37 protein-coding genes (1 of these 37 running past the window's edge) are annotated in these 57,671 nt (G+C 71.0%); 17 read left to right on the top strand and 20 right to left on the bottom strand.

Going from position 1 to position 57,671, the window contains the following annotated elements:
• Positions 1–459 carry the 5' end (the start) of a serine/threonine-protein kinase gene (locus ACFWSK_RS28410; RefSeq protein ID WP_383792018.1) on the bottom strand. It extends 813 nt beyond the left edge of the window, so 459 of the gene's 1,272 nt are visible here — the first part of the coding sequence; the start codon lies at positions 457–459; its stop codon lies beyond the left edge, outside the window.
• A 154-nt stretch (positions 460–613) separates the two neighbouring features.
• On the bottom strand, positions 614–2,305 hold the full coding sequence (locus ACFWSK_RS28405; RefSeq protein WP_383792016.1) for a serine/threonine-protein kinase: 1,692 nt from the start codon (positions 2,303–2,305) through the stop codon (positions 614–616).
• A gap of 474 nt (positions 2,306–2,779) precedes the next feature.
• Between ACFWSK_RS28405 and ACFWSK_RS28400 the strand changes: the two genes are divergently transcribed.
• The 5 genes from ACFWSK_RS28400 (at position 2,780) to ACFWSK_RS28380 (ending at position 12,517) form a co-directional block, all read left to right on the top strand.
• Complete coding sequence (locus ACFWSK_RS28400) at positions 2,780–6,241, top strand: FHA domain-containing protein (protein WP_383792035.1); 3,462 nt, start codon at positions 2,780–2,782, stop codon at positions 6,239–6,241.
• 230 nt (positions 6,242–6,471) lie between these two features.
• Positions 6,472–7,836 carry an ABC transporter substrate-binding protein gene (locus tag ACFWSK_RS28395; protein WP_383792013.1) on the top strand — a complete coding sequence of 455 codons (1,365 nt, stop codon included), beginning with the start codon at positions 6,472–6,474 and terminating at the stop codon, positions 7,834–7,836.
• Between the two features lie 4 nt (positions 7,837–7,840).
• Positions 7,841–9,202 carry a carbohydrate ABC transporter permease gene (locus ACFWSK_RS28390; protein ID WP_383792010.1) on the top strand — a complete coding sequence of 454 codons (1,362 nt, stop codon included), beginning with the start codon at positions 7,841–7,843 and terminating at the stop codon, positions 9,200–9,202.
• 11 nt (positions 9,203–9,213) lie between these two features.
• The gene (locus ACFWSK_RS28385; RefSeq protein ID WP_383792032.1) at positions 9,214–10,077 is read left to right on the top strand and encodes a carbohydrate ABC transporter permease; all 864 of its coding nucleotides are present in this window, start codon (positions 9,214–9,216) and stop codon (positions 10,075–10,077) included.
• A 169-nt stretch (positions 10,078–10,246) separates the two neighbouring features.
• Positions 10,247–12,517 (top strand): CDP-glycerol glycerophosphotransferase family protein, encoded by a 2,271-nt coding sequence (locus ACFWSK_RS28380; protein ID WP_383792007.1) that lies wholly within the window; start codon positions 10,247–10,249, stop codon positions 12,515–12,517.
• Positions 12,518–12,574: 57 nt separating this feature from the next.
• Here ACFWSK_RS28380 and ACFWSK_RS28375 read toward each other — a convergent pair whose 3' ends face one another.
• The 6 genes from ACFWSK_RS28375 to ACFWSK_RS28350 form a co-directional block, all read right to left on the bottom strand.
• The gene (locus ACFWSK_RS28375) at positions 12,575–13,723 is read right to left on the bottom strand and encodes a glycosyltransferase (RefSeq protein WP_383792004.1); all 1,149 of its coding nucleotides are present in this window, start codon (positions 13,721–13,723) and stop codon (positions 12,575–12,577) included.
• A complete protein-coding gene (locus ACFWSK_RS28370) occupies positions 13,720–16,596 on the bottom strand; it encodes a CDP-glycerol glycerophosphotransferase family protein (RefSeq protein WP_383792002.1) in 2,877 nt (958 codons plus the stop codon). Before ACFWSK_RS28370 ends, ACFWSK_RS28375 begins: the two co-directional genes overlap by 4 nt.
• Complete coding sequence (locus ACFWSK_RS28365) at positions 16,593–20,066, bottom strand: CDP-glycerol glycerophosphotransferase family protein (RefSeq protein ID WP_383792000.1); 3,474 nt, start codon at positions 20,064–20,066, stop codon at positions 16,593–16,595. The genes ACFWSK_RS28370 and ACFWSK_RS28365 overlap by 4 nt, the downstream gene beginning before the upstream one ends.
• A 211-nt stretch (positions 20,067–20,277) precedes the next feature.
• Entirely contained in the window at positions 20,278–21,147 is an 870-nt protein-coding gene (locus ACFWSK_RS28360; protein WP_383791997.1) for a TylF/MycF/NovP-related O-methyltransferase, read from the bottom strand.
• Positions 21,148–21,196: 49 nt separating this feature from the next.
• A complete protein-coding gene (locus tag ACFWSK_RS28355) occupies positions 21,197–21,943 on the bottom strand; it encodes a methyltransferase domain-containing protein (protein ID WP_383791994.1) in 747 nt (248 codons plus the stop codon).
• Positions 21,944–22,051: 108 nt separating this feature from the next.
• Positions 22,052–24,058 carry a CDP-glycerol glycerophosphotransferase family protein gene (locus ACFWSK_RS28350; RefSeq protein WP_383791991.1) on the bottom strand — a complete coding sequence of 669 codons (2,007 nt, stop codon included), beginning with the start codon at positions 24,056–24,058 and terminating at the stop codon, positions 22,052–22,054.
• A 102-nt stretch (positions 24,059–24,160) separates the two neighbouring features.
• Between ACFWSK_RS28350 and ACFWSK_RS28345 the strand changes: the two genes are divergently transcribed.
• The gene (locus ACFWSK_RS28345; protein WP_383791988.1) at positions 24,161–27,553 is read left to right on the top strand and encodes a CDP-glycerol glycerophosphotransferase family protein; all 3,393 of its coding nucleotides are present in this window, start codon (positions 24,161–24,163) and stop codon (positions 27,551–27,553) included.
• A gap of 16 nt (positions 27,554–27,569) precedes the next feature.
• Here the strand turns inward: ACFWSK_RS28345 and ACFWSK_RS28340 are convergent, their stop codons facing one another.
• Complete coding sequence (locus ACFWSK_RS28340) at positions 27,570–28,178, bottom strand: TetR/AcrR family transcriptional regulator (RefSeq protein WP_383791985.1); 609 nt, start codon at positions 28,176–28,178, stop codon at positions 27,570–27,572.
• Positions 28,179–28,304: 126 nt separating this feature from the next.
• Here ACFWSK_RS28340 and ACFWSK_RS28335 point away from each other — a divergent pair, with 126 nt between their 5' ends.
• Positions 28,305–29,246 (top strand): ABC transporter permease, encoded by a 942-nt coding sequence (locus ACFWSK_RS28335; RefSeq protein WP_383791982.1) that lies wholly within the window; start codon positions 28,305–28,307, stop codon positions 29,244–29,246.
• A gap of 10 nt (positions 29,247–29,256) precedes the next feature.
• Positions 29,257–30,027 (top strand): ABC transporter ATP-binding protein, encoded by a 771-nt coding sequence (locus ACFWSK_RS28330; protein WP_383792030.1) that lies wholly within the window; start codon positions 29,257–29,259, stop codon positions 30,025–30,027.
• Positions 30,028–30,274: 247 nt separating this feature from the next.
• Here the strand turns inward: ACFWSK_RS28330 and ACFWSK_RS28325 are convergent, their stop codons facing one another.
• A complete protein-coding gene (locus ACFWSK_RS28325) occupies positions 30,275–35,296 on the bottom strand; it encodes an NAD-glutamate dehydrogenase (protein WP_383791979.1) in 5,022 nt (1,673 codons plus the stop codon).
• A 478-nt stretch (positions 35,297–35,774) separates the two neighbouring features.
• On the opposite strand from ACFWSK_RS28325, the gene ACFWSK_RS28320 reads away from it, so the two are divergent.
• Positions 35,775–36,341, top strand: coding sequence for a DJ-1/PfpI family protein (locus ACFWSK_RS28320; RefSeq protein ID WP_383791976.1), 567 nt, complete (start codon positions 35,775–35,777; stop codon positions 36,339–36,341).
• A gap of 87 nt (positions 36,342–36,428) precedes the next feature.
• Here ACFWSK_RS28320 and ACFWSK_RS28315 read toward each other — a convergent pair whose 3' ends face one another.
• A complete protein-coding gene (locus tag ACFWSK_RS28315; protein ID WP_383791973.1) occupies positions 36,429–37,100 on the bottom strand; it encodes an HAD family hydrolase in 672 nt (223 codons plus the stop codon).
• A 30-nt stretch (positions 37,101–37,130) separates the two neighbouring features.
• Complete coding sequence (locus ACFWSK_RS28310) at positions 37,131–37,637, bottom strand: DUF6912 family protein (RefSeq protein ID WP_383791970.1); 507 nt, start codon at positions 37,635–37,637, stop codon at positions 37,131–37,133.
• Positions 37,638–37,913: 276 nt separating this feature from the next.
• Between ACFWSK_RS28310 and ACFWSK_RS28305 the strand changes: the two genes are divergently transcribed.
• Positions 37,914–38,360 (top strand): Rv3235 family protein, encoded by a 447-nt coding sequence (locus ACFWSK_RS28305; protein ID WP_383791967.1) that lies wholly within the window; start codon positions 37,914–37,916, stop codon positions 38,358–38,360.
• 137 nt (positions 38,361–38,497) lie between these two features.
• Here ACFWSK_RS28305 and secA read toward each other — a convergent pair whose 3' ends face one another.
• Positions 38,498–41,326 (bottom strand): preprotein translocase subunit SecA, encoded by a 2,829-nt coding sequence (gene secA / locus ACFWSK_RS28300; RefSeq protein WP_383791964.1) that lies wholly within the window; start codon positions 41,324–41,326, stop codon positions 38,498–38,500.
• A 240-nt stretch (positions 41,327–41,566) separates the two neighbouring features.
• Between secA and ACFWSK_RS28295 the strand changes: the two genes are divergently transcribed.
• Together ACFWSK_RS28295 and ACFWSK_RS28290 are read left to right on the top strand one after the other, a co-directional pair.
• Complete coding sequence (locus tag ACFWSK_RS28295; protein WP_383791960.1) at positions 41,567–42,142, top strand: GNAT family N-acetyltransferase; 576 nt, start codon at positions 41,567–41,569, stop codon at positions 42,140–42,142.
• Between the two features lie 100 nt (positions 42,143–42,242).
• Positions 42,243–43,409: a winged helix-turn-helix domain-containing protein gene (locus tag ACFWSK_RS28290; protein WP_383792027.1), complete on the top strand. Its 1,167-nt coding sequence runs from the start codon at positions 42,243–42,245 to the stop codon at positions 43,407–43,409.
• Between the two features lie 29 nt (positions 43,410–43,438).
• Here the strand turns inward: ACFWSK_RS28290 and ACFWSK_RS28285 are convergent, their stop codons facing one another.
• The 7 genes from ACFWSK_RS28285 to mtnA form a co-directional block, all read right to left on the bottom strand.
• Positions 43,439–44,200 (bottom strand): response regulator, encoded by a 762-nt coding sequence (locus ACFWSK_RS28285; RefSeq protein ID WP_383791957.1) that lies wholly within the window; start codon positions 44,198–44,200, stop codon positions 43,439–43,441.
• 185 nt (positions 44,201–44,385) lie between these two features.
• On the bottom strand, positions 44,386–45,078 hold the full coding sequence (hpf, locus tag ACFWSK_RS28280; RefSeq protein ID WP_383791954.1) for a ribosome hibernation-promoting factor, HPF/YfiA family: 693 nt from the start codon (positions 45,076–45,078) through the stop codon (positions 44,386–44,388).
• Between the two features lie 327 nt (positions 45,079–45,405).
• Positions 45,406–46,146, bottom strand: a complete 741-nt coding sequence (locus ACFWSK_RS28275; protein WP_383791951.1) for a ComF family protein — start codon at positions 46,144–46,146, stop codon at positions 45,406–45,408.
• 60 nt (positions 46,147–46,206) lie between these two features.
• Entirely contained in the window at positions 46,207–48,030 is a 1,824-nt protein-coding gene (locus ACFWSK_RS28270; RefSeq protein WP_383792024.1) for an LpqB family beta-propeller domain-containing protein, read from the bottom strand.
• Positions 48,031–48,064: 34 nt separating this feature from the next.
• Positions 48,065–50,071, bottom strand: a complete 2,007-nt coding sequence (gene mtrB / locus ACFWSK_RS28265) for an MtrAB system histidine kinase MtrB (protein WP_383791948.1) — start codon at positions 50,069–50,071, stop codon at positions 48,065–48,067.
• A gap of 1 nt (position 50,072) precedes the next feature.
• Positions 50,073–50,762, bottom strand: coding sequence for a two-component system response regulator MtrA (gene mtrA, locus ACFWSK_RS28260; protein WP_281385806.1), 690 nt, complete (start codon positions 50,760–50,762; stop codon positions 50,073–50,075).
• A gap of 4 nt (positions 50,763–50,766) precedes the next feature.
• On the bottom strand, positions 50,767–51,912 hold the full coding sequence (mtnA, locus tag ACFWSK_RS28255; RefSeq protein ID WP_383791945.1) for an S-methyl-5-thioribose-1-phosphate isomerase: 1,146 nt from the start codon (positions 51,910–51,912) through the stop codon (positions 50,767–50,769).
• Positions 51,913–52,052: 140 nt separating this feature from the next.
• Between mtnA and ACFWSK_RS28250 the strand changes: the two genes are divergently transcribed.
• The 5 genes from ACFWSK_RS28250 to ACFWSK_RS28230 are packed head-to-tail and all read left to right on the top strand — an operon-like array spanning position 52,053 to position 57,521.
• On the top strand, positions 52,053–53,258 hold the full coding sequence (locus ACFWSK_RS28250) for a glycerophosphoryl diester phosphodiesterase membrane domain-containing protein (RefSeq protein WP_383791942.1): 1,206 nt from the start codon (positions 52,053–52,055) through the stop codon (positions 53,256–53,258).
• Between the two features lie 4 nt (positions 53,259–53,262).
• Complete coding sequence (locus tag ACFWSK_RS28245) at positions 53,263–53,949, top strand: DUF4129 domain-containing protein (RefSeq protein WP_383791939.1); 687 nt, start codon at positions 53,263–53,265, stop codon at positions 53,947–53,949.
• The gene (locus ACFWSK_RS28240) at positions 53,946–55,181 is read left to right on the top strand and encodes a DUF4350 domain-containing protein (protein ID WP_383791937.1); all 1,236 of its coding nucleotides are present in this window, start codon (positions 53,946–53,948) and stop codon (positions 55,179–55,181) included. Before ACFWSK_RS28245 ends, ACFWSK_RS28240 begins: the two co-directional genes overlap by 4 nt.
• Positions 55,178–56,197 (top strand): AAA family ATPase, encoded by a 1,020-nt coding sequence (locus ACFWSK_RS28235; RefSeq protein WP_383791934.1) that lies wholly within the window; start codon positions 55,178–55,180, stop codon positions 56,195–56,197. The genes ACFWSK_RS28240 and ACFWSK_RS28235 overlap by 4 nt, the downstream gene beginning before the upstream one ends.
• Positions 56,198–56,207: 10 nt before the next feature.
• Positions 56,208–57,521 (top strand): DUF58 domain-containing protein, encoded by a 1,314-nt coding sequence (locus ACFWSK_RS28230; protein WP_383791930.1) that lies wholly within the window; start codon positions 56,208–56,210, stop codon positions 57,519–57,521.
• Positions 57,522–57,671 lie beyond the last annotated feature (150 nt).

The following is a 57,671-nucleotide window of genomic DNA, read 5'->3' as shown; positions in this document are numbered from 1 at the left end:
CAGGGCCGGGTGCGAGCCGCCGGGGCCGAGCGGGCCCTCCATGTCGAGCAGGATGTTCTCCGGCTTGACGTCGCGGTGGACCACTCCTGCGGCGTGTGCGGCGGCCAGGCCGTCGGCGACGTCCGCGATGATCGCGGCCGCGGCCTCGGGGGCGAGCCTGCGCTCGCGGTCGAGACGGGTGCGCAGATCGGTCCCGCGTACGAGGTCCATGACGAGCGCCAGGTCGGTGCCGTCCACCACGAGGTCGCGGACGGCGACGACGTGCGGATGGTCGAGCCCGAGCAGGGCGGTGCGCTCCTGGACGAAGCGGCCCACGAGTTCCTGGTCGGACGCGAGGTCCTCACGCAGCAGCTTGATGGCGACGGGGCCTTCCGGCCCCTCGCCGAGCCACACCGTGCCGGCGCTGCCGCGCCCCAGAATCTGGTGGGCGGTGTACCGGCTGCCGATATTCCGTGCCAAGACTGCTCCCTCAGCGGCTGGCGTTGGACCCCCGGTCGACAAAGTTACGCGGCGATCGGGGTGTTGCGTGCCCAGGATGGTGCCAACCTCGACTTCTGCGGGCGAAATCGGCCCGCAGAAGTCGACAAAGCTACAGAATCGCCGTTCTCCGGCGTCAGTTGCCGCCGTTCTCGACGCTGTCGGCGGCGTTGCCCAGCTCCGAGACCCAGTCCGTCACGGTGGTGATCGCGTCGCCGATCGCCTCCCAGTAGCCCTTGCCCTGGGCCACCCAGTCCTGGAGCGGTGTGAGTTCCCAGATCAGCCAGCTCGCGACGACCAGCAGCACCACGGTGAACAGGCAGCCCTTCAGGCAGCCGAGTCCCGGGATCCGCATCGGGTTGGAGCTGCGCTGCCTCGGCTGGCGGGGAGCCGGCGGCTGGGGCGGCGGCTGCTGCGGGGGCGCGTACTGCTGACGCTGCTGCGGCTGTTGCTGCGGCTGCTGGTAGCGCTGGGGCTGCTGCTGCGGCGGGTACTGCTGTCGCTGCGGGGGCTGCTGCCGCTGTTGCCGCTGTTGGCGCTGCTGCGGCTGCTGGGGCGGCGGCTGCTGGCGCTGCGGGCGGCGGCGCAGCGGGTCGTCGTTCGGGTCGAGGTACTGGACCTGCGTCTGCTCGTTGCGGTCACGCGCCGCCTGGAGCTGCGACTGCCAGGGGTGCGGGCCGTCGGGCTCCGGGGGGCCGTCGGGACGGGGCGGTACGGGCGGCATGACGGAGGTCGGATCGGCGCCGCCCGCTCCCTGGCCGTATCCCTGTCCCTGTCCATGGTGCGGGCCGGGGTTCTGGCGCATGACGCTGGTCGCGGCGGCGGGGTCGTACGCGTTCGGGTCGTACGAGCCCGCGTTGCTCGGCAGTACCTGCGTGGCGTCGGCCGCGCCCAAGGTCTCCGGGACCGCTGCGGGCGCCGGGTCGGGGGCGAGCAGGGCGCCCACGCCGTCGGCCGCCGCGATCTGGGCGGAGTTGGCGTGCACGCCGATGCCCGCGGCGACGGTACGCAGCGCGATGGCCAGGTTCTCGGCGCTGGGCCGCTGGTCGGGGTCCTTGCGCAGGCAGCGCTCTATGACCGTCCACAGCGGTGCGGGGACCGTGGTGGGGCGGCGCGGCTCCTCGCTGAGGTGCCGGTGCAGGACCTCGAGCGCGGTGCCGCCGGCGAACGGCGGGCGGCCGGTGACCAGCTCGTACAGCAGGATGCCCGCGCCGTAGATGTCGACGGCGGAGGTCTGCGGGCGGCCCTCGGCGGACTCCGGCGCCACATAGGCGGGCGTCCCGACGAACTCGTGCGTCCGGGTCAGGCCCGGGGAGTCGGCGAGCCGCGCGATGCCGAAGTCCGTCAGCATCGGGTGCATCCGGCCGTCGCGCTCGTCGAGCAGCACGTTGGCCGGCTTGAGGTCGCGGTGTACGACGCCGTCGGCGTGACTGGCGGCCAGCGCGTCCGCGATCTGAGCGGTGAGGAGCGCCGCGGCGACCGGCGTGAGCGGGCCGTTCTCGCGGAGATAGCGGTGCAGGTCCGGGCCGTCGATCAGGTCCATGACGAGGGCGAGGAGATCCCCCTCGACGACCAGGTCCCGGGTGCGCACGATGTTCTCGTGGGTCAGCCGGAGCAGCACGGATCGCTCGCGCAGGAACCGCATCACGACGTCCGCGTCGTTGGCGAGCTCCTCCTTGAGGACCTTGATCGCGACGGTCTCGCCGGGCTGGCCCGCGACGGCCGCCTCGGCACCCGCGGTCTCCCGCTGGCGGGCTCGCCAGACGGTGCCGGTGGCGCCGCGTCCGAGCGGCTCCTCCAGGAGGTACTTGCTGCCTACAGGCCGCACGTCATGCGCTCCCTGCTGATCGTGGTGCTTGCCGTCCGCCGGGCCTGCCCGGATGTTCCGGCCCACTCTAATGCCGCTGAACGGGCTGCCGGCCGGTCGTCGTGCGGTCGTGTTCCTGCCGTGTCCTGTGTGTCCTGGAGTGTGTAGGGGTGAAGACGCGGCCCATGCGCGAATGGTTGTCGAACGGGCGCACGGAACGGCTTCCCGGAGTGCGGCGGGCGCCTCGCGCGGCGCTTCGAGAGCGACCAAGCAGGCACTTTTAGGTCCACAGCCGACCTTTCAAGATCACTTAATGCTGGCCCCCGGGCGTGTTGTCAGTGGCAGGTGACAGGATGCCTCCAGCACGGAACTGTGGGGTCGGGAGCCTCGCGGTACGTGACGACCTGTACCGGACGACGCGTCCGTGCCGGGTGGGGGGAATCACAGGTCATCATCCCCTGCCGGGCGCCCGCGCAGAAGGGACCGCTGACGGCGATGCAGATCCGGCTGACCGTCCTCGCGCCGCGCAGCGGCCAGACCCCGACCCCGGCGCGCGCCTGCGATGTGCTCGTCACCGCGCCCGCGGGCACCGCACTCGCCGCCGTCGCCTCCGGCCTGGCCGCGGCCGTCTCGGGTCCCGACAGCTCCATGGGCGGCGGCGCGGTGGTGCTGTTCGCCGGACGTGAGCGGCTCGACGCGCAGCGCATCGCGCTGGGTGAGCCCCCTCTGGTGGACGGCGCGGTGCTCTCGCTCCAGGTGCCCGGCGAGGACGAGGCGGCGGACGACGCCGTCCCCGCGCAGCTGCATGTGATCGCCGGACCCGACGCGGGCGGGGTGCACCTGCTGCACGGCGGGCAGATCCGGATCGGCCGTTCCGCCGACGCGGACGTCCCGCTCGACGACCCGGACGTGTCCCGGCTGCACTGCGCGGTGACCGTCTCCGAGGACGGCCGGGTCTCGGTGACCGACCTGGGCTCCACCAACGGCACATCCCTGGACGGTACGGACGTCCACGACCGGCCCGTCCGGCTGAACCCCGGCGCACTGCTGCGGCTCGGCGAATCGAGGCTCCGGCTCACCTCGGGCACCCGTACGCCCGTGTTGCCGACCGCCCCGGACGGCGAGGGCCACCTCCGGGTGAACCGGGCGTCCGTCACCCATGCCCCGCATCGGGCGGAGCACGGGGAAGCGGCGTACGACGACGGCCACGGGTACGGGGACGGCTCGGCGCACGGGTGGGACGAGGCCCCTTCCCCGGGCGGCCCGGGTCCGGCCGGACACGACGACCACCCGGGCCACGAGCGGTACGGAACCGCCGGGGCGCACTCCTCCGTCACCCATGGGCACGGCACCCGTCACCTCACCGGCGAGACGCCCCGGCGCGGCGGCATAGGCGCCTGGGCCAGGCGGCTCGCGGGCGGCAGGGCCGAGGCGGCCAACGACACGGCGGGGCAGGCCGACGAGGCACGCCCCATCCCTTCCTCTTCTTCTTCCCCTTCTTCCTCGCTGCCTCCGCGTTCCACCGCCCCGGAGGGCACTTGGCCCGACCCGGCGGCTGTGCTGCTGACCGCTCTCGGGCCCGGCCCGCGCCTGTGGGAGCGCGACACCGCGCATCCCGAGGCGCTGGTCGTGCGGCTGGGGACGACCGACCGGGCCGAGCTGCCTGCCGTTCCGGTGACCGTGGGTTTGCGGGAGGCCGGTTCGCTCGGCCTCGCGGGGCCGAGGTCCCGGCTGGCCGGACTGGCCCGGTCGACGGTGGCGCAGCTCGCCGCGCTGCACTCCCCGTTCGACCTGGAGATCGTGCTGATCAGCACGGACCGCGCGCGCAGCACGGACGAGCGCCGGCGGGAGTGGGCGTGGCTCGGCTGGCTGCCGCACCTGCGGCCGATGCACGGGCAGGACTGCCGGCTGCTCCTCGCCTACGACCGGGAGCAGGCCACGGCCCGTACGGCGGAGCTGGTGCGCCGGCTGGACGAGGGGCAGCTCGGTCCCGGCTGGGCGAGCGTCGACCGGTCCGCGGTCACCGAGGCCGCCCGGCTGCACACGGGGCCGTACACCGTGGTGATCGTCGACGGCGACCCCGGTTCCTCGGCGCTGCGCGAGACCACGGCCCGGCTGGCCGGTGCGGGGGCGGCTGCCGGTATCCATCTGATCTGCCTGGCCGAGACGCCTGCCTCGTCGCCGACGTCGCCGGTCGCGGCGACGTACGACGCCGCGTGCCGGGCCTCGATCGCGTTCCGGGAGTGCGGGGCCGTCGCGATGCTGAGCGGCGACGTGGCGACCGCGCTGCGCGTGCTGCGTACGGCGGGCGGGCAGACGGCAGGTCACGGCACGGTGGCGGCCGTGGACGCGGTGTCGGTGGCCTGGGCCGAGCGGTTCGGACGGGCGCTGGCACCTCTGCGCGAGGAGGGCTCCGTTGCCCTGCCGGGCCGCCCGATGGCCGCGGCGCTTCCGCCGTCCGCCCGGCTGCTGGACGAGCTGGGGCTGGCGAGGGCCACCCCGGCGTCGTTGATGGCGCGCTGGGCCTCCACGGCGGAGGAGCAGCCGGGCGCGACGCGCCCCGCCGCCCCGCCCGGCCCTTCGGCGTCGGAGCTGGACACCCCGGGCTCGGGCCGCACCGTCAGCACGGCCGCCCGGGTCGGCCCGCAGCGCACGTCCCCGGACGGGGACACCTCCGGCTCGGGCCGTACGCCGTACCCGGGCACGGACCGCACCGGCTCGGAACGCACGCCGTATCCACGCACCGACTCCGAGCGAACCCCTTACCCGGGCTCCGAAAGCACCGGCTCGGGCCGTACGCCTTACCCGGGCTCCCGCGACTCGGGCCGCACCCCCCACCCCCGCACCGCCGCGCAGCCGCAGCAGCGCGACGCGGGGGCGGGCGGGGACTCCGGTGGCAGGGGCTCGGGCGGGCCGGGCGTGTACGCCGGGCGGCCCGTGGTCGTGCTCGGGGCCGGACCCCGGGGGGCCCTCAGCGTCGATCTGGCCGACGAAGGGCCGCACCTGCTGATCGAGGGACCCGCGGGCAGCGGGCGCACCGAGCTGCTGCGCGCCGTCGCCGCCTCGCTGGCCGCCGCGGCCCGGCCCGACCGGCTCGGCATCCTGCTCATCGACGGCGCAGGCAGCGAGCGCGGCGAGGGCCTGCGGCCCTGCACGGAGCTCCCGCACGTCTTCACCCACCTGGTGGCCTCCGATCCCGTGCGGATGCGGGAGTTCGCCCAGGCCCTCGGCGGTGAGCTCAAGCGCCGGGCGGAGCTGCTCGGCCCGCTGGACTTCGCCGAGTGGCACGCACGGCACGAGGTGGGGCAGCGGACCGTGGGCCGGCGTCCGCCGAGCGCCGCCGAACAGCGCGGCGACCTGGACTCGTCGGCCGCCGGCACCCTGCGGCTGAGGCCCTCCGCGCGGACCGCGGACCCCGGCCCCTCCCCGCTGCCCCGGCTCGTCGTCCTGGCGGACGACTTCGACGCCCTGGTCGCCCCCGCACTCGGCAGCCCCGGCCGCCCGGCCGCCGGTTCCGTCGTACGCGCCCTGGAGGCCGTCGCCAGGGACGGCGGACGGCTCGGCGTCCACCTGGTCGCCACGTCCGCACGCCCGGACCGCACGGAGGACACCGAGCTGGCCCGAGGGGCCCGGCTGCGGATCATCCTGGACGCACCGGCCGTTCCGCCGTCCCCGGACGAACCCGCGCCGGGCCGGGGACGGTTGGGGCATCCGGACGGTCGGGTCACACCGTTCCAGGGAGGCCGGGTCACCGGCCGCATTCCCCGTACGGCGACGCTGCGCCCCACCGTCGTCCCGCTGGAGTGGGAGCGGATGGGCGATCCGCCCACCCGTCGGCCCGTGCGCGAGCTGGGCAACGGACCGACGGACCTCGCGCTGCTGGCCAGCGCCCTGGAGCGGGCGGCCCGTTCGGTGAACGCGGAAAGACTGCCCCCGCTCCTCCCCTTCCCCTCCTGACTCCATGATCCGAACCGGCCACCCGGTTCACTGAGGCGACGTCACGAGCCGATCACGATCAGCCGGTTGGGCCCGATCACGGTATTGCGGCGCCCGTGCCCCGGGCGTAGGACTGTGGGCACGGACGACGTGTACGCAATGAACGCACGACATGTGCACGGAGCGGCCGGGCAGGCCCAACGGCTTGGCCAACGCTCCGCGCACATGCGCGCAGGAGAGACGGGGCAGGAATGCGCACAACCCTTCGCATGCGTAGGGCCGCACTGGTATGCACCGCGGTCGGGGCACTGGCCCTCACCGGCTGCGGTGGTGACAGCGACGGCAAGGACAAGCCGGGCAAGGGCTCCGCCAAGGAAACCACCAGCCCGTCGAGCGTCGTACTACCGAAACTGGACGGCGAGAAGATCTCGGTCGCCGCGGTCTGGACCGGGCCCGAGCAGGCCAACTTCACCAAGGTGCTCGACGAGTTCGAGAAGCGCACGGGAGCGTCGGTCACCTTCGTCCCGGCGCAGGACCCGATCGTCAACTTCCTCGGTACCAAGGTGGCGGGGGGCCAGCCGCCGGACGTCGCGATGATTCCGCAGGTCGGCGCGATCCAGCAGGCCGTGGAGAAGAAGTGGGCCAAGCCGGTGGGACCCGAGGCGAAGGCCCAGCTGAGCAAGAACTACGCGAAGGTCTGGCAGGACCTCGGAGCGGTGGACGGCACCCAGTACGGGGTGTACTTCAAGGCCGCGAACAAGTCCCTGATCTGGTACAACGCCCAGGCGTTCGAGAACGCGGGCGCGAGTGAGCCGAAGACCTGGAAGGACTTCCTGGCCACGGCCGAGACGATCTCCGCGTCCGGTGTCACCCCGGTCTCGGTCGCCGGCGCGGACGGCTGGACCCTCACCGACTGGTTCGAGAACATCTACCTCTCCCAGGCCGGGCCGGAGAAGTACGACCAGCTGGCGCAGCACGAGATCAAGTGGACGGACCCGTCCGTGAAGGACGCGCTCACCACGCTCGCCGAGCTCTTCGGCAAGACCAGCCTGATCGCGGGCGGCGCGGACGGCGCGCTCCAGACGGAGTTCCCGACGTCCGTCACGCAGACGTTCACCGGCGGCGACCAGCCCAAGGGCGCCATGGTCTTCGAGGGCGACTTCGTCTCCATCAACATCGCGCAGACCAAGGCGAAGATCGGTACGGACGCCAAGGTGTTCCCGTTCCCCGCGGTCGGCGCCGACTCCCCCGTGGTGACGGGCGGCGACGCGGCGGTGGCGCTCAAGGACAGCAAGGGCGCCCAGGCGCTGCTGACCTGGCTCGCCTCCACCGACGCGGCGAAGATCTGGGCCGAGGCGGGCGGGTTCATCTCGCCGAACAAGGGCCTGGACGCCGCCGCGTATCCGAACGACGTACAGCGCAAGATGGCCGAGGCCCTGGTCGCGGCCGGAGACGACGTCCGGTTCGACATGTCCGACCAGGCACCGCAGTCGTTCGGCGGTACCCCGGGGAAGGGCGAGTGGAAGACGCTCCAGGACTTCCTGAAGAACCCGAAGGACATCGCGGGGACTCAAGCCAAGCTGGAGTCCGACGCGGCCAAGGCGTACAAGAGCTGACGGGATGACGACAGCGGCCAAGGGGGGCACCGCCGCGGTGCCCCCCGCCGACCAGAGTCCACGTCGCCGTCCGACCAGGAGCGTGACCGGTACCAGGAAGCTCCTCGCGGCGGTGTTCCTGCTGCCCGCGCTGGTGCTTCTCGGCGCGCTCGTGGTCTATCCCATCGTCTATTCCGTCTACCGGTCCTTCTTCGACCAGGCGGGTACGGGCTTCGCCGGGATCGACAACTACAAGGCCCTGTTCACCGACGCCACCATCCGGACCGCGGTCAAGAACAACGCGGTCTGGGTCGTGTTCGCACCGACGATCTCCACCGCCCTCGGGCTGATCTTCGCGGTCCTGACCGAGCGCATCCGCTGGGGTACGGCGTTCAAGCTGATCGTCTTCATGCCGATGGCGATCTCGATGCTCGCCGCGGGCATCATCTTCCGGCTGGTGTACGACCAGGCCCCGGAGCGCGGGGTCGCCAACGCCGTATGGGTGGGGGTGCACGACACGTTCGCCGAGTCGTCGGGCTACCCCAAGGCGCATCCGCTGCCCGTCCATCCGCTGAAGGCGGGCGGCGGCGGCTCGTTCGTCACGAAGCAGCCGGTGACGGCCGGTGAGCCGGTCCTGATCCCGCTGGTCGGCGTGGCCCCGGCGAAGATGCCGGGCGACGCCGCACCGGCGAAGGCGGCCGGCGGCGGGGACGGGAAGATCACCGGCACAGCCTGGCTGGACTTCACGAAGGGCGGCGGCGGCACACCCAACACCGTCGATCCCAAGGAGCTCGGCCTCAAGGGCCTCAAGGTCGAGGCGGTCAGGGACGGCAAGGTCATCGCGTCGGCGACGGCGGGCGCGGACGGTACGTTCACCCTGCCCGCCTCGGCCGACGGCGCCCAGGTCCGGCTCCCGGCGTCCAACTTCTCGGAGCCGTACAACGGCGTCGACTGGCTCGGGCCGTCCCTGGTGACGCCCGGGATCATCGGCAGCTACGTCTGGATGTGGGCGGGCTTCGCGATGGTGCTGATCGCGGCGGGCCTGGCCGGTCTGCCGCGTGAACTCCTGGAGGCGGCCCGGGTGGACGGTGCCAACGAGTGGCAGGTGTTCCGCCGGATCACGGTGCCGCTGCTGGCACCGGTCCTCGCGGTGGTGCTGGTCACCCTGATGATCAATGTCCTGAAGATCTTCGACCTGGTGTTCATCATCGCGCCGGGGTCCTCGCAGGACGACGCGAACGTACTGGCGCTCCAGCTGTACCGGTCCTCGTTCGGTACGGACGCCGACCTGGGGATCGGCAGCGCCATCGCCGTCCTGCTGCTGCTGCTGGTGATCCCGGTGATGCTGTTCAACATCCGCCGGATACGGAAGGAGGGGCGCCGGTGACCACAGTGCCAATGGTGAAGGCCAAGCAGTCCCTCGGCGCACGGATCGCCGCCCGTGCCGGTGGCGGGGTGATGCGGGTCTTCCTGATCCTGGTGGGCCTGTTCTGGCTGATGCCGACGATCGGGCTGCTGCTCTCCTCGCTGCGGAGCGCCGACGACATCGCGGCGACCGGCTGGTGGAAGATCTTCACCGCTCCCTCCGAGCTCACCTTCGACAACTACCAGCGACTGCTGGACAATTCGGTCATCACCGATTCCCTGTTCAGTACGGTGATGATCACCGTCCCGACCACGTTCCTGGTCGTGGTGATCGGTTCGCTCGCCGGGTACGCCTTCGCCTGGATGGAGTTCCCCGGCCGCGACTGGTGGTTCCTGATCGTCGTCGGGCTGCTGGTCGTGCCCGTACAGGTCGCCCTGATCCCGGTCTCCGAGCTCTTCGGCACCATCGGGATCTTCGAGACGACCTTCGGCGTGATCATGTTCCACACGGCCTTCGGTCTGCCGTTCGCGATCTTCCTGTTGCGGAACTTCTTCGCGGAGATCCCGCGCGAACTGCTGGAGGCAGCACGGCTCGACGGTGCGGGCGAGATCAGGCTCTTCACCCGGGTGGTGATGCCGCTGGGCGGACCCGCGATCGCCTCCCTCGGCATCTTCCAGTTCCTCTGGGTGTGGAACGACATGCTCGTGGCGCTGATCTTCGCCGACTCCGAGTCCCCGCCGATCACCGTGGCGCTCCAGCAGCAGGTGCGCCAGTTCGGCAACAACATCGATGTGCTCGCGCCCGGCGCGTTCGTCTCGATGGTGATTCCGCTGGCCGTGTTCTTCGCGTTCCAGCGGCAGTTCGTGTCCGGTGTGATGGCGGGCGCCGTCAAGTAACCACCCGGCACGGCGCCCTGCGGGGCGCGTCAACACGGAGCGGCCCCGTTACCCATAACCGGGCCGCTCCACCCCGTATGTCCCCCGAATGCCACGTCTGGCGTAACCCTGTCACTCCTTCGGCCGTTTGCGGGCCACCTGCCGCCCGCGACCGACCCATGGATGTGTTGTGCCCCGGTTCAGTGTCATCGTGCCCGCGTACCGGGTCCAGGCGTATCTGCACGAGTGCCTGGACTCGGTGTCGGGCCAGTCCTTCAAGGACTTCGAAATCATCGTGGTCGACGACGGTTCACCGGACGCCTGCGGCGCCATCGCCGACGAGTACGCCGGCCGCGACCACCGGTTCGACGTCGTCCATCTGCCGAAGAACACCGGCCTCGGCCCCGCGCGCAACGCCGGTATCGCCAGGGCGAGCGGGGACTACCTGATCTTCCTCGACGGGGACGACACCCTCCTGCCGGACGCGCTCCAGACCATCGCCGACCGGATCGCGGCGACCGGCGGCCCCGACGTCCTCGTCTACGACTACACCCGGGTGTACTGGAACGGCGAGACCGTCCGCAACCAGCTCGCCCCGCACCTCGCCGAGACCGGTCCCCCCTCCTTCCGGCTCGCCGACCGGCCCGGGCTGCTCAAGGTCCTGATGGTCGTCTGGAACAAGGCGTACCGCCGTGAGTTCGTGGAGGCCGAGGGCTTCACCTTCCCGCCCGGCTACTACGAGGACACGCCCTGGACCTATCCGGTGCTGATGGCCGCCGGATCGATCGCGGTCCTGGACACCGTGTGCGTCGGCTACCGCCAGCGGCGGCGGGGCAACATCCTCTCCACCACCAGCCGCCGCCACTTCGACGTCTTCGACCAGTACGACCGGGTCTTCGCGTTCATCGACGCGCGCCCCGGACTCGCCGTCTGGCGGCCGGCGATGTTCCGGCGGATGCTCGACCACTTCTCGACGCTGTTCACCTCGCACGGCCGGCTCCCGCCGGGCACCCGCGCCGACTTCTTCCGCCGCGCCCGTGCCCACTGCGTCCGCTACCACACGCCCGGCGCCCGTGTCCCGCGCCGCGCGCGGCTGCGCCACGGGCTGTTCCGGCTGGGCGCCCACCGTACGTACCGTCTGCTGTGGGCCGCGCAGCAACTGCGCGGCGTGCTGCGCCTGCGCGCAGCGGCACTGCGCCACGTGGTGCGCGGGGCGCTCCTCCAGCTGCACTACCGCATCCAGCTGCGGCTGCCGGTCCGTCCGCACGACGCGGTGTTCGCCGCCTACTGGAACCGCGGCTACGCCTGCAATCCGGCGGCGATCGAGGCGAAGGCCCGCGAGCTGGTCCCGGGCCTGCGGACCTCCTGGATCTGCCGCCCCGAGCACGCGCACACCGTGCCCCCCGGCACGCGCCGGCTGCACCCGGGGACGTACCGCTACTGGACCGCGCTGGCCCGCTCCAAGTACCTCGTGAACAACGTGAACTTCGACCGGCGGCTGGTGAAGAGACGCGGTCAGGTGCTCGTGCAGACCCACCACGGGACACCGCTGAAGACGATGGGGACGGATCTGGTGGACCGCCCGGCGGCGGCCGGGTCCACGGACTTCGACCAGCTGCTGCGCAACATCGACAAATGGGACTTCTCCCTCTCCGCCAATCTGCACTCCACGCTCGTCTGGGAGCGGACCTACCCGTCCGGCTACACGACGCTGGAGTACGGCTATCCGCGCAACGACGTCTTCCACCGCACCAGCCCGCAGGAGGTGGCGCGGCTGCGCGAGACGCTCGCCATCGCGGAGGACTGCACCGCCATCCTGTACGCGCCGACGCACCGCGACTACCGGCGCTCCCAGCAGCACACCCTGGACCTGGAGCGGCTCGTCCAGGTCCTCGGCCCGCGGTTCGTCGTCCTGACCCGCTCCCACTACCTGTACAGCGCTCCGAAGGCCCCGGCCGGCCGGACCCCGCATCCCCGGATCATCGACGTCAGCGACCATCCGTCGCTCGAGGCTCTCTGCCTCGCCTCGGACGCGCTGATCACCGACTACTCGTCGCTGATGTTCGACTACGCCAACCTGGACCGTCCGCTCGTCATCCACCTGGACGACAGCCAGGCGTACGAGGCGGCCCGGGGGACCTACTTCGATCTGCAGACGTTTCCGCCGGGAGCCGTCGCGCGCAGCCAGGACGAACTGCTCGACATCTTCACCACGGACCACTGGCGGGGCTCCCGGTCCGCGCAGCTGCGGGCGGCGTTCAGGGCCCGCTTCTGTCCGTACGACGACGGGTACGCCGCCGAGCGGGTGGTGCGCCGGGTCTTCCTGGGCGAGACGGCCGGGCTGCCCCTGCCCGTCCCGCTCAAGGAGCGGCGGCCCGTGGGCACGCTGCCCCGGCAGGCGGCGGTGCGGGCGGCGACGAGCCCGCCGAGGGCTGCGGCATCCAGCCCGTCCGGCGACTGAGGCCGGAAGCAGAACATCGGGGCCGGACCGGTGAACGTCTGCGGCCCGGCCCCTTCCTCACCGCTCCAGAAAGGCGAAGAGCTCCTCCCAGCGCCGTACGATCTCCGCTTCGGAGAACCGCCGCACGTTCGTCCGTGCCCGCTCCCCCATCGCGTCCCGCATCCGGGGGTTGCCGGTCAGCCGCAGCAGACGGTCGGCCAGGGCACCGATGTCCCCGGCCGGGGCGAGCAGGCCGTCCTCGCCGTCGCGCACGATCTCCCGCACGCCCGGCGCGCAGTCGAAGGCGGCGCACGGCACCGCGCTCGCCATCGCCTCCATCAGCGCCAGCGGGAAGCCCTCGCCGCGTGAGGACTGGACGAAGACGGAGGCGTCCGCGAGGGCTCCCGGCACGTCGTCGGTCCGCCCCTTCCACTCGACCGAGCCGTCCAGGCCCAGCTCGGTGCACCGGCCCTTCAGTTCCGCCTCGTCCTCACCCGCCCCGTACACGCTGAGCCGCCAGTCCGGCCGCTGCGGGGCCACCAGCGCCCAGGTGTCCAGGAGCATGTCGATGCCCTTCTGGTCGCTGAGCCTGCCGATGCTCGCCACGCTCCTGCCGGTGCGCGGGGAGGGCACCTCGGGCAGGCCGGCCAGGGCGTTGGGCATGAACCCGACGTTGTTCATGCCGTCGCCCGCCCAGATGTCGGCGTCCTCCTCGGTGAGGACGAGCCAGCGGTCCAGGGCGCTGTAGTGGTGCTTGATCCAGCGGTAGCGGTGGCTCGCCCGGGAGTAGTCGTACGACTCGTGGCTCATCCCGATGACCCGGTGGCCGGAGGTGTCGGCCTCGCCGACCCATTCCATGGCCCACACCTGGGTGACGATGACGACCGCCCCGGGGCTCGCCGTCCGGAAGATCCCGGAGAGCCGCTGAACCGCGCGCCGCTTCTCCCCGACCCTGGCGGCCTCGCGGCGGCGGGCCGGGACCCGGAAGCGGTCCCGCAGGTTCTTCGGCGCCCAGGGGGTCGGCGGGTGCGCCGGGTACAGGGCCGTCACGGGGTAACCGGCGTCGTCGGGAAGCGCCATCTTCAGCTCGGACGCGTGGATGCCGACCACCTGCACCCGGTGTCCGCGCTGCTGGAACAGCCGGGCCGTCCGGTGCGTCCAGGCGGTGACTCCGCCGAGTTCGTCCGTGCTGTTGGAGACGATGAACACGTCTCGGCTGCGGCTCATCGGCCGGCCTCCCGGGCGGTACGTGAGAGGTGGCGGGCGAAGACGGTATCGACGACGGTACGGGCCGCGTCGCCCTTGTCGTAGCGGCCGAACTCCTCGGCGAACGCGGCTCGCGCCTCCTGGAACTCGGTGTCGGTGGCCTTCAGCCGGCCCATCACCGCGAACAGTTCGTCCTCCGTCTCCACCACCGGTCCCGGTGCCTTGTCCCGCAGGTCGAAGTAGCTGCCCCGGGTGGCGGCGTACGCGTCGAGATCGGGCGCGAACAGGACGACGGGCCGGTCCAGCAGCGTGTAGTCGAACATGATCGACGAGTAGTCGGTGATCAACACGTCGGCGAGCGTGAGCAGTTCGGTGACGTCGTGGTGCGCCGAGACGTCCAGCACCGTCCCGGGCGGGCACACGGGCAGCCGTGCCGCCTCCAGGTAGTGGGCCCGCACCAGCAGCGTGTACTGGTCGCCGAAGCGCTCCGCGAAGCGCGCCACGTCCAGCGGGAGCCGTCGCCGCTTGCGCTTCCCTGGACCGCCGCGGAACGTCGGCGCGTACAGCACGACCTTCTTGTGGTCGGCGATGCCGAGGGTCTCGGCGAGCGCCGGGCGCGGCAGCCGCCCTTCGGCCTCGTCCCTGGCGCGCGCGGCCGACAGGGCGTCGTTGCGCGGGTAGCCGGTCGCCAGCAGCCGCTCCGGTGGGAGCCGGTAGGCGCGGGCGAGGGTGCGCACATCGTGCTCGGAGCGGACGAGGAAGTGGTCGAAGCGGTGCACGGCCTCCTGGAGGCGGTGGCGCTGCGGGGCGTTCTGCATGCGTACGCGCGTCTCGTCGAAGCCCATGCGCTTGTACGCCGAGCCGTGCCAGGTCTGGAGGTACGTGGTGCCGGGGCGCTTGCGCAGATTCTGCGGGAAGCCCTGGTTGTCGACCCAGTACTCGGCCCTGGCCAGGGCCCACAGATACCGCCACGACCAGCGCCGTACGAGCCGCGCGTCGGCGGGGAAGCCCTTGGGGGAGCTCTCGTACGACCAGACGCAGTGCAGTCGGAGACCCTGTCTGCGCACCTCTTCGTGGATGGCCCGGGGGCTGTCGCCGTAGCACTTGCCCATGTGGCTCTCGAAGACGACGGAGCCCTTGCGTACGGGCAGCCGGCAGAGCCAGGTGTTGTAGACGGGTGCCTTGAAGGCGCGCGAGCGCCATCGGTCGCGCCTCTTGCGCAGGGCCCGCGCCAGGAGTTGGGCCTTGCGGGCGGGACGGAAGTGGGTGGCGTAGTGGACCAGGCGGCGCAGGGCGCGGGCCGGCCGGTTGCGGGGGACGAGCCGCAGCGCCAGGTGGTCCTTGAGCGTGACGTAGGGCTCCCAGGTGTCCCCGGCGAGCCGTCCGAGCCGGGGCCGGGCGGTGAAACGGTCCACCCGGTCGAGCAGGTCGTGGGCGGCGAAGAGGTCGCTGACGGACCGCGTCCCGCCCGCCTCGACGAAAAGGCGGGCGTCCCACAGTGTGTCGCGTGCACCGAGGGGGCGCAGGACGCGGGTGAGGTCGGCGTGGGTGCGCCAGTGGATGCCGGTGGCCTCCCGGCGCAGTTCACCGACCGGGAAGCGGAAGGCGCGGGCGCCGTCCCGCACGCGGAACTCCAGCTCCGCGCTGAGCGGCAGCTCGGGGCCGGGGTCCGCATGGGCGGGCAGGACCAGGTGTCCTTCGAGGAGCAGCCGGCCCTCGTCCTTGGTGCACCTGGTGAGCCGGTTCATCAGGCGCAGCTCACCGAACGCGCGGTACTGGTGGCCGAGTTCGGTCACGTCGACGCCGGCGGGCGCTCCCTGGCCGGTGCCGGTGCCGGCGAGGGGCGTGCGGGCCGCGTCCGTGGTGGGCCAGCGGACCCGTCCGTCGTCGCCCGTGACGAGGGGGGCGGCCACCGCACCCGGCCGGTTCAGCGCGTACGCCGCCGCGAGTACGCCGTCCGCGTCGCCCTGGGCGAGCAGATGGACGGCGACCCGTTCGAGCGGCGGCAGGGTCTCCAGGACCGGCTCCGGGACGCTGTGGGCCAGGCCGTCCGCGGCCGAGGCGGTGATCCGGTCGCGGTCGGCGGCGGGCAGCCGGGGGAACGTCCGGACGAGCGGCACCAGCCGGTCGAGGGCGAAGGCACGTTCCCGCTGCTCGCGCAGTTCGTGGAGCCCTTGCGCGACCAGTGTGTTGCACACGCTCCGGTGGGCCCGGAGCAGTCCGGTGACGTCCTGCCCGCTCTCCACTCGTCCGGTCACGATCAGCCTGCGGACGAGCGCGATCCGGCCGACGGCGGCGGCGGCCAGGGGGCCGAACAGGATCTCGCTGCGGGTGAGGTCCTCCGCGTACCGCAGGCCGTGCCGTTCCAGAGCCTCACGGCTCAGGCAGAAGCCGGTCACCAGGGCGTCCCTGACCGTCAGTTCGGGTGCGTCGCCGAAGCGGCCGAGCGTCCGGGAGCGGGCGAACAGCTGATGCTGCCAGGAGGGTTCCCGTTCCTTCGTGCCCTCCCCGGTGAGCCGGCTCCAGCGGCCGGCCACCAGGTCCGCGCCGGTGCGTCCGGCGGCCTCCCAGAGGTTGCGGCAGGCGTGGAGCTGGAGGCGTTCGCCCTCGCCGAGCACGAGGACGTGCCGGCCGCGGGCGGCGTCGAGCCCGGCGTTGCGCAGGGCCCCGGTGGTGGTCGCCGTCCCGTCCGCGACGAGGAGGCGGACCCGCTCCGGGCGGCCGGCGGCGAGCTTGTCCGCCGCCGCCCGGGTGTCCGCGTCGCAGTCGGCGGCGAGGACGACGAGCGCCTCGGTGGCCCGAAGGCTCTGGCCGGTCACCGAGTCGACGGAGGCCCGCAGTGCCGCGGCCCCTCCCCCGCCGGTGACGACACAGCTGAAGTCCGGTGTGCTCATACCTGCTCCCCCTTGAGCATCAGATCCACGACCCGGACCGCAGCGGTTCCGTCGTCGAGGTCGCAGAACGACTCACGGAACCGGGCATAGGCGTCGCGATGGGTCTCGGTGACGGACGCGAGGTCCCGCAGGGCCTCCACCACGCCCGCCGATGTGGGGATCAGCGGGCCCGGTGCCTGCGAGGCGAAGTCGAAGCAGAAACCGCGCAGGGTGTCGCGGTAGTGCTCCAGGTCGTACGTGTGGAACAGCATCGGGCGGCCGGTCCCGGCGAAGTCGAACATCAGGGAGGAGTAGTCGGTGACCAGGACATCGCTGATCAGGATCAGTTCGGCGACGTCCGGGTAGCGCGACACGTCGCGGACGAACGCGCTCTGCGGGATGCTGCCGCCCACCAGGTAGTGGCGGCGTACGAGCAGGACGCTGTCCTCGCCGAGTTCCTTCTCGGCTTCGGCCAGGTCGAGCTGGAGGTCGAGCCCGTAGCGGCCGCCCTGTCTGGGCCGGTCCTCGCGCCAGGTGGGGGCGTAGAGGATCACGCGCTTGCCCTCGGGGATGCCGAGCCTCTCCCGTACGGCGTCGGCGACCTTCTCCCGGTCGGGGGCGTACAGCAGGTCGTTGCGCGGGTAGCCGCTTTCGACGACCGCACCGGTGTGTCCGAAGGCCCGCCGCATGACCGGGGTGGAGAAGGTGTTCGGTGAGACGAGGACGCTCCACTGGGCGGCCCGCTGCGGCATCGACGCCATGTAGGCGGCGTCCGCGGTCGGGGTGCCGGCCAGATCGCGGCCGATGCGCTTGAGCGGGGTGCCGTGCCAGGTCTGCACGACGAACTGGCCGTCGGCCCGCTCGAACCACTCGGGCAGGTGCGTGTTGGAGACGATCCAGCGGCTGCGGGCCAGTGCCTCGTGCCACTCGGCGCTGTGCAGGGCGACCGTCCGTACCCCGGCCGGGACGCGTACCTGCTCGTCGCGGATCACCCAGAGGTGTTCGAGCGTGCTGTCGCGGCGGGCCAGCTCCTCGTAAATCGCGCGCGGCGAATCGGAGAACTGCCGCCCGTCGAAGCTGCTGTACAGAACGGCCGGATGCAGCTGCCCGCCCCCGCCGCGCAGGGTGGCGTACCGCTCGCGCAGTCGGCGCTGCCCGTACGCGCCCCGCTCCGCTGCGGGCAGTGCGCTGCCCGACTCCAGGACGAGCCGGTCGTGGAAGCGCCGCTCCAGGGTGAAGGGCCGGCCGGCGCCGTGCTCCCGGCGGAGCGGCAGGCCGGCGTGCAGTGGAATCGCGGCCCGCAGCGGGAGGTAGGAGTCCGGGTCGGTTTCTCCGGGTTCGCGTAGGAAGAGGTACCAGCGGCCCTCGGAGAGCGGGAGGGTGCCGCCGAGCCCGTCGACGGCATCCGGGTCCAGCCCGGCCCGGAACCCGCCCGTCGCGCCGCCCGCCACGGTCTGTGCCGCGAAGGCGGTCTCCTCCTGGTGCCCGCTGTGGCGCAGGACGAGCTCGATGCCGCTGTCGTACGGGCCGGACAGGCTGCCTTCGAGTACGAGTTCCCCGGAGTCCGCCCAGGAGAGCCGTTCGACGACGGGCTGCACGCTCCGGTCGGTGAGGACCAGGTCGCCGGAGGGGTTGGCCGCCGCGTAGAGCTCGCGGCCACCGGCGAGCGGGTAGCGCGCGGAGCCGGTCTCCGGCCGGGCGGCCACCGTCAGCCGGCGCTTCCCGCCGACGAGTTGGACGCCCCACACCCCGTCGGACCCGCGGAAGGCGGTGAGCGGCACCTCGGCGACGACCGTGCCGGCCGCCGCGCCGTCCGGCCCGCTGAGTCCCAGGGGGAATTCCCGGGTCTCCTTGGTGCGCCATTCCTGGACGCGCAGGGCCGTCGGCTCGCTTCCGTCGAGGACCCGCGCCTCGATCCGGACGCCTTCCGCGGTCGCGGTGTGCGAGACGAGGACGGCGTCGATCCGGTCGGTGCGCAGCTCCAGCTTGTTGCCCGACAGGACAGGGACGATCCGGGTGCGCTCACCGGCGTACATGACGGCGGGCGCCGCCGGGTTGCCGAGGAGCCGCATCGGACCGCGGCGGGGGCGGCCGCCGCCGAGGACGACGGATTCCAGCTTCCAGGTCGTGCGGCCGCTCTTCCCCGCGCCCTTGGCGGCGAGCCTGCGGGGGTCGACGACGGCCTCGAAGCCGGACCGTTCGTAGCGGTGCAGCGTGCGTCCGGACCGGGCGGCCGCCTCGTCCGTACGGAAGGTGCGCAGGCGCAGCGGGAGGACGCGGCGCCCGGACCGCAGCCAGCCGGTGCCGGCCGAGCGTCCCGGTGCGTTGCGGACGTAGGCGTACCCCTTGAGGCGCAGCAGCCCATCACGCCAGACGGCCTCGGTGAGATGGGCGTGCACGGGGAGGTCGGTGCCGCTCAGGGCGGTGGCGCGGTGCGGCAGCGGTCCTTCGATGACGGGGTACTGCGCGCGGGGGCGGAGCGGGCCGCGGACGTGGAAGGTGTCGCGGTCGGACTTCTCGTACGCGAGGAGGGCGAGGAGTTCGGGCATCCGGCGTTCCCGGATGAGCTGCCACTTGACCCGCAGGTGCAGGGGAAGGGCGTCGACGACGGCCGGGTCGACGGTCGCGGCGAACGCGTTGGCGTGTTCGAGGAACGCCTCGTGGAAGGCGGCGTCGCCGTCCGGGAGCGCGTCGATGAACAGCCAGAGGTCGCCGGAGAGCGCGTGCCCGTCGTAGCGGCGCTTGGCCTCCGTCATGCCCCGCCCGGCGAGGAACGTACTGACGGTGGAGACGGCGGTGACCCGGTCGCGGATGCCCAGGGGCACCGCACGCCGCGTCGTGATCGAGCCGGCGCGGTCCCGCCAGTGGTACACGGGCTCCTCGACGACGTCGACGGACCGTGCCAGGAAGTGGGCGGGCAGTACGACGGCGATGTCCTCGTACAGGACGCCGACGGGGAACGCGAAGGCATGACGGTCCCAGAAGGATCTGCGGAAGACCTTGTTGCAGGCGATGCGGTCGCCGAGGAGCACCCAGTCCCGGGTGACGTGGGTGGCGGACCGCGGCTTCTCCATCGGCTTGCGGAACATCGGCGACTGTTCGAGTACGCCGTTGGCACGGAGGCGGAGCACGTTGCCGGTGACGAAGTCGGAGCCGGAACGGCTCAGTTCGGCGAGCATCCGCTCGTACGCCCCGGGGGGCACGATGTCGTCGCTGTCGACGAACGTCAGGAACTCCCCGTCCCGGTGGGCCTCCCGGACCCCGGCGTTGCGGGCGGCTCCGAGCCCGGCGTTCTCCTGGGTGATCAGCCGGAAGCGCGGGTCCCGCGCGGCGAACTCCCGGGCGACGCGCCCGCTTCCGTCCGTGGAGCCGTCGTCGACCATGACGACTTCGAGGTCGGGCATCGTCTGTCCGGCCAGCGAGTCCAGGCAGGCACCGAGGTACTCCTCGACGTTGTAAAGGGGGACGACGACGGTGAGGCGGGGTGCCATGCGCTGTGCACGATCCTTCCGGACGGACAACCTGGGGGTCTGGGACGGGGCCGGCGCATCGGGGCCGGACGTACCCCGGGGGCTAACAACCCCGGCCGGGCCCCGGTCACCCGACGACAGCCGTTCGGGTGACGCCCGGCGGCCGGGAGTCGATAAAACGACCGAGCCCCGTACCGGTGTGGCACGGGGCTGGCGGGGTTCCCGGCGGAGCTCAGGGCTTGACGGCGATGCGGCCCTCGTCCATGCGCAGCAGCAGCAGCCGCTCGCCGGTCTTCTCCAGGAACTCGTCGACGGCCTGCCGCGAGCCCTGCCAGTAGCCGTAGTCGTCGATCAGCAGCACACCGCCGCTCACCAGGCGCGAGTAGAGGTGTTCCAGCTCGTGCTTGGTGGAGGCGTACCAGTCGGTGTCCAGGCGGAGGATGGAGATCTGCTCCGGGGCGCGGTCCGGGACGGTGTCCTCGACCCTGCCCTGCACGTAGTGGACGCGCTCCTTCGGGTAGGGCACGCTCTCGAATCCGGCCTTCACGTCCTCCAGGGAGGCGACTGCCCAGATCGGCCGGTCCTTGCCCTGCGCGTCGAGCAGTTCCCGCGCCGACCTGCCGTCGCGGCGCAGGTCCTCCTCGGTGGGCGGGGTCATGCCCTCGTACGTGTCGAAGAGGTACAGGTCCCGCTCGGTCTCCCCCAGCGAGAGGAGCGTCTTCGCGCACGCCTGCATGGAGCCGCCGCGCCACACACCGCACTCGACGATGTCGCCGGGGATGTTGTGGCGGGCGATGTGGCGGGTCGCGAGGATGAAGGCGTTGAGCCGCTCCGGCGAGGTCATCGAGTACGGCTTGACCGCCCGGATGATGTCCTTCGCCTCGTCGTCGTAGTCCGCCGGGAACTGCGGACCGGCCTTGGCCTTCGGCTTCGGTGCGGGCGCCGCGGCGGCGGGGGCGGCGGCTGCCGGGGCCGCCGTGGCGGTGCGGGGAGCGGGCACGGACACGCGCCTGAGCTGGTACCCGGTGAGTTGCTGAAGGACGCCGTTGACGGCGTTGCGCCAAGCCATGCCCCGGGACAGTACGCGCGCATTGCGACTCATGTCATCTTTCGTCAACCTGTCATTGATTTGCCCCTGTTGGACCATGGAGTCAGGATCCGGTCTCGGCGGACGCGGGGACCTCGGCCGGGGCGGGTACGCCTGCCGGTGCGGGTACGTCGGCCGGGCGCCCGCACCGCTCGCGGCCGTCCAGCGGGCGCGGCAGCGGGACCGCCTCCACTCCGCCGACCCGGTTGGCCCACCACACGGTCAGCTCCCGCACCGCGAACATTGTCAGCCGGGGATAGCGCTGCGGCCTGCGGAAGACCCCCACGGAGTCGCCCCAGTAGGCGCCCTTGCCGATGCCCCGGTAGTCGTGCCAGATGCCCTTGCGGGGCGGGAAGTCGGTGTACGCCTCGCAGAGTTCCAGCCGTGAGTGGGCGGCCATCGCGCGGAAGCCGTCGGGGTAGTAGCGCCAGCAGTCCTGGGCGTCGTGCGCATGGCCGCGCGAGGGCGCGGTGATGAAGGCGTAGCCACCGGGCTTGAGAACGCGGGCGATCTCCAGCATCGACGCCCAGAAGAACGGGATGTGCTCGAACGCCTGCCCGGAGAGGACGACGTCGGCACTGCGGGACTTGGCCGGGATGCGGTACGGCCGCTTCATCACGGCGTCGACGTTGGGCCCGTCGAGGACGTCGACCCCGAAGTAGTCGATGTCGTGGCCCGCCAGCAGTCCCCTGTGGGTACGGGTCTGCTTGCCGGAGATCCGCGACCCGAGGTCGACGACGCGGTGCCTGCGCGTCCTGGGCAGATACTCCTCGATGCAGAGTTCCATCTGCTCATAGGCGGACTGGTGCATGAGGTTCTCCCAACATTGCCGTGTGCATGAGCTGTTGAGCACAACGACGGCGGGAAGCGGAGGGGTCGCACCGGGCGGGGCCGATCCGCCATTCGAGTGGTGGCGCGCTCACCCCGCTCCGCCGTCGAGGAACAGCCGCCGCACCACACGCTCCGCCGCGCGCCCGTCGTCGTACGGACAGAACCGGTCCCGGAACGCCTTGCGCAGCACCTTCGTCCGCCCGGAGTCCCACGCGCCGCTCCGCAGCACCTCCAGCAACTCGTCCTGGCTGGTCGCGATCGCGCCCGGCGTCTCCCCGGGCCGGCCGGAGAGCAGGTCGAAGTAGGTCCCGCGCGCGGCGCGGTAGGCGTCCCAGTCTGGTGCGTAGCTGATGATCGGACGGTCCAGGCAGGCGTAGTCGAACATCAGCGAGGAGTAGTCCGTGATCAACGCGTCGGCCGCGAGACAGAGTTCCTCGACACAGGGGTGGGCGGTGACGTCGACGACCCGGCCGTGCCGCGCGTCGGGGAGCCCCGCCGTGCGTCCGTAGAAGTAGTGGGCGCGCACCAGCACCACGTGATCGGGGCCCAGTTCACGCGCGAGGAGTTCCGGGTCGAGGCTGGGCAGGAAGCCCTTGCGGTAGTCGCGGTGGGTCGGCGCGTACAGCAGCGCCTTCTGCCCGGGGGCGATCCCGAGTCCGGCGCGGATCGCGGCCGTCTGCTCGGCGGTGGTGGTGAAGAAGACGTCGTTGCGCGGATATCCGAGGTTCAGATGCTCGTACGAGGACGGGTAGACGCGGTCCCAGATCTCGGTGCTGTGGGGGTTGGCGGAGAGGCTGTAGTCCCACTGGTCGGTGTGGGCGGCGATCTTCTCGAAGCTGATCCCGTTGGTGAGGGCGGGGTACGCGCGCTGGTCGAGGCCCATGGTCTTCAGCGGGGTCCCGTGGTGGGTCTGGAGGTAGACCTGACCGGGGCGCTTGGTGAACCCGCCGGGGAAGCTGGAGTTGTTGATCAGGTACGTGGCGGTGGCCATGGTCCGCCAGTAGGCGCGGGAGCCCTCGATCACGTACGGGACACCGGGCGGCATCCGGTCGCGGTGGCGCGAGGAGACGGCCCAGACGCCTCGGACGTGCGGGGCGAGTTCGCGGGCCTTGGCGTGGATGGCCGCCGGATTGCAGGCGATCCCCCGGTTCCAGTACGCCCCGTACACCGCGAGGCAGGGGTCCAGTGGCCGCAGCAGGTCGGCGCGGTACGCGGTGCGCAGGACGCGCGTGCGGAGCGCCTTCCGCCGCCGGAGCAGGGCGGCGGGAAGGCGGGCGCGGGCGGTGCGGGCGGCGGTCCGCGCACGGTGGGCGGCGTAGGGGCCGGGGAGTCCGGCGGCACGGAAGAGAGCGGCGCGGTCGCGGGCGGGGACGGCGTCGGGGGCGCCCTCGGGCTCGTCGAGCAGGGCGCGCAGGTGGGCCGTGCGCGCGACCCTGATCCGTGGGCCGTCGCCGGACTCGGCGAGCAGCTGTCCGTACACGTCGAGGAGCGCGCCGCTCCCCCGCCGTGCCCCCGTACCGAGGAGACGGTGACGGACACAGAGCTGGTCCAGGGCGGCGAGCGTCCCCGCCTCGGCTGCCAGCAGGTGCGCGCGCTGGACCGGGACGACGTCCTCGTACGGGCCGTCGGTGAAGCGCAGCCCGTGGGTGGTCCAGAAGGAGCGCCGGAAGAGCTGGTTGCGTGCGGCGGGGACGGCGTCGGGGGCGCCCGGCAGGACCTCGCCCCAGCGGTCGACGCGTTCGTGGCCCCAGCGCAGCACGTCCGGGCGGTCCTCCGCCAGCAGGGCGGCGACCCGGTCCAGCACACCGGGAAGCAGCAGGTCGTCGCCGTCGAGGAAGAGGAGGTAGTCGCCGCGCGCCTCGTCGGCCCCGGCGTTGCGGGCGCCGCCCACCGTGAGGCGTCCCGCGGGGGCCCGCACCCTCACCCGGGTGTCGCGCTCCAGGTACTCGGCCGCGATGGAGGCGAAGGCGTCCGACGCTCCCGGGTCGATCAGGACCAGTTCCAACTCCCGTACGGGCTGGCCGAGCACGGAGTCGGCGGCGGCGCGCAGATATCCCTGCCCGCGGGGGACGGCCATGACCACACTGAGCAGCATGGCAGCCGAGCGTAATCGGGCCGGTACGCGATCCGGCCCTTCCTTTCACCCGTTCGGGTCAGTGCCGGTGACTCGGGGCGCCCGCCCCGGTTGAGCATGACCATGAAGCCTCTCCTCAGCGTCGTCGTCCCCGTCCACAACGTCGAGGAGTGGCTGGAGGAGTGCCTGCGGTCCCTCGCCGGGCAGACCCTCGAAGCGATCGAGGTGGTGCTCGTCGATGACGGTTCGACCGACGGCAGCCGTCGGATCGCGGAGGAGTTCGCCGCGCGGGACAGCCGTTTCCGGTGTGTCCACCAGCCCAACGCCGGGCTGAGCGCGGCCCGTAACACGGGGGTGCGCCACACCACTCCCGGTGTCCCGTACCTGGCGTTCGCCGACAGCGACGACGTCCTCGTCCTCGACGCGTACGAACGGATGCTGGGGTCCCTGGAGTCCACCGGTTCGGACCTGGTGACCGGCAACGTCTGGCGGCTGACCGAGCGGGGCAGGCAGCAGGCATGGCAGTACCGGTGGCTGACGGCCACCCGCTCGCGGACCCACATCACCCGAGACCCCCGCCTCCTCGCGGACCGGGTCGCCTGGAACAAGGTGTTCCGGCGCTCCTTCTGGGACCGCCATGCCTTCGCCTTCCCCGAGGGAAAGCTCTACGAGGACACCCCGGTGATGATCCCGGCGCACTACCTCGCCGGCTCGGTCGATGTGCTCCACGAGCACGTCTACCACTGGCGGGTGCGGGAGGGCTCGATCACCCGGCGGCGTACGGACGTGACGGGCGTACGGGACAGGATCGCCGCGTGTGAGCAGGTCAGCGCGTTCCTCGCGGGCCGGGACGTGGCGCAGCGGCGGCGCTACGACGTGTCGTGCCTGCGCGACGACTTCCTGTACTTCCTGGAGGGGATGACGCTCGGGAGCGCCGCCTACCGCACGGCGTTCATGGCCGACGCGGGCGCCTTCCTGGACCGTGCGGGCAGTTCGGCCCTCGACGGGCTTCCGGTGGAGCTGCGGGTCAAGTGGCGGCTGGTGCGCGAGCGCAGGCTCGACGATCTGCTGGCCGTGCTCGCCTTCGAACGCGCCAACGGGGCAGGCACGTTCATCGTCGAGGGCCTGCCCGGCCGGCGCCGGGCCGCCCATCCGGGCGTCACCCACGGCGACGCACGGCTCGGCCGGTCCGATCTTCCGGCGGTGGCGCGGCTGTCGGCTTCCGTATGGGGAGCGGACGGACGGCTCGGGCTGCGCGGGTACGCGTACATCCGCAACCTGCCTGCGGACACGGCCCTCCACGCGCTGAAGTGGGGCGTGCTGCGGTCGGCGGAGGGCAGGCAGCTGCGGACGGTGCCCGTGCGGTCCGTCGCGGCGCCGAGCGCGACCGTGAACTCCGGCCAGGAAATGCACAGTTACGACCGGGCGGGCTTCGAGATGGTCATCGACCCGCGCACCCTGCGCCCCGGCCGCTGGCTGGTGGGGATGGTGGTGTCCAGCCATGGCGTGGCGCGGCGTGCCGCCGTACGGGCCTTGGACGCCGCATCCGCCCAGCCCCTCGTCCGCGATCTGGGTGCCGGGCGGCGGGCGGTGCTCGGCTACCGGGACGGCCGGCTCGAACTGGCCGTCTCGCGGCTTCCCGCTCTCGCCCAGGCGCACGACGGCGGAAGCGGAACCCTGCGGCTGACGGGGCAGCTGTACGACGGCGCGCGCCCGGAGGCACTGCTGCTCACCCTGGACGGCACCGAGGAGGAACGGACCTGCGCAGTGGAGTGCGGGGACGACGGGCGTTTCGCCGTACGGATTCCGCTCACGGAACTCGCCGCCGTGCCCCCGCCGCCCCACCGGGCTCCCCGCGAAGTGGAACCGGAGGGCGGTGCCCGGTGGCGCGCCCTGCTGCTGTTCGCCGACGGCAGCCGGGCCCCGCTCGCCGCCGCGCCCGGCCTGCCGCTGCCCGCCACCGCCTGCCCGGCGGGCGAACTGGTGGTGGACGTGAGCGGACAGCCGGTCGCGGACGGGGCATGGTGGACGGCCGACGGCGGACTGCGCATCGAGGGAACGGGCACGGGCGCCGAACTCGTCCTGCGCCACGAGGCCCTGCGCGAGACGGCGACCGTCACGGTGACGCGACAGGACGACCGTTTCACCGCGTCCGTTCCCCCCGGACTCGTCGCCGCCGCACTCCAGGAAGGCTGCTGGGACCTGCGCCTGGGCGGATTCCCCCTACGGGTCACGGCCGCGCTCACCGGCCGCCTTCCGCTCCCCCGCCCGGGCAGCGAGGGCGAGCTGACCCTCGAACGACGTCACGGCGACCGGCTGACCCTGCACGCGGACCCCGCCCTGCCGGTCGCCGAGCGGGGCGCGTACCGCCGGCGCCTGCTGCGCACCGCCCACTACCCGGGGCAGCGCGCCCTCCCGCTGCGCGACACCGTCCTCTACACGGGCGGCGACTCCCCGCGCGCCGTCCACGCCGAACTGGTGCGGCGCGGCACCGATGTCGAGCACCTCTGGGTCACCGCGGGACGCGCGGGGCGGGCGGCGCACGTCCCGGACACGGCGGTAGCCGTAGTCGAGTACAGCGCCGCCTGGTACGAGGCGCTGGCACGGGCCCGCCGCGTCGTGACCGACGACCAGCTGCCCGAGTGGTTCGAGCGCCGCCCCGGCCAGACGGTCGTACAGACCTGGCACGGCACCCCGCTCGGCCGCTTCGGCACGGACCTGGAAGGCAGCCTCTACGCCGACCACCACGTCCTCGCCTCCCTGGCGCGCCGCTCGGCCCAGTGGTCGGTGCTCGTCTCCCCGAGCCGGTTCGCCACCCCGCATCTGCGCCGCTCGCTGGCGTACGAAGGCGAGGTGCTGGAGGCGGGCTCGCCCGCCGCCGACCTGCTGTTCGCGCCCGACCGGGAGAAGACGGCCGAGCGGGTCAGGCGCCGGACGGGCATCCCGGAGGGCCACCGGGTCGTGCTCTACGCACCGACGTACCGCGACCACCTGGCCCACGACCGGACGGCTTCGTCCTGCCACCGTCCGGGCCCGTACCGCTGGGACCCGGCGCTCGACACGGCCGCCCTGGCGCGGTCGCTCGGCGCGGACCACACGGTGCTGGTGCGCAGGCATCCACGGGTGACGGGCAGCGTGCCGGCCGGTCCGGGCGTGCTCGACGTGTCCGGGCACCCGGACACCGCCGAGCTGCTCCTGGTCGCCGATGTGCTGGTCACGGACTACGCGGGCCTGGTGTTCGACTACGCGCACACCGGCCGCCCGATGCTCTTCCACACCTACGACCTGGAGCACTACCGGGACACCGTGCGCGGCTTCTGCCTGGACTTCGAGACCAGGGCGCCGGGCCCGCTGCTCGTCACCACGGACGAGGTGGCGCAGGCGCTGCGCACCACGGGCGTGCTGGCGGCACGGCACGCGGACGCGTACGAGAGCTTCCGCAGGGACTACTGCGACCTGGACGACGGGGCTGCGGCGGGCCGGGTCGCGGACCGGCTGCTGGCGGACGGGGTGTGACGCCTCCGGCCGGGGTTCAGTTCTGCCGGAGCGCGGCGACCGCCGACGCCGCGAGGTCGTCCAGGTAGCCCTTGGGCAGATCCCCGCGGACCACGGCCAGCCGCCAGTACAGCGGACCGACGATCAGGTCCAGGGCCCGGTCCGGGTCGCTGCCCTCGGGCAGCTCGCCCCGGGCCACGGCCTCGCGCACGACGACAGCGGCCACGCCCTGCTGCTGGTCGAGCAGGGCGGCCTTGATCGCGTCGGAGATCTCCGGGTTGCGTGCCGCCTCGACCAGCAGGTCGGGGATGACCTGCGAGGCGACCGGATGGCGCAGGGCGTACGCGGCCAGTTCGAGCACGGCGCGGACGTCCCCGTACAGCGAACCGGTGGCCGGTGCGGGCAGGCCCTGCGAGGCGACCGCCGAGACCAGATCGAGGACGAGCGAGAGCTTGGACTTCCAGCGGCGGTAGACCGCCGTCTTGCCGACGCCCGCGCGCCGGGCGATGCCCTCGATCGACATCCGGGCGAATCCCACCGAGGCCAGTTCCTCGAAGACGGCGGCACGGATCGCGTCGGTCACGTCCTCGCGCAGCACGGCTGCGCCCGCCGGGGTGCGGCGTCGGGTTCCTGGGTCGGTGGCCATGGGCGGAATGATAGTCCGTAACGACGAAACGGTTGCGTTGCGACGTGGAACCGTCCTACCCTCAGCGTTGCGACGATACGGTTCCGTCCCGTCGCCAGCCCGTCACAGCCCCCATCGAAAGCGATCGTGGTGAGCCAGACAGCAGCGCCTCCGGCGCCCGTGGAATCAGCCGCACCCACTCCCCTCCCGGTCCACGCACCGGGCGAGCTGGCCGCGCTCGCGGCCCGGCACGGACTGACCGTCAGCGGGGCCCGGCCCTCGCTGACGTCGTACATCGGGCAGCTGTGGGGGCGCAGGCACTTCATCACGGCGTTCGCCGGCGCCAAGCTCAGTGCGCAGTACAGCCAGGCGAAGCTCGGCCAGATCTGGCAGATCATGACGCCGCTGCTCAACGCGACGGTCTACTACTTCATCTTCGGCGTCCTGATGAACACCAGGAACGGAGTCGCCGACTTCGTGCCGTTCCTGGTCACCGGCGTCTTCATCTGGACCTTCACCAGCAGCACGATCACCGCGGGCACCCGGGCGATCAGCGGCAACACCGGGCTCGTACGGGCCCTGCACTTCCCCAGGGCCTCGCTGCCGATCGCGCTCGCCCTCCAGCAGCTCCAGCAGCTCCTGTACTCGCTGGTGGTCCTCCTTCTCATCCTGCTCGCGTTCGGGCAGCTCCCCCAGCCGTCCTGGCTCCTGGCCATCCCCGCCCTGACCCTCCAGGCCCTGTTCAACACGGGTGTCTCGATGGCCGTGGCGCGGCTCGCCGCCCAGACCCCGGACATCGCCCAGCTCATGCCGTTCGTCCTGCGCACGTGGATGTACGCGTCGGGCGTGATGTGGAGTCTGGACGCGCACCTGTCGGGCGGCCGGGTGCCGCACGCGGTCGTGGTGGCCCTGGACTGCAATCCGGCCGCCGTCTACATCGACCTGATGCGGTTCGCCCTCATCGACAGCTTCACCGGTGAGCAGCTGCCCGACCACGTGTGGGCCATCGCGACGGGCTGGGCGCTCGTCTGCGCGGTCGGCGGCTTCGTGTACTTCTGGAAGGCCGAGGAGCGGTACGGACGTGGCTGAGACCCCTGACATGCGAGTTCCCACCGTCGTCGTGGACGACGTCCACATCACGTACACCGTGCACGGCGCCCGTACCGGCAAGGGCAGCGCCACCTCGGCACTGAGCCGGCTCGTCTCGCGCGGCAAGAGCCCGGGAGCGCGGGAGGTGCACGCCGTGAAGGGCGTCAGCTTCGCCGCGTACAGGGGCGAGGCCATCGGCCTGATCGGCTCCAACGGCTCCGGGAAGTCGACGCTCCTCAAGGCCGTCGCGGGCCTGCTGCCACCTACACGCGGCCGGGTCCACACCCAGGGACAGCCCTCGCTGCTCGGGGTGAACGCCGCGCTGATGAGCGATCTGACCGGCGAGCGCAACGTCGTCCTGGGTGGACTGGCGATGGGCATGACGCGCCGGCAGATCCGCGAGCGCTACCAGGACATCGTCGACTTCTCCGGCATCAACGAGAAGGGCGACTTCATCACGCTGCCGATGCGGACGTACTCCTCCGGCATGGGAGCCAGACTGCGCTTCTCCATCGCCGCGGCGAAGAGCCACGACGTGCTGCTCATCGACGAGGCGCTGTCCACGGGGGACGCCAGATTCCAGCGGCGCAGCAAGGACCGGATCAAGGAGCTGCGCCAGGAGGCGGGCACCGTCTTCCTGGTCAGCCACAGCAACAAGTCGATCACCGAAACCTGTGACCGGGCGCTGTGGCTGGAGTCGGGCACGCTCCGCATGGACGGCCCCGCCAAGGAGGTGGTGGCCGCCTACGAACAGTTCACCAAGCCCCCGAAGAAGCGCTGACCCCAGCCCACCGCTCCCGGCCAACGCCAGCCCGCCCGGCCAACTCCAGCCCGTCCGGCGCTTGAGGACGAGCAGTAACCCACACCCCCAACCGCCGGACGGCAAAACCAGCCCGCCCGGCCAACTCCAGCCCGTCCGGCGCTTGAGGACGAGCAGTAACCCGCACCCCCAACCGCCGGACGGCAAAACCAAGCCCGTCCGGCGATTGAGGACAAAGGTGGACCAGGGCGTCCACCACCGCCACCGACTACACGTGCATCCGCAACAACGTCCGCATCGTCCGCATGGCCACCGACAGATTCGCCAGATCGAACGCGTCCGAGCTCTGGATCTCGTCCAGCGTGGAACGCGACCGCGCCAGAATCGCCGCGTTCTTCTCCTCCCACGCCTTGAAGCGCTCCTCCGGCGCCGACGACCCGTTGCCCACGGCCAGTACGTCCGCGGTGAGCGCGGCATGCGCCGCGTACAGGTCCTCGCGGATGGAGGCGCGGGCCATGGACTGCCAGCGGTCGGCCCGCGGCAGCTCGATGATCCGGTCCATCAGCTGAGTGATCCGCAGCCGGTCGGCGAGGTCGTAGTAGACCTCGGCGACGGCCAGCGGGTCCTTGCCGGTGCGCTCCGCGATCGCCACGATGTCCAGCGCCGGGAAGGCGGAGGAGAATCCGGCGACCCGCGTCGCCAGCTCGTCCGGGACACCCACCGCGGTGAGCTCGTCCCGGATCGACTGGTACCACTCCTGGTCCGCACCCATGAGCATCTTGGGCAGCTGGCCCCAGACCTGCTCCACCCCGTCCCGGAAGAACTCGATCGTCTCGGCGATCTGGACGGGCTGCGGCCGGTTGCCCAGCAGCCAGCGCGAACCGCGCTCGACGAGACGGCGCGAGTGCAGCCGGACGCGGGTGAGGACATCCGCGTCGACCTGGTTGTCGAGCGCCTCGACGGCGTCCCACACCTGGGCCAGGCCGAAGATCTCGCGGGCCGCGGCCTGCGCCCGCACGATCTCCTCGATCGAGGCTCCGGTCTCTTCCCGCAGCCGGTGCAGGAAGGTCGAACCACCGGTGTTCACGGTGTCGTTGACCAGCACGGTCGTGATGATCTCGCGGCGCAGCGCGTGCCCGTCGACGGCCTCCGGGAAGCGCTCCCGCAGCTGCTGGGGGAAGTAGGCGTGCACCAGCTTCTGCAGATGCGGGTCGTCCGGCAGGCTGGTGGAGATCAGCTCGTCGGCGGCCGTGATCTTGGTGTACGCGAGCAGCACCGCCAGCTCGGGCTGGCTGAGCCCCTTGCCGGAGTTCAGCAGTTCGCGGATCTGCCGGTCGTTGGGCAGGAACTCCAGCGCCCGGTCCAGGGCCCCGTCGCGGCCCAGCCGGCGCATGAAGCGCTGGTGGGCGTGGAGCAGGGACGGCGCCTGGGCGCAGGCGTTGGCGAGCGCGGTGTTCTGCGCGTAGTTGTTGCGCAGCACCAGCCGGCCGACCTCGTCGGTCATCTCGGCGAGCAGCTTGTTGCGCTGCTTGACGGTCATGTCCCCGTCGCGGACGAGCCCGTTGAGCAGGATCTTGATGTTCACCTCGTGGTCGGAGGTGTCCACACCGGCGCTGTTGTCGATCGCGTCGGTGTTGATCCGGCCGCCGTTGCGGGCGAACTCGATCCGGCCGAGCTGGGTCGCGCCGAGGTTGCCGCCCTCGCCGACGACCTTGGCCCGCAGGTCCTCGCCGTTGACCCGGATCGCGTCGTTGGCCTTGTCGCCGACGTCCGCGTTCGACTCGTGGGACGACTTGATGTACGTACCGATGCCCCCGTTCCACAGGAGGTCGACATCGGCCTTGAGGATGTTCTGCATCAGCTCGGCGGGCGTCATCTTCGTGACCCCCGACTCGATGCCGAGCGCCTCACGGACGTGCGCGTTGATCGGGATCGACTTGGCGCTGCGGGGGTGGATGCCGCCGCCCGTGGAGAGCAGTTCCTTGTTGTAGTCGGCCCAGGAGCTGCGCGGCAGGTCGAAGAGGCGGCGCCGCTCGGCGTACGAGGCGGCGGCGTCCGGCTTCGGGTCGATGAAGATGTGCCGGTGGTCGAAGGCCGCGACCAGCCGGATGTGCTCGGAGAGCAGCATGCCGTTGCCGAACACGTCACCGGACATGTCGCCGACGCCGACGACGGTGAAGTCCTGCGTCTGGGTGTCGTGACCGAGCTCGCGGAAGTGCCGCTTGACGGACTCCCAGGCGCCGCGGGCGGTGATGCCCATGCCCTTGTGGTCGTAACCGGCGGAGCCGCCGGAGGCGAAGGCGTCACCGAGCCAGAAGCCGTACGCGACGGCGACCTCGTTCGCGATGTCGGAGAAGCTCGCCGTGCCCTTGTCCGCGGCGACGACGAGGTAGGTGTCGTCCTCGTCGTGGCGGACGACGTCGGCGGGCGGCACGACTTCGCCGGCCACCATGTTGTCGGTGATGTCGAGCAGCGCCGAGATGAACATCTTGTACGAGGCGATGCCCTCGGCCAGCCAGGCGTCGCGGTCGACGGCCGGGTCCGGGAGCTGCTTGGCGACGAAGCCGCCCTTGGCGCCGACCGGCACGATGACGGTGTTCTTCACCATCTGCGCCTTGACCAGGCCGAGGATCTCCGTACGGAAGTCCTCACGCCGGTCCGACCAGCGCAGACCACCGCGGGCGACCTTGCCGAAGCGCAGGTGGACGCCCTCGACGCGCGGCGAGTACACCCAGATCTCGAACGCCGGGCGCGGCGCGGGAAGATCCGGAATGGCCTGCGGGTCGAACTTCATCGACACATAGCCGTGCGGCTTGCCGTTCTCCGCCTTCTGGAAGAAGTTGGTGCGCAGCGTGGCCTTGATGACGGTGAGGAAGGACCGCAGGATGCGGTCCTCGTCGAGCGAGGCGACCTGGTCGAGCGCACCGTCGAGCTCCTCCAGGAGCCCGTCGGTCAGCTCCGTGCCGGCCCGCTGCCGCTCGGGCGACATCCGCGCCTCGAAGAGCGAGACCAGCAGCCGGGTGGTGTGGACGTTGTTGTGGAGGGTGTCCTCCATGTAGTCCTGGCTGAAGGTCGAACCCGCCTGGCGCAGGTACTTCGCGTAGGCGCGCAGCACCATGGCCTGACGCCAGTTGAGACCGGCGCGCAGCACCAGCGCGTTGAAGCCGTCGTTCTCGGCCTCACCCGTCCAGGAGGCCGAGAAGGCTTCCTGGAAACGGTCCCGGGCGTCGTCGGCGAGGTAGTCGCCGCCGCCGTCGGTCTGCGGCAGGCGCAGCCCGAAGTCGTAGATCCAGGCGCTCGTACGGTCCGCGCAGCGCAGCTCGTACGGACGCTCGTCGACGACCTCGACGCCGAGCCGCTGGAGCACCGGGAGGACGGCCGAGAGGGAGACCTGCTCGCCGGTCCGGTAGATCTTGAAGCGGCGCTCGCGGGAGACGGCGCCGACGGGCTCGTACAGGCTGAGCGCGAATTCCTTCTCCCCGCGCTGGAGCGCTTCGAGGTGCACCAGGTCCGCGACGGCCGCGCGCGGCGAGTGGTCGGCCTTGTAGCCCTCGGGGAAGGAGTGCCCGTAGCGGCGCAGCAGCTCGGCGGCACGCTCCTCGCCGCACTCGGCGTTCAGCGCGTCCTGGAAACCGTCGGCCCAGGAGCGGGCGGCCTCGACGAGCCGTGCCTCGATGCGGTCGGTGTCGGCGTCGGTGAGGTGCGGCAGCTCGGTGCCCGGCGGGACCCGGATGACGAAGTGCAGCCGGGAGAGGATCGACTCGGTGTTCCAGGCGGTGAAGTCGACGTTGGTGCCGCCCAGTTCCTCCTTGAGGATGTCGATGAGCCGCAGGCGCACGCCGGTGGTGTAGCGGTCGCGCGGCAGGTAGACGATCGCGGAGTAGTAGCGCCCGTACTCGTCCTGGCGCAGGTACAGCCGCAGCCGGCGGCGCTCCTGGAGGTAGAGCACGGAGGTGACGATGGAGCGCAGCTGGTCGGGCGGCGTCTGGAACAGCTCGTCGCGCGGGTACGTCTCCAGGATCTGGAGCAGGTCGCGGCCGTCGTGGCTGTTGTACGAGAAGCCCGCGCCTTCGAGCACCTCGGCGACCTTGCGGCGGACGACGGGCACCCGGCGCACGGACTCGGTGTAGGCGGCGGAGGAGAACAGGCCGAGGAAGCGGCGCTCGCCGATGACGTTGCCGTCGGTGTCGAACTTCTTCACTCCGACGTAGTCGAGGTAGCTGGGGCGGTGCACGGTCGCGCGGCTGTTGGCCTTCGTCAGGACGAGCAGCTTGTGCTCGCGGGCCTTGGCGCGGACGTCGGCCGGCAGCCGGTCGAAGGACGGGGAGACCGGGTGGGCCTCCTCGCCCGTGTGCTGCGGGTCGGCGCGCAGGATGCCGAGGCCGGTGCCGGGGACGGCGGTGAGCGCGTCGCTGTCCTTGAGCTCGTACTCGCGGTAGCCGAGGAAGGTGAAGTGGTCGGCGGCGAGCCAGCGCAGCAGCTCGCGGGCCTCGTCGACCTCCTCGTCGGCGAGGTCGTCCAGCGGCTCACCGGGAAGGTCGTCGGCGATGCGCAGTGCGGCGTCGCGCATCTTCTCCCAGTCCTCGACGGTCTCCCGTACGTCGGACAGGACCCGCAGCAGATCGGCGGTGATCTGCTTCAGGTCGGCGCGGTCGGTCTCGCGGTCGATCTCGACGTGGATCCAGGACTCGACGAGCGCGTCGTGCGGCAGCTCGGCCTTGTCGTCCTTGGCGCCCTTGGCGTTCTTACGGCCCTTCGGGGCCGGGCCGTTGCCGTTGACGTCGGTGAGGACCTCGATGAGCTTTCCGGTGACGTCGCGGCGGACGATGATCTGCGGGTGGATCACGACATGGATGCCACGCCCCTGCCGGGACAGCTCGTTGGTGACGGAGTCGACCAGGAACGGCATGTCGTCCGTGACGACCTCGACCACGGAGTGGCTGGACGTCCAGCCGTTCTCCTCGACGGTCGGGGTGTGCACCCGGACGCTCGCCGTGCCCTGGGGCCGGTTCTCGGCGAGCCGGTAGTGGGAGGAAGCCGCACCGAAGACATCGACCGGGTCCCGGCCACTGACGTCCTCCGGGGCGGTGTGCAGGTAGTAGCGCTGGAGATAGGCGAGCAGGGTGCTCTCGCTGGGACGGTCTCCCTGTCCGGTCCCGGCACCCGTCCCGGCGACGTGCACCCGGGGGGTATGTCCCGGGCCACCGACGCCACCGCCCGGGCTGTTGTCAGCTACCTCGGCGGCCCGTGCGAGCAACTCGGCCTTGGCTTCGTCCAGCTTGGTCTGCATGTCCTCTGGCTCCTGTCGCGCGCCGTTGCGTGACGTAGGTGAAAAAGACGACGTACCGCCACGACACGGGGTATCCGGTCGGAGTCGACGCTATGCCGCTATGAGAGATACCCAGGACCATATTGGCCATTTCTGGCAGGCGGTCCGGGATACGGAGAGCGCGGATCGCCCGGGCACTGTGGCACTCCGGGCGCAGGCCGGGGGCTTCGCTGCCCCCGAGGCGTATCGCGCTGATCACGGCACCAGGCTATCTCCCTTGCCCCCGTCACCGTCATGAGCTGTATGTGTACAAAAGACGGGTCCCAACTTTGACACTTTGGACAGTGCGCCGCGTCGTCTTGGCGAACCGTGCCACAACCGGCAGGCTGTCCAGGTCGCACGGCTTCCGCCCTCCGGCACCTGTCCTGCGACAACCGGCGTTCGAACCCGGCGTTCCGGGCCGGCCTTCGACACCCTTCGACGTGCGGGGAGTCCTGTCATGGCAGCGAAGATCCTGATCACCACCGGCGATGCGGCCGAGTCGCTCGAAGTCCTCTACCCGTACCAGCGGCTGCGCGAGGAGGGGTACGAGGTCGACATCGCGGCCCCCGAGCGCAAGACTCTCCGCTTCGTGGTCCACGATTTCGAGCCCGGCTTCGACACGTACACCGAGAAGCCCGGCTACACCTGGCCCGCCGACCTCGCCTTCGCGGACGTCGACCCCGGTTCCTACGCGGCCCTGGTGATCCCGGGCGGCCGGGCCCCCGAGTACCTGCGCAACAACGCCGAGCTCCGCAAGATCGTCCAGGCGTTCTTCGACTCCGACCGGCCGGTCGCCCAGATCTGCCACGGTCCGCTGATCACCGCGGCCACCGGCGTCCTGTCCGGCCGCCGGGTCACCGCTTATCCCGCGCTCGAACCGGACATGCGGACGGCCGGCGCGGAGTTCCATGACGCCGAAGCGATCGTGGACGGCACACTCGTCTCGTCTCGCGCCTGGCCGGACCACTCGGCCTGGATGCGCGAGTTCCTCAAGGTGCTGCGCACGACGGCTCCCCTGCCCTGACCGCCCAGCGCCGCCGGGTTCGAGCCCGGCCGGCGCTTGCGGACGCGCCGGGCCCGCGGGCGGCCCGGGCCCTTTCCCGCCGCCCGCTCAGCCCCCCATGAGCGCGGCGAGCGAAACCGCCTCGGCCAGGGTGTCCACCACGGGCACCCCGGCACCCTCCAGGCTGGCCCTGCTGTGCGACCCCCCGGTGTAGAGCACCGCTCGCGCGCCGACGTGCGCCGCGGCCACCGCGTCGTCCACCGCGTCGCCGATGATCACCGACCGCTCCGGAGAGATCCCGTCCAGCGCCGCGAAGTGCCGCTCCATGTGCAGCGCCTTACTGCCCCCGGACGGGCCGGTACGGCCGTCGACCCGCACGAAGTGCCGTTCGATGCCGTACCCCCGGACCACGGGAACGAGCTCCTCGTGTCCGTACATGCTCAGCAGGGACTGGCTACGGCCTGCCAGCCGCCACTGCGAGAGCAGCTCCTCGACACCCGGGGTGAGCCCGCAGGCGACCCGCTGCTCGGTGTAGTGGCGATGGAAGATGCCGTCCATCCGCTCCCACTCGGCGTCGGTGGGCAGCCGCCCCAGCAGCCGCTCGTAGAAGCGGGGAATCGGGATGCAGTACATCTCCCGGTACTGCTCCAGCGTGATCGGCGCGAGGCCGACCTCGGTGAAGGCGGCGTTCGTCGCGCCGATGACTGCCTCGATGTCGTCGAGCAGCGTGCCGTTCCAGTCCCAGACCAGATGCGTGCGGTGATTCCCTGACGTCCCCATGCCGAAGAACGTACCTGCCGGGTCCGACAGTCAGCCGATCAGGTTCGGGATCTCCTGGATGCCGAACCACAGCAGCTCGTGATCCTCGGCGCCGTCCACCGTGAACTGCGCGTCGTCGTCGCCGAGGTCCGCGGCCCCCAGCACCGCCGCGGCGGCCGCCACGTCCTTCTCGGCGTCATCGGCGTCCACGTGCACGGCCGCGGCCTTCGCCAGCGCCACGGCGGCCTCGATCCGCACCTCGCCGAGCGAGGACCCGTCCAGGCTGTGATCGGGGTCGGCGACCGCTGCCCCGTCGGGTACGTCGACGGCGACGACGACCCTGCGCCGGGGCTCGTCGGGGTTCCCGGCGATCATGCGCAGCGAGGCGGAGGCGGCCCGGTTGAGCGCCGCGTACTCCAGCTCCTCGATGTCGTCGGAGACGTACCACTCGCGCAGTGCGGGCGTCACCGCATAGGCGGTCAGCGGCCCGGGTCCGACTTCGCCCGCCCTGTGCGCCGCAGCGAGACCGGAGAGGGTCAGGGGGACGTACACGCGCATGGCTGGCCGCTTTCGTAGTCGGAAACGTTCTCAGGATACGTGGGAGGTCCCTCGTTGGGGTCCTTGAGCGGCCCCCGTTCGTCCACCCCGCGGCGGCCCGTCACTCCCGCCGCGCCCTTGCGGCACAGGCCCCGATACCCGGATAGGTGATCTCCGGGCGTCCGAAGCGGTGCTGTTTCCCGGCTTGCGGCGCCGCCCGCCCGCCCCGTAGAAGATCCGCAGCAGAAGTTACTGCCCGGTATTCATCGGGCACCTGACAGCACGGGGGCGATGAGCATGAGCATGGACAAGACCAGGCCCGCCGCACGACGCGACCAGCGGAGGCCAGGCACCGTACCCCCGCAACAGATCCGGCAACGGACCGCGCGGCATCCCCGCCCGCACCAGTGGTTCGCCGAACGCCTGCTCGCGGTGCTCAGCGGCCGGCGCCCGGTGCACTGGATGCTCGGGCACACCATCGGCGAGGCGTACGACCAGCTCGCCGAACTCGCGCCGAGCAGCCCGTTCGGCGCGGAGGGCGTCCGGCCGGTCCTGCGCCACTGCCACGGCGCCCAGCCGGCCACCGGGGTCGTCGAAGCCTTCGCGAGCGTCGCAGCGGGCGACCGGGTCCGCGCCATGGCCTTCCGCCTGGAACGGGGCACCGACCTCCGCTGGCGCTGCGCGGCGGTGGAGCTGGGCGGCGAACGCGTCCCGCACGCGAGGCCCGCCCCCTCCCGCGACTGAGCCGGGAACCCCGAGCCGTGGGCCGGATCCACCCCACGAGACAACGGCTGGGGCCGGACACCCAGAAGGTGCCCGGCCCCAGCCGTCCGGCGGACGCGGGCGGTACCTCAGTACCGCCGCGCCCTCAATGCCCTGCGCTACTTCTTACGACGACGGCCGCCACCACCACCGGTGCTGCCGCCCTTCTGCGCCTTGCGACGCTCGGCGCGCGTCATGCCGTCCGCCTCCGAGCGAGCACTGTCGCCGTTGGTGAAGTCACCCTCGACGACGCCGCCCTCCCCGTCCACCGTGGGGGCGGAGAAGTGCAGCCGGTCCGGCCGCTGCGGTGCGTCCAGGCCCTTGGCCCGGATCTCCGGACGGGAGACCGCGGGAGCGCCCTCCTTGGAGAGCGAGGTCCGCTCGGCGGCGTCCTGCACCGGGACCTCCTCGACCTGCTGCTCGACCTGGACCTCCAGGTTGAACAGGTAGCCGACGGACTCCTCCTTGATGCCCTCCATCATGGCGTTGAACATGTCGAAGCCCTCGCGCTGGTACTCGACCAACGGGTCCTTCTGCGCCATGGCCCGCAGGCCGATGCCCTCCTGGAGATAGTCCATCTCGTAGAGGTGCTCGCGCCACTTGCGGTCCAGGACGGACAGCACCACGCGACGCTCCAGCTCGCGCATGATGTCCGAGCCGAGCGTCTTCTCCCGCTCCTCGTACTGCTCGTGGATGTCGTCCTTGACGGACTGGGCGATGAACTCCGCGGTGACCCCGGCCAGATCGCCGGCGGCCTCCTCCAGCTCCTCGACCGTGACCTTCACCGGGTAGAGCTGCTTGAAAGCGCCCCACAGCCGGTCCAGGTCCCACTCCTCGGCGAAGCCCTCGGCGGTCTCCTGCCGGATGTAGTCGTCGATCGTGTCGTCCATGAAGTGGCGGATCTGGTCCTGCAGGTCCTCGCCCTCCAGGACACGGCGGCGCTCGCCGTAGATGACCTCACGCTGCCGGTTGAGCACCTCGTCGTACTTCAGGACGTTCTTACGCGTCTCGAAGTTCTGCTGCTCGACCTGCGACTGCGCCGACGCGATCGCCCGCGTCACCATCTTGTTCTCGATCGGCACGTCGTCCGGCACGTTGGCCATCGACATCACGCGCTCGACCATCTGCGCCTTGAAGAGCCGCATCAGGTCGTCGCCCAGCGACAGGTAGAAGCGGGACTCGCCCGGGTCGCCCTGACGGCCGGAACGACCGCGCAGCTGGTTGTCGATACGCCGCGACTCGTGCCGCTCCGTACCGAGCACGTACAGCCCGCCGAGGTCCTTGACCTCTTCGAACTCGGCCTTCACCGCGAGCTCGGCCTTCTCCAGCGCCGCGGGCAGCGCCGCCGCCCACTCCTCGACGTGCTCGACCGGGTCGAGCCCGCGCTGGCGCAGCTCCGCCTCGGCGAGGTCGTCGGGGTTACCGCCGAGCTTGATGTCCGTGCCTCGGCCGGCCATGTTCGTCGCGACCGTGACGGCGCCCTTGCGGCCGGCCTGGGCGACGATCGTCGCTTCACGGTCGTGCTGCTTGGCGTTGAGCACCTCGTGCTGGACCCCGCGCTTGGAGAGCTGCTGCGAGAGGTACTCGGACTTCTCGACCGAGGTGGTGCCGACCAGGATCGGCTGGCCCTTCTCGTGCTTCTCGGCGATGTCGTCGACGACGGCGGCGAACTTCGCGACCTCGGTGCGGTAGATCAGGTCCGACTGGTCCGCCCGGACCATCGGCCGGTTCGTCGGGATCGGCACGACGCCCAGCTTGTAGATCTGGTGGAACTCGGCCGCCTCGGTCATCGCCGTACCGGTCATGCCGGAGAGCTTGCCGTAGAGGCGGAAGAAGTTCTGGAGGGTGATCGTGGCGAGCGTCTGGTTCTCGTCCTTGATGTCCACCCCTTCCTTCGCCTCGATGGCCTGGTGCATGCCCTCGTTGTAACGGCGGCCGGCGAGCATACGGCCGGTGTGCTCGTCGACGATCATGACTTCGCCGTCGACGACGACGTAGTCCTTGTCCTTCTTGAAGAGTTCCTTGGCCTTGATGGCGTTGTTGAGGTACCCGACGAGAGGCGTGTTCACCGACTCGTAGAGGTTGTCGATTCCGAGCCAGTCCTCGACCTTCGCGACACCGGGCTCATGGATGGCCACGGTCCGCTTCTTCTCGTCGACCTCGTAGTCGCCGGTCTCCTCGATGCCCTTCAGCGGGTTGCCGGCCTCACCCCTGGAGAGCCGCGTCACCAGCTTGGCGAAGTCGCCGTACCACTTGGTGGCCTGGTCGGCCGGGCCGGAGATGATCAACGGCGTACGGGCCTCGTCGACCAGGATCGAGTCGACCTCGTCCACGATGGCGAAGTTGTGGCCGCGCTGGACGAGCTCGTCCTGGGACCACGCCATGTTGTCGCGGAGGTAGTCGAAGCCGAACTCGTTGTTGGTGCCGTACGTGATGTCGCAGCCGTACTGCTCACGGCGCTGCGCCGGAGTCATGTTGGCGACGATGCAGCCGACGGACAGGCCCAGGAACTTGTGGACCCGGCCCATCATCTCGGAGTCACGCTCGGCCAGGTAGTCATTGACCGTGATCAGATGAACACCCTTGCCGGAGAGCGCGTTGAGATACGCGGGCAGGGTGCCGACGAGGGTCTTGCCCTCGCCGGTCTTCATCTCGGCGACATAGCCGAGGTGCAGGGCGGCGCCGCCCATCATCTGGACGTCGTAGTGGCGCTGTCCGAGGACGCGCTTGGCCGCCTCGCGGACGGTCGCGAACGCTTCGGGAAGCAGGTCGTCCAGGCTCTCGCCGTCCGCGTACCGTTCCTTGTACTCGTCGGTGAGCGCCCGCAGCTCGGCGTCGGAGAGGTTGACGAAGTCCTCTTCGATGGAGCTGACCTGGTCCGCGATGCGGTGCAGTTTGCGCAGGATCTTGCCTTCGCCTGCACGCATGAGCTTGTTGAAGACGGACACTGAGGCTGGTCTCCTTGCCGGTCGGGCCTGGCACTGGGTCGTGTAATGGACTCTGGCGCGGGCACGGCAGGTGGGCCCCACCGCAACGGCCATCGTAAGCGAGGACCCCACCGCGTCGGGAGGGCTGCTGCCGCGTGGACCTCACCGCACCCTTCCGGGACAACGGACGGAAGGGCTCGAAGGTGCCGGGATGCGGCAAAAGTGCTCGCACAACTGGCCGCTCCTCACCACAATCTCTCCATGGAGCCGATCACTCTCACGACCGAACGCCTGATCCTGCGTCCCTTCGCACCGGACGACGCGGACGGCGTGTACGCGGCCTGCCAGGACCATGACATCCAGCGCTGGACGGTGGTCCCTTCCCCGTACGCGAGAGCCGACGCGGAGATCTTCACGGCCGCGCTCTCGCCCAGGGGCTGGCAGGACGACTCCATGTACAACTTCGCGGTGGTGCTGAGGGACAGCGGCCTGCTCGTCGGCGCGCTCGGCATCAACCACCGCGTCCTGCCCGGGACGTACGAGGTGGGCTTCTGGACCGGCAAGGAGCACCGCGGGCGCGGCTATATGACGGAGGCGGTGCTGGCATCGGCCCACTGGTCGTTCGCCTCGCTCGGCGCGGACCGCCTGGAGTGGCGGGCCGAGGTCGGCAACACCCCGTCGCGGTCGGTCGCCGAGCGGGCCGGTTTCCGGATGGAGGGGGAGCAGCGGTCGGCGCTGCTGAACAAGGGGGTACGCCGCGATGTCTGGATCGGCGCCCTGCTGCCGTCGGACCTGGGACTTCCCGGCAACCACCCCTACGTCCCCGCGAGCCGCTGACCTGCGACGAGGCACCGGTGCGGGCCACAGGAACGGCTCTTGTCACCCGTACCGGGCCCGACTGTCAGTGCCCCGCTCTAGGGTTCAGTGCATGACGCCCATGCCGCTTCCCGCCGTGGAACTCTCCGCCGACCAGGCCCGCCGGATCGCCCTGCGCGCACAGGGATTCCTGGGCGCCCCGGACCGCCGGGCGGGCGTGCCGGGCGTGCTCCGTCACCTCGGAGCAGTACAGCTCGACACCATCTCGGTGCTGGCCAGATCGCACGAACTCGTTCCGTACGCGCGTCTCGGCGCCGTCGACCGCCGCACCGTCGAGGAGGCGTACTGGTCGGGCGGGCGCTCGTTCGAGTACTGGTCGCATGCCGCCTGCATCCTGCCGGTCGAGGAGTGGCCGCACTTCGCGTTCCGCCGCCGCGCCTACCGCTCCCGTCCGCACTGGCACCACGACCTCCCCGACGGGGCGTACGAGACGGTGATCAAGCAGCTGCGCGCCGAGGGCCCGCTGACCGCCACGGAACTCGGCGGCGCGAAGAACGGCGGCGAGTGGTGGGACTGGTCGGCCTCGAAGGTGGCCGTCGAGCGGGCGCTGATGCACGGCGAGGTGGTCTGCACGGAGCGACGCGGCTGGAAGCGCGTCTACGACCTCGCCGAGCGCGCGATCCCGGACGCCGTTCTCCACGACGACCTCGACGACACGGAGTGCCACCGCAGGCTGGTGGCCCTGGCCGGCCGGTCGCTGGGGGTCGGCACCCGGGCCGACATCGCGGACTACCACCGTCTCAAGGGCGAACAGTTCGACGCCGTGGTGGCGGACTCGGGCCTGGTGCCGGTCTCGGTGGAGGGCTGGGCCAAGCCGGCCTGGGCGGACCCCGAGGCCCTGGCGTCGGAACCGCGCGGACGGCACCGCACGACGCTGCTCTCGCCCTTCGACTCACTGATCTGGGAACGGGCACGTACCGAGCGGATCTTCGGCTTCACCCACCGCCTGGAGGCGTACGTCCCCAAGCCCAAGCGGGTCCACGGGTACTTCGCGATGCCGCTGCTGGCCGGAGGCAGGCTTCAGGGCCGGGTCGACCCTGCCCGTGAGGGCTCCACACTGGTCGCCCGGCAGGTGTCGCTCCTCAGCCGGAGGGCCGTGACGCCGATGGCCGAGGCTCTGGTGGAAGCGGCGTCCTGGGTCGGCTGTACGAACGTCCGGCTGGACCGGGTCGACGCTCCGGAACTGCGCGAACCGCTCATGGCGGAAATCGCCCGCGCTCTCGCCTGAGCCGACTCCCCGGCCCGGCCCGGCGCGGTCTACCGGATCTCGAGGATCTTCTCCCGCATGGCATAGACCACGGCTTCCATCCGGGAGTGGAGCTGCAGCTTCTCCAGAATGTTGCGGACGTGGTTCTTCACCGTGTTCTCGGAAATGAACAACTCCTTCGCGATATCGCGATTGTTCATGCCCGTTGCAACGAGCTTGAGGACTTCCAGTTCACGTTCGGTGAGCCTCGGCGCCGGAACGAGCCTGCGCTCGTCGGTGCGCTGGATCATCGACTTGAACTCGGTCAGCAGTTTCGACGCCATCGACGGGCTGATCTGGGACTGCCCGTCGGCGACCGCGCGAATCGCCGTGGCCACCTCGTCGGTGGAGATCTCCTTGAGGAGGTACCCGGTGGCGCCCGCCTTGATCGCTTCGTAGAGGTCGGCCTCCTCGTCGCTGATCGTCAGCATGATGATCTTCGCGCTGGGGGCCACTTCCTTGATGGAGGTGCACGCCTCGATACCGCCGCGCTTGGGCATCCGTACGTCCATCAGCACGATGTCCGGCAGCAGGTCGGCCGCCTTGTCCACGGCTTCCGCCCCGTCACCGGCCTCGCCGACGACCTGGATGTCCTCCTCCTGCGCGAGGACGATCTCCAGACCTCTGCGGAAGAGCGCGTGATCGTCGACCACGAGAACCCGGATGGGTTCCTTGCGCGAGCCGCTGTCGTTGTCCGCGTCCACGCCGGTATCCGAACCAGCGGCATCGTCGGCGTCATTCGCATCGCGCACGGGCCCGAAGGTGTTCGCCATCGTTCCTCCCCCTGAAGGCCACGGCCTGTCGTCCACAAGCTGTCCGCCAACGGCAGCTCATGGAGCCCCGGTTGGCCTGGGACGCCATGCTTTCATGCCTGGACGCCGGAGCGGTGATCCAGTTGTCGCACGCGGGTGCCCCTGGGGGCGCACAAGCGCTCCAGGGGCACCACGAAGGGGCGGCGTCAGCCGCCGAGCGCACCGCCCGCGCCGCCTGCTTCATCAGCGGCGAGCGGGTCCGTCACCAGGCGGATGACACCGTAGTCGTAGGCGTGCCGCCGGTAGACGACACTGGGTTCCTTGCTCTCCGAGTCGACGAACAAGTAGAAGTCATGCCCGACCAGCTCCATCTCGTAGAGCGCCTGGTCGAGTGCCATCGGTGCCGCTACGTGCGTCTTCTCGCGCATCACCAGCGGTCCTTCGCCCTGCACCTCGAGCGAACCGATCTTGGTGGTGGGCACGCTGCCCGTCGACGTCTCATCGGGGACCAGTTCACCGTTCCCGTTGAACGAGGCGACGCCCGGCACAGTCTCTCCGACCTCGGCAGCAGACAGCCGGCCGGCACCGCGGCGGCTGTAGCGCTTGTCGTGCTGCTTGCGCAGCCGCGCCTCCAGCTTGCCGGTGGCCAGGTCCAGCGCTGCGTACGGATCGCCCGCGGCCGCTTCCGCCCGGATGACAGGTCCGCGGGAGCGGAGCGTGATCTCCACCCGGTCGGAACGGTCGGCCTGACGGGGATTCGGCTCCTTGGACACCTCGACGTCCAGGCTGATCACCTTGCCGTCGAAATTCTGGATCTTGTCCAGCTTCAACTTCTCGGCCACGTGCTTGCGGAACCGCTCGGGCACCTCGGTCTTGCGGCCCTTGACGACGATGTCCACGCAGAACTCCGTTCCCGGATCGCTCCGCTTCAGCGGCGGAGCATTTCCCTTTTGCACCAAACTCCGGTCATCGCCGGAGCCTCGGACTCGGTGGCTTTCACCCCCTCTTCCCCTCCGGCAAGGTCTCCACCCCACCGGCTCCAGCGTTTCTGGACTGCCGATGAGTACCTGCCCGAAACCTGGTGGTGCATTCATCGAGGTCTGGCATTCACCATTCCTCACAACCGAACATAGCCTGCCCGGCCGGGTGTCGGCACCCGCTACTCGCGCGTACCTCCGTTCAGGTTCATTTGCTCACTCACTACCTGCAACGATGCAAGTTCTGCGTCAGTTCCGGTTTATTTCGAAAGCGGACGGAGAGGCTGAGACAACCGCGGCTCGCAGGGCCTGCTCCCCGGTGTTCTTCCAGCGTGCACCGGCATCCGCCGCGGCGCCTGCGCGCAGGGCACGCGCCGCCTCGGCCAGCGAAGCTCCCGTGGTCATGAGGTCGTCGACCAGCACCACCCGGCCACCCGCGAGCAGCCGCCCGGAGCTGTCCACCACTTCGAGCGCCCCGGCCAGATTCGCCCGCCGCTGCCCGGCCCCGAGCCCCGACTGGTCGGCCACGGCCCGTTGCTGCCGCAGTACCCCGAGGACACGGGCGGGCGTCCCCGTACGCCGTAGCTCCGCCGCCGCGGCCAGGGCGATACGCCGCGCCGGATCATGGCCCCGCGCGGCGGTGGAACGCCGCGCCGACGGTACGGGCACGAGCAGCAGCGGCCCCGCCCCGCGCACACATCCCGCCCCGGCCCGCACAGCGGCCGCCAGAGCGCTTCCGAGCACCCCGGCGAGTCCTAGTGCACCCCGCTCCTTATGAGCCAGGAGCACCGCCCGTACCGCGTTCTCGTACGGGGCCGCGGCCCGCACCACCGGGAGTCCGTCAGGCTCGGGTGCGGGTCTCACCCGGCGGGGCGCCGCACCGAGCAGCGCGGCCCGGCACCCGGCACAGAGCTCGGTACGCGGTCTGCCGCAGCCACCACAGGCCGCCGGCAGGACCAGTCCGGTGAATTCCCGCCACCATCGCCGCATCTCCCCACAGTGCAGGGGCGGCCGGAAACCGGCCACCCCTGTGGACAACTACGGACCGCCTCAGCCCGGGTAGACGAGGGAGGAGCCCGCCTTGAGCACCGTCTGCCAGTTGTCGCCCGGCGACAGCTTCACGATTCCGTCGTCCTCGGTCTCCGCCATCAGGGGCAGCTGTTCGTCGTCCGCCGCCGCGACCGCCGTCACCTGGTTCACCCCGGGCAGCACGCCGGAGGGGGAAGTCGAACCGTCCGCCTGCACGTAACGCACCTGCTGCACGCCGCCCTCCTCCTTGCCGACCACCACGAGGCGGCTGCGGCCGGACCAGGAAATCGCCGACACGTCAGTGAGCTGCGGCGCGGCCTGACGCAGATCCTCGACGGAGACCTGCGGCTGCTCCACGGAACCCCTGCGCTCGACCCGTCCGATCTTCAGCGTCGTGTGCCCGTCCTTCGACAGGAGCAGCAGCGCGATCCGCACCCCGTCGGACGACATCCGCAGGGCCTCGATCCGCCCTCCGTTCAGGCTCGGAACGGTGACCTCCTGGGGCGTGCCCTTGCCGCCGACCAGGCGCAGCAGCCTGGGTCCTGCCGGGTCGCGGTCGGCCACCCACAGGTCGCCCCGGCCGTCCCAGCTCGGAGCCGAGAGCCGGTCCTCGGCCTCCTTCGCCGCGCTGGTCACCACGGGCTCGGCGAGTTCGCCGTCCAAGACGAGGGAGGAGACATAGAGGTGCTGATGGTCCGCGGAGACACCCGCCGCCAGCTGTTCGTCGCGGGCCACTCCGACCGTGCTCATCGGCACCGCCCCGCTGCCGAGCGGGCCGGTCACGGGCTCGGGGTCACCGGTGCCCTTGCTGTTCCCCGGTATCCGCTCCACCTGCCCCTTGGCACTGACGAAGTACTGACTGTCCGGCGCACCGGAACCGCTGTCGGGGGCGAACTCGACCGCCTCGTCCGAGGCGAGCGAACACAGCCGGCCCCGGTCGCTCCGCAGCTCCACCTGTTCGACACGGGCGGACGTCAGGTCCCGCAGGGTGAAGAAGACCTGGGCGGCCATCATCCGGCAGGCCGTCCGGCCCACCTTGTCCGCCTTCTTGTTGAGCGGCACCTTCAGGACGTTCTGATCGTCGGGCGCCAGGGAAGTGACGCCCTTCCTCAGCGCCGTACCGGTGGGGAAGCGGGAATCGGCCACGGGTCGCAGCCAGTTCGTCGGCCCCACGAGAAGCGCCCGGACCGTCTGCGTGGCGGTGTCCATCCGGGTGACGGGGTCCGTCCGGTTGCGTACGTAGACGGGGTCGGCCACCAGGGTGGAACGGCCGTTGGTCCGCCCCGTGGCGAAGTAGTACTTGTTGACGGACCGGTAGAGCCGCCTGAAGTCGGACTGCCCGAGCACCAGGCCGTCCGGCACGATGTCGATGCGCCACTCCTGCTTGCCGTCAGCCCCCTTCTCCTGCACCAGGTGGAGGGTCTGGGAGTAGTCCGTGGGTGCCAGCGGCTGATAGGAACTCTGCGCGTCCACCGATGCGACCTGCTCGCCGGTCAGCGTGTAGGCGCCTTCCGTGCGCTTGCGGTCCTTGTCGTGGAGCGAGGGGCCGTTCCTGTTGGGCGCCTTGGCCAGCACCGTGGTGCCCGCGCTCGGCTTCCAGGTACGGGCCGCTTCCTCGGTCAGGTACTTGCGGGTCGTCATGAACTTGGGGTCGTCGCTGGTCATCGACTCGAGAAAGCCGTCGACCACCTCGGTGGGCGTGGCGCCCTCCCTGGGCGCCACCGCGTACACCTGCACCTGGGAGTCACCGGGTTGCGAGGCATCGACCGGCTTCACGTCCCCGGTGACGGGCATGGAGGCGCACCCGGTCAGCACCACGACGCCGCAGCAGAGCAGCGCGGACATCCGCACCGCGCGTCCATGGCCGCCCTGCAGACGGTCAGTGTCCACGAGTCGTGTCCTCCCGGTCCGGGTTCTGCGCTTCATAGTCGGCGCCACCGCCCGGCCGGTCCCCGGCCTGACGCGCCACCACACGTGCACCATTGCCCGGCAGGGCGGCCGGATGGACGGATGCCGGTGCCACGCGCGGCGCCACGGGGGCGCGTGCGGCCAGCGCCGAGCGCTCCGTCGAACCGGGCTGGTTCGGCACGGCCATCAGCCGGTGATCGCTCACGGTCGCCGGGCTGGCCTCGGCGCGCTCCCGGTTCTCCCGGTTGCGCCGCGAGTCCTCCGGTTCCAGCGGTATCGGTGAACCGCGCAGCGGTTCGTCCGCCGTACGCGGCAGGGTGAGCCGGAACTGCGAACCACCGCCGGGCTCTCCCCACGCCTGGAGCCAGCCGCCGTGCAGCCGGGCGTCCTCGACGGCGATCGAGAGCCCGAGACCGGTACCGCCCGTCGTGCGGGCCCGGGCGGGGTCGGCACGCCAGAAGCGGTTGAAGACCCGGGTCGCCTCGCCGGGCTTGAGCCCTACGCCGTAGTCGCGGACCGCCACGGCCACCGCGCCCTGGGCCACACCGAGGCGTACGACGACGTCCCGGCCCTCGCCGTGCTCGACGGCGTTGACCACGAGGTTGCGCAGTACACGCTCGACCCGGCGGGCATCGGCTTCCGCGATCACCGGCTGTTCGTCGCCGATCACCCGGATGCGGGTGCCCTTGCGCTCGGCCAGCGGCTCGGCTCCGCCGATCACTCGTCGTACGACCGTACGCAGATCTATCGGTTCGGCTTCCAGCGCCGCGGCGCCCGCGTCGAACCGGCTGATCTCCAGCAGGTCGGAGAGCAGCGACTCGAAACGGTCCAGCTGGTCCCCGAGCAGTTCGGCGGACCGTGCCGTCACCGGGTCGAAGTCTGCACGCGCCTCATGGATGACATCGGCGGCCATCCGCACGGTGGTCAGCGGGGTCCGCAGCTCGTGCGAGACGTCCGAGACGAATCGCCGCTGCATACGGGAGAGTTCCTCCAGCTGCTGGATCTTCAGCTGAAGGTTCTGCGCCATCTTGTTGAAGGCTTCACCGAGCCGGGCGATGTCGTCCTCGCCGGTGACCTTCATGCGTTCCTGGAGTCTGCCCGCGGAGAGCCGCTCGGCGATGCCGGCCGCCATCCGTACGGGCGTGACGACCTGCCGCACGACGAACCAGGCGATCGCCCCGAGCAGCACCACGACGAACAGCCCGGCCGTGGCCAGCGTCGTCATGACCAGGCTCAGGGACTTCTCCTCCTGCGTCAGCGGGAAGAGGTAGTACAGCTCGTACGGATTGTGGTCGATGTCGTAGAGCCGCTTGCCCACGACCAGCCCGGGCTGCGACTCCTTTCCGTACGAGTACCGGATCAGGGAGTAGGTCTGGAAAGCCCCGGGCCCCTTGTCCACGTCGTCCCGCAGGCGCTGCGGCACGCTGGACGCGTCCACGCTGCCCGAACCACGCGGCGCGCGGCTGCTCGCGCCTCCGTCGACGGAGTCGGCACTGAGCGCGACCACGTTGAAGGCGTTCTTGCCGCCGCTCGCCAGCTGATCGACCAGCTCCGTGCGCCAGGACGTGTTGGCCGTGACGCCGTCGACACCGTCCTGGCCCCGCCGGTCACCCGGGACGAGCGGCTCGTTCGCCTTCTCCTGGGCAGCCGCGAACCCACCGGCGGCCTGCGTCTGGGCAGCCTTGCTCTTCGCCTCGAGCAGGCCGTTGCGGACCTGCCCCATCACGACGAAGCCCAGCAGCAGCACCACGCCGATGGACATCAGCAGGGTGCCGGCGACGACACGCAGCTGAAGATTGCGCCGCCACAGCCGCACAGCGGGCAGCAGCGGACGCCGCACCCACCGCATCAGCAAGCGGGGCATCGGGCCGCTCTGCAGTACACGGCCCATCCGAGAAGACTTCCGTCCCGGACCGGCAGCCCGCTCCGTACGGACTCCCGGCTCCCCGGGCTTCGGAGCAGCACTGCCCAGGGTCATGTCAGCTCGGTCCGGCCTTGTAACCGACGCCTCGGACGGTCACCACGATTTCCGGCCGCTCCGGGTCCTTCTCGACCTTGGAGCGGAGCCGCTGGACATGGACGTTCACCAGACGGGTGTCGGCGGCATGGCGATAGCCCCACACCTGCTCGAGCAGCACCTCGCGGGTGAAGACCTGCCACGGCTTACGGGCGAGCGCGACCAGCAGGTCGAACTCCAGCGGGGTCAGCGCGATGGACTGGCCCTCCCGCTTCACCGAGTGGCCGGCCACGTCGATGACCAGGTCACCTATGGCCAGCTGTTCCGGCGCAGGCTCTTCGGTCCTCCGCAAACGCGCCCTGATCCGGGCAACCAACTCCTTCGGTTTGAACGGCTTGACGATGTAGTCGTCGGCCCCGGATTCCAGGCCCACCACTACATCGACCGTGTCGCTCTTGGCAGTGAGCATGACGATCGGCACACCTGACTCGGCCCTGATCAGCCTGCAGACCTCGATGCCGTCCCGACCGGGCAGCATGAGATCCAGCAGAACCAGGTCCGGCTTCGCCTCACGAAATGCAGCAAGTGCCTTGTCACCGTCCGCTACGAACGACGGCTCGAAACCTTCTCCACGCAGCACAATCCCGAGCATCTCGGCCAGTGCGGTGTCGTCGTCGACGACAAGGACGCGTCCCTTCATAAACGACATCATCCCATTAGCTAATCGTTACCTGCGATGACCTGGCACACAGCTCTGCCAGTCCGACCCCCGTGACCGGGGAGATTACGCCCTCCTCCGTGACGATCGCCGTGACCAGCTCCGGCGGCGTGACGTCGAACGCGGGGTTGTACGCCGGTGTCCCCAACGGGGCCACGAGCAATCCGCCCGCCTCCCCCTCCGGTGACACCAGGTGCGGAGATGTGATCTCCGTCACTTCACGACCGGGGCGCTGCTCCACAATGATCGCCTGCCCGTCCGCGGTGTCCAGATCGACGGTCGTGATCGGCGCGACGACGATGAACGGCACGTGGTGGTACTTGGCGAGCACTGCCAACGGATAACTCCCCACCTTGTTCGCCACCGAGCCGTCCGCAGCGATACGGTCCGCCCCGATAAGTACGGCATCCACCTCACCTGCGGCAAACAGCGACCCCGCCGCGTTGTCCGTGAGCAAGCTGTACGCCATCCCGTTCCGCGCCGCTTCATAGGCGGTGAGCCTCGCCCCCTGGAGCAGCGGACGCGTCTCGTCCACCCACAGCCGCCTCAGCCGGCCCGCCCGGTGCGCCTGGAGGGCCACCGCGAAAGCCGTGCCCTCACCCCCCGAGACGAGAGCCCCGGAGTTGCAGTGCGTAAGGAGCTGGTGACCCCCTCCGGGCAGCAGCTCGTCCAGAAGCGCCAGCCCGAACCGCGCCATACGCCCGCTGGCCGCCGCGTCCTGCTGGTGCAGCACCCGCGCCTCGGCAAGCGCCGCCCCGGCCGCCTGCTCCGCGTCCAGGCCCTTCTCGACGGCCGCCCAGTACGCCCGGGCCACCCGCCGCACCCCGTACCCGAGGTTCACCGCGGTGGGTCTCGCCCGTTCCAGCAGTCCCGTCGCCTCGGCCACGTCGTATCCACGGGCCGCGGCGAGCGCCACCCCGTACCCCCCGGCAATGCCCAGCAGTGGAGCTCCCCGCACCGCCAGGGACTGGATGGCCCGCACCAGCGCGGGTACATCGGTACAGACCAGCTCAACCTCCTCGACCGGCAGCCGTGTCTGGTCGAGGAGGACCAGTACGGGACCTTCCGGAAGCTCGTCCCAGCGGAGTACGGAGAGCGCGGGGGGCTCGATGCCCACCGTCGATTGCGCGTCCTGATCAGCCATCCGCCCAGTCTGCCCGGTGAGGCACCCACAAATGAAGGCGCAAAGGAGATAGAGCGCCCGGCCCGCACCGCAGCGTCGCGTGGCACGATGGCTGCCAACCTGCCGCCCCGATGAGCGGACGGGATCGTGAAGGAGCGAGAATGAACGACTCTCCGGGCTGGGCCTCGCCCGGATCTGCCCCCTCCGACGGCCAGGAGACGGGAATCCCCCGGCCCTCCGAGCCCGTGGACGCAGGAAGCCCTGCACCCCAGTGGTCTCCCTCGCAGCCGCCCCCAGGGCAGTGGTCCCCCCCGAGCACGTCCGGTACCGGTCCCGGAGCGCCCCCGCCGGCACCCGGCTGGGGCGGCGCTCCCCAGGGCCCGGGATGGGGCCGCCCGCCCATGGCGGCGAAGCCCGGCGTCATCCCGCTCCGCCCCCTGGGCATCGGCGAAATCCTCGACGGCGCGGTGTCCACGATGCGCGCTCATTGGCGCACGGTGCTGGGCGTCAGCCTCACCGTCGCCGTGATCGCGCAGATCGCGATCATTCTCATCCAGCGCTACCTGCTGCCCGACCCGGTATCGGTCGACCCGAACGCCGTCGGCACCGAGGCTCTGCGCCAGGCCGCGGACTCCATGCAGTCCACCCTGCTCAGCAGCGCCCCGGCCACGCTCATCTCGATGATCGCCACACTCACCACCACGGCGGTGCTCACGGTGGTGATCAGCCGCTCGGTACTGGGCCGTGGCGCGACGCTCTCCGACGCCTGGACCGAGGCCCGTCCCAGGCTCCCGCAACTGCTCGGGCTGACGCTGCTCCTCAGCCTCATGAGCGCCGCGATCATGACGATCGGTCTGCTCCCCGGCCTGCTGCTGGGCTCCACCGCCGGTGCCCTCCTGGCCGTGTTCGGCTTCGCTGCCGCCCTGGTCGTCGTCCTCTGGCTGATGGTCCGCTTCACCCTCGCGGCTCCGGCACTGATGCTGGAACGCCAGTCGATCCTGACCTCGATGCGCCGGTCCGCGAAGCTGGTCCGCGGTGCGTGGTGGCGCACCTTCGGCATCCTGGCGCTCACCTACCTGCTGGTCATCGTCGTCGCGCTGGTGATCGGCGTCCCCTTCGCCATCATCGCGATGGCCGTCGACAGCGGCGGAATCGGCGACCTGATGAGCGGCGACACCGCCGAATTCGGCTGGCCGTTCCTCATCGTCTCGGGCATCGGCGAGGTGATCGTCTCGACGCTGACCTACCCGTTCACCGCGGGAGTGATGGCGCTGCTCTACGTCGATCAGCGCATCCGCCGCGAAGCCCTCGACCTCGACCTGGCGCGGGCCGCGAACGTGCCGGGCTTCGACACCCCCAGGAGCTGATGCAGTGTCGGGGGCGGGGGCCATCACATCGGTACGGCGACTCATCAGGGCGGACGAGATACCCGTGGACACTCCACGGGTCCCTGCCCGCGAAGCGGCTGAGGACGAACTGTCCAGACCGATGTACCACGAGAACGATCCGAACCTCCTCCAGCGCGGCCTCAATCGCTTCTGGGAGTGGATCGGGAGCCTCTTCGACTCGGTCGCCGACGGCGCGCCCGGCGGGCCGCTCGGCATCGTCCTGGTCGTACTGATCGTCGTGGGCCTGGCCGCCGCCCTCTGGTGGCGGCTGGGCACTCCCCAACGCGGGGTCCGCTCGGCCGACGCCCTCTTCGGCAGCGGCACCCGCAGCGCGGACGCGTACCGCACCACTGCCGAGGCGCACGCCGCCGCGGGCCGCTGGACCGAAGCGGTCCAAGAACGCATGCGCGCCGTGGTCCGCACCCTGGAAGAACGCGCACTGCTCGACCCGCGTCCGGGCCGCACCGCGGACGAGGCCGCGGCCGAAGCAGGCCGCTCCCTGCCCCAGCACGCCGACCGCCTCCGCACCGCCGCCCGGGTCTTCGACGACGTCACGTATGGCGGCCGCACAGCGCACGAGCAGGCATACGCCACCCTGCGCGCCCTCGACCTCGAACTCATGGAAGCCAAGCCCTCGCTGGCCGGCACGGCCCGAGGAGCCGGCGCATGACCGAGACCATCACCGCGTCCTCCACCTCGGCATCGCTCACCCCACGCCAGGTCTGGAACCGCACCCGCGGGCTGATGCTCGCCCTGCTCATCCTGGTCGTGGCGGGCATCACCCTCGCCGCCGTGCGCTCCGGCGACCATCACGGCCGCCTCGATCCCCGCTCCGCCGACCCGCAGGGCAGCCGCGCCGTCGCGGAACTCCTCGAACGGAGCGGTGTATCCGTCGACGTCGTCACCACACTCGACGAGGCCACCAGCGCGACCGGCCCCGACGCGACCCTGCTCGTCACCGCGCCCAATCTGCTCACGTCGTACCAGCAGCGCCGGCTCAGCACGGCGACAGCCGACTCGGCAGGTCGCACGGTCCTGCTCGCCCCCGGCCCCCTGTCCCTGCACCACCTGGCCCCGGGCGTACGCGCCGAGTCCTCCCGTCCTGTCGAACCGAGGGCCCCACGCTGCGACCTCCCCGCCGCCCGTAACGCGGGCACCACGGAGACAGGCGGCATCCGCTACAGGGCGGATGCCCTGACCGTCACCTCCTGCTACCTGAGCGACGGCCTCCCCACCGTGCTCGTCGTCCATGAACAGCGAGCCGGCGACACCGTCCTGCTCGGCTCCTCCGACCTGCTCCACAACAACCGCCTCGACCGGCAGGGCAATGCCTCGCTGGCCCTGCAACTCCTCGGTTCCCGCCCGCATCTCGTCTGGTACCTCCCTTCACTCGCTGATCCCTCCGCCACCGAAGTCGACAAGGAACGCGGAGACCGTGCCACCGACGAAGACAGCACCGCGAGCGACTCGGCGAGCTTCACGGACCTGATCCCCTCCGGCTGGCTGTGGGGCACCCTGCAACTCGCCCTCGCTGCAGTACTCGTCGCCATCTGGCGCGCACGACGCCTGGGCCCCCTCGTCACCGAACGGCTTCCCGTGGCCATCCAAGCCTCGGAAACCACCGAGGGCCGTGCCCGCCTGTACCGCAAGGCCAACGCCCGCGACCGAGCCGCCGCCTCACTGCGCTCCGCCGCCCGTGCCCGCCTCGCACCCCTCGCCGGTGTCTCCCCCCGCGATGCGCATTCCCCCGAAGTCCTCACCCCCGCGATCTCGGCACGCGTCACCGGCAGAGGCGGCGATCTCACCGCCCTGCTCTTCGGGCCCACGCCCGCCGACGACGCCGCTCTTGTTCTCCTGACCGACCAACTCGACGCCCTCGAAAGAGAGGTACGCACTTCATGAGCGCCCCGACCCCCGAGTCCACGAAGCCCCAGGAGACCCCCTGGACTCCTGCGGCCCCCGTGGACTCCGACAGCGCCCGCGCGTCCTTGGAGGCCCTGCGTTCCGAGATCGCCAAGGCAGTGGTCGGTCAGGACCCGGCCGTCACCGGTCTGGTCGTCGCGCTGCTCTGCCGCGGGCACGTCCTGCTCGAAGGGGTCCCCGGTGTGGCCAAGACCCTCCTGGTCCGAGCCCTCGCGGCATCACTCGAACTCGACACCAAGCGTGTCCAGTTCACCCCGGACCTCATGCCGAGCGACGTCACAGGCTCTCTCGTCTACGACGCCCGCACGGCCGAATTCTCCTTCCAGCCCGGCCCGGTCTTCACGAACCTGCTGCTTGCCGACGAGATCAACCGCACACCCCCCAAGACCCAGTCGTCCCTCCTGGAAGCCATGGAGGAACGCCAGGTGACCGTCGACGGGACACCGCGCCTATTGCCCGACCCGTTCCTGGTGGCCGCGACCCAGAACCCGGTCGAGTACGAGGGCACCTACCCCCTCCCCGAGGCCCAACTGGACCGCTTTCTGCTCAAACTGACGGTCCCTCTTCCTTCGCGCGAGGACGAGATCAGCGTCCTGACCCGTCATGCTGACGGCTTCAACCCCCGTGATCTGAAAGCAGCGGGCATTCGCCCGGTCGCGACACCCGCCGACCTGGAGGCTGCCCGCTCGGCCGTCTCGAAGACCAAGGTCTCCCCGGAGATCGCCGGCTATGTCGTGGATATCTGTCGTGCCACACGTGAGTCCCCCTCACTCGCCCTCGGCGCCTCCCCACGAGGCGCCACAGCTCTGCTCTCCACCGCACGCGCCTGGGCCTGGCTCACCGGCCGGGACTACGTGATACCGGACGACGTAAAGGCTCTGGCGCTTCCCACACTCCGTCATCGCATCCAACTGCGGCCCGAAGCGGAGATGGAAGGAGTCACCCCCGACTCCGTCATCACCGCGGTGCTCGCCCACGTCCCCGTTCCCCGATGAGGCGGTGACCATGGCCCTCACCGGACGAACCGCGCTCTTGGCCGCCCTGGGGTCACTCCCCGTAGGCATCCTGGCTCCGAGTTGGACAGGCATGCTCGCGGTCAACGCCCCGCTGTCTCTAGCAATTCTGTGCGACTACGCCCTGGCCGCGCCAGTGCGCACGCTCCAGTTCACCCGATCCGGCGACACGTCTGTTCGACTGGGTGACGGAGCAGAAGTGCAACTGACCGTAACCAACCCTTCGCGTCGTCGCCTCCGGGCCCACCTGCGCGACGCCTGGCCGCCCAGCAGCTGGCCCGCCGGCACCGACCAGGCCGCATCCCGACACGAATTGGCTGTGCCCGCGGGTGAACGGCGTCGCCTCACCACGTTCCTCCGCCCGACCCGACGTGGTGACCGCAGGGCCGAGCAGATCACCGTCCGGTCCTACGGGCCCCTCGGCCTGGCTGCACGTCAGGGAAACCATCAGGTCCCCTGGACGGTCCGGGTCCTCCCGCCGTTCACGAGCCGCAAGCACCTGCCTTCCCGGCTGGCCAGGCTCCGCGAGCTCGACGGGCGAACCAGCGTGCTCACCCGCGGCGAAGGCACCGAGTTCGACAGCCTTCGTGCTTACGTGCCCGGTGACGACACGCGCTCCATCGACTGGCGGGCCACTGCCCGCCAGTCGGCCGTCGCTGTCCGCACCTGGCGTCCCGAACGGGACCGGCACATCCTCATCGTGCTGGACACCGGCCGCACATCGGCGGGCCGAGTAGGTGACGTACCCCGTCTTGACGCGGCCATGGACGCCACCCTGCTCCTCACCGCCCTCGCGACGCGTGCCGGCGACCGGGTCAACTTCCTTGCCTACGACCGTCGTGTCCGCGCCCAGGTCCAGGGCAGCACGGCAGCCGGTGACGTTCTGTCGACGATCGTCAGAGCCATGGCTCCGTTGGAAGCAGAGCTCGTCGAGACGGACGCTCACGGCCTCAGCAAGGCGGCACTGGCCAGTGCCCCTCGCCGTTCACTGATAGTCCTTCTCACCGGTCTGGACGCCGCCCCCATCGAAGACGGCCTGCTCCCGGTTCTTCCTCAGCTCACCAAGCGCCACACGGTGCTGCTCGCCTCGGTCGCTGATCCCCGGATCGAGACGATGACACGCTCGCGGGGCACAGTGGACGCGATCTACGAGGCAGCAGCCGGCACTCAGGCACAGTCCCAGCGCCTCCGCACAGCGGATCAGCTCAAGCGTCATGGCGTGGTGGTCGTCGATGCCACCCCGGAGAAGCTTGCGCCCGCGCTGGCCGATGCCTACTTGGCTCTCAAGGCTACGGGTCGCCTCTAAATCCGACACACATCTGCCCTTCAGCAGAGAGGAACAGTCTCGGCTGAAGGGCAGATGAACGCAGAAAAGCCCCGTGCCACAAGGGCACGGGGCTTTCCCGGAATAATTGTTCGGCGGCGTCCTACTCTCCCACAGGGTCCCCCCTGCAGT

The organism is Streptomyces sp. NPDC058620 (assembly GCF_042717135.1).
In the GTDB taxonomy this organism is placed as follows: domain Bacteria; phylum Actinomycetota; class Actinomycetes; order Streptomycetales; family Streptomycetaceae; genus Streptomyces.
This window is presented reverse-complemented; position numbering and strand designations above follow the sequence as displayed.

Coding starts and splice junctions, on each gene's coding strand:
- ACFWSK_RS28400 (WP_383792035.1), top strand. CDS start 2,780: ATGCAGATCCGGCTGACCGTCCTCGCGCCGCGCAGCGGCCAGACCCCG.
- ACFWSK_RS28395 (WP_383792013.1), top strand. CDS start 6,472: ATGCGCACAACCCTTCGCATGCGTAGGGCCGCACTGGTATGCACCGCG.
- ACFWSK_RS28390 (WP_383792010.1), top strand. CDS start 7,841: ATGACGACAGCGGCCAAGGGGGGCACCGCCGCGGTGCCCCCCGCCGAC.
- ACFWSK_RS28385 (WP_383792032.1), top strand. CDS start 9,214: ATGGTGAAGGCCAAGCAGTCCCTCGGCGCACGGATCGCCGCCCGTGCC.
- ACFWSK_RS28375 (WP_383792004.1), bottom strand. CDS start 13,723: ATGAGCCGCAGCCGAGACGTGTTCATCGTCTCCAACAGCACGGACGAA.
- ACFWSK_RS28370 (WP_383792002.1), bottom strand. CDS start 16,596: ATGAGCACACCGGACTTCAGCTGTGTCGTCACCGGCGGGGGAGGGGCC.
- ACFWSK_RS28365 (WP_383792000.1), bottom strand. CDS start 20,066: ATGGCACCCCGCCTCACCGTCGTCGTCCCCCTTTACAACGTCGAGGAG.
- ACFWSK_RS28360 (WP_383791997.1), bottom strand. CDS start 21,147: ATGAGTCGCAATGCGCGCGTACTGTCCCGGGGCATGGCTTGGCGCAAC.
- ACFWSK_RS28355 (WP_383791994.1), bottom strand. CDS start 21,943: ATGCACCAGTCCGCCTATGAGCAGATGGAACTCTGCATCGAGGAGTAT.
- ACFWSK_RS28350 (WP_383791991.1), bottom strand. CDS start 24,058: ATGCTGCTCAGTGTGGTCATGGCCGTCCCCCGCGGGCAGGGATATCTG.
- ACFWSK_RS28345 (WP_383791988.1), top strand. CDS start 24,161: ATGAAGCCTCTCCTCAGCGTCGTCGTCCCCGTCCACAACGTCGAGGAG.
- ACFWSK_RS28340 (WP_383791985.1), bottom strand. CDS start 28,178: ATGGCCACCGACCCAGGAACCCGACGCCGCACCCCGGCGGGCGCAGCC.
- ACFWSK_RS28330 (WP_383792030.1), top strand. CDS start 29,257: ATGCGAGTTCCCACCGTCGTCGTGGACGACGTCCACATCACGTACACC.
- ACFWSK_RS28325 (WP_383791979.1), bottom strand. CDS start 35,296: ATGCAGACCAAGCTGGACGAAGCCAAGGCCGAGTTGCTCGCACGGGCC.
- ACFWSK_RS28320 (WP_383791976.1), top strand. CDS start 35,775: ATGGCAGCGAAGATCCTGATCACCACCGGCGATGCGGCCGAGTCGCTC.
- ACFWSK_RS28315 (WP_383791973.1), bottom strand. CDS start 37,100: ATGGGGACGTCAGGGAATCACCGCACGCATCTGGTCTGGGACTGGAAC.
- ACFWSK_RS28310 (WP_383791970.1), bottom strand. CDS start 37,637: ATGCGCGTGTACGTCCCCCTGACCCTCTCCGGTCTCGCTGCGGCGCAC.
- ACFWSK_RS28305 (WP_383791967.1), top strand. CDS start 37,914: ATGAGCATGGACAAGACCAGGCCCGCCGCACGACGCGACCAGCGGAGG.
- ACFWSK_RS28295 (WP_383791960.1), top strand. CDS start 41,567: ATGGAGCCGATCACTCTCACGACCGAACGCCTGATCCTGCGTCCCTTC.
- ACFWSK_RS28290 (WP_383792027.1), top strand. CDS start 42,243: ATGCCGCTTCCCGCCGTGGAACTCTCCGCCGACCAGGCCCGCCGGATC.
- ACFWSK_RS28285 (WP_383791957.1), bottom strand. CDS start 44,200: ATGGCGAACACCTTCGGGCCCGTGCGCGATGCGAATGACGCCGACGAT.
- ACFWSK_RS28275 (WP_383791951.1), bottom strand. CDS start 46,146: ATGCGGCGATGGTGGCGGGAATTCACCGGACTGGTCCTGCCGGCGGCC.
- ACFWSK_RS28270 (WP_383792024.1), bottom strand. CDS start 48,030: ATGTCCGCGCTGCTCTGCTGCGGCGTCGTGGTGCTGACCGGGTGCGCC.
- mtrB (WP_383791948.1), bottom strand. CDS start 50,071: ATGACCCTGGGCAGTGCTGCTCCGAAGCCCGGGGAGCCGGGAGTCCGT.
- mtrA (WP_281385806.1), bottom strand. CDS start 50,762: ATGATGTCGTTTATGAAGGGACGCGTCCTTGTCGTCGACGACGACACC.
- mtnA (WP_383791945.1), bottom strand. CDS start 51,912: ATGGCTGATCAGGACGCGCAATCGACGGTGGGCATCGAGCCCCCCGCG.
- ACFWSK_RS28250 (WP_383791942.1), top strand. CDS start 52,053: ATGAACGACTCTCCGGGCTGGGCCTCGCCCGGATCTGCCCCCTCCGAC.
- ACFWSK_RS28240 (WP_383791937.1), top strand. CDS start 53,946: ATGACCGAGACCATCACCGCGTCCTCCACCTCGGCATCGCTCACCCCA.
- ACFWSK_RS28235 (WP_383791934.1), top strand. CDS start 55,178: ATGAGCGCCCCGACCCCCGAGTCCACGAAGCCCCAGGAGACCCCCTGG.
- ACFWSK_RS28230 (WP_383791930.1), top strand. CDS start 56,208: ATGGCCCTCACCGGACGAACCGCGCTCTTGGCCGCCCTGGGGTCACTC.